This is a genomic window from Kitasatospora sp. NPDC004745 (assembly GCF_042873275.1).
In the GTDB taxonomy this organism is placed as follows: Bacteria; Actinomycetota; Actinomycetes; order Streptomycetales; family Streptomycetaceae; genus Kitasatospora.
Map to the genome: position 1 here is coordinate 167,088 of NZ_JBIALK010000007.1, position 57,269 is coordinate 224,356.

Here is a 57,269-nt window from a genome sequence, read left to right on the forward strand (position 1 = left end):
CGATCGCCGAGGCGGCCGGTCGGCCGCACCGCCAGCGCACCACCACCTACGGGGAGGTGCCGGCCGAGCGCCGGGCCGCGGCGCTGGCCTCGGACGGGCACCTGCCGAAGCTGCTGCCGGTCCTGGACTGACGGCCGTCCCCGGCCCGCCCCGGGGTCCCCGGCCCGCGGGGCCGGCCGGCGGCCCCCGGAACCCGGGTCGGCACCGGTGGCGTCCACCGGTGTGACGGCCGGGGCCGGCCGCCACGGCCGAGGGGGGCGCGGTGGGAACGCCAGGGGGCACGAAGGACGCGGTGGAGCGCCGGGCCGACCGGGACGGCGCCGGCTGGTGGTGGGCGGTGGCGGCGGCGGTGCCGGTGGGGGTGCTGGCGTTCGCGCTCACCACCTACGCGGACGAGGCGGGCCGGGACGTCTCCTGGGACCCGTGCCACCCGGTGGGCCCGCCCGGGTCGATCGTGGCCGCGGCGATCGGCGCCCCGGTGCTGAGCCTGGTGGCCACGGTGGCGACGGTCCGGGCCGCGGTGGTCTCCGAGCGGCGGCCGGGCCTGCGGCTCTCCGCGGTCGTGGTCGCCGGCATCGTGGGCTTCCTCGGGCTGCTGGAGACCACCGCCGCGGTGGGCGTCCTGGGCCAGGACGGCACCTGCCCGCGCTGAACGGCCGCGGGCGTACCGCTCGCCGAGCACGTCGGCGTCCACGGCGGAGGCACCGGCCGGGAGGCGGTCGAGGGTGGCCGGCCGTGGCCGCGGGACGGCTGATCGGCAACAGTCTGTTGAAGTGCTGGTGTGCGAGGGATCCCGTCGATACGTTCGGACCTTCGAATACAGTGCCAGGGCGCGACCGGCCGTGCCCCGCGCAGCCCCCACCCCGAGGAAAGGCGCCCCGTCGTGATGCCACTGTGGTCACGCGCCCAGCAGCAGGACTTCCGCAGCCGGGTGCGGGGCTGTCTGCTCGGCGGCGCCATCGGTGACGCGCTCGGCGCCGGCGTCGAGTTCGAGCCGCTCGAGAAGATCCGCGCCCAGTACGGGGCCGCCGGCGTCACCGGCTACGTCCCCGCGTACGGGCGCACCGGCGCCGTCACCGACGACACCCAGCTCACGCTGTTCACCGTCGACGGCCTGATCCGCGCCCACATCCGCCGCGACACCGGTAGCTGGCACCCGCCCACCGACCTGCACCTGGCCTACCTGCGCTGGGCCGCCACCCAGCACGACTGGGGCCCCGACGAGCGCCGCCCCGACCTCGGCTGGCTCGGCCGCGAGGAGTGGCTGTACGCCCGGCGCGCCCCCGGTCAGGGCTGCCTGACCGGCCTCACCGGGCCCGACGGCGAGCGCCTCGGCACCGTGGAGCGGCCCAAGAACCCGCACTCCAAGGCCTGCGGCACGGTGGTCCGGGCGGCGCCGTTCGGGCTGCTCACCACCTGGGAGCCCGGCCTGGTGTTCCAGCTCGCCGTGGAGTGCTCGGTGCTCACCCACGGCCACCCCACCGGCTACCTCGCGGCGGGCGCGTTCGCGGTGATCGTCCAGAGCGTCGCCCGCGGCGGCACGCTGGAGGAGGGCGTCCACCTGGCGCTGGCCCTGCTCTCCGAGCGGCAGGCGCACGAGGAGACCACCGCCGCGCTGCGGGCCGCGCTGGACGCCGTCCGGGCCGGCGAGCCGTCCGCGGACCGGGTGGAGGCCCTGGGGGAGGGGTGGGTCGCCGAGGAGGCGCTGGCGATCGCGGTCTACTGCGCGCTGGTCGCGCACGACGTGCGCTCGGGCCTGCTGCTGGCCGTCAACCACTCCGGGGACAGCGACTCCACGGGGGCGGTCTGCGGCAGTCTGCTCGGAGTGCTGCACGGCGACACCGCGCTGCCGCCCGGGCTGGTGGCCGGGCTGGAGGGCCGCGGCGCGATCCTCGAACTCGCCGACGACTTCGTGCTGGAACTGATGCACGGCGCCGAACTGCACGACCCGCGGAGCCCGGAGGGTTCGGCCTGGGCGGTCCGGTACCCCGTGGTGCGCTGACCCCGGGTCGGATGCGGCCCCGCGGTGGGGCGTCGCGGGCCGCCGGGAACGGCAGTTGCCCGTAGCGTCGGCCGCCGCCACCGGGCGACGGGCACCGCTACGGGCAACTGGGCCGAGCACGGAGCCGGATCAGAACCCGCCGAACACCCCCGCCGCCGCGGCGCTGGCGAACGCGTTCCAGGCCTCGGTGGAGAAGTGCAGACGTGGTCCCTGAGGGTCCTTCGAGTCCCGTACCGCCACCGCCCCCGCGGCCGGCGTGGCGATCTCGACACAGGCGCCGTTGCCGCCGCTGTGACTGCTCTTGCGCCAGCGGGTTCCGTGCTCGGAGGTGCTCATCAGTGGTATCCCTCTTCAATCTCAGCTATCAGTGACCGGCTCTCCGCCACGCCGAGCGCCGCCGCCCTCAGGTAGTCGTACAGACCGGTATAGCGGCGCACGTCGGCCTCCTTCTCCAGGTAGAGATCGCTCGTCACCCCTTCGAAGTAGACAACCGTGGAATCGGCTGACTCGGGGAACTCGAGCAGGGAGAATGTCCCGGTCATGCCGGGATGGGCGCCGTGCGAGAACGGGATCACCTGGATGGTGATGTTCGGACGCTGGCTCAGCTCCATCATGTGCTTGAGCTGCTGGGCCATCACCTCGCGGCTGCCGACCTCGCGCCGCAGCACCGCCTCGTCTATGACGGTCCACAGGCTGCCCAGCTGGTTCTCGCCCTGGACGCGGTCCTGGCGCTTCATCCGGACCTGCACCCTGCGCTGCACGGCGAGGGCGTCGGTGTCCGGCTGGGTGCCCTCGACGACGGCCTGGGCGTACTGCTCGGTCTGCAGCAGCCCGGGGACGAAGGAGGACTCGTAGGCGCGGATCGAGGAGGCCTCGGCCTCCAGCCCGATGTAGACGCTGTACGGGGTCGGCATGTCGTTGAAGTCGTGCCACCAGCCGCGCTGGCGGGACTCCTTGGCCATCTCCATCAGGCTGGCGCGCATCTGTTCGTCGTTCACGAGGTAGACGTCGCAGAGGTCGCGGACGTCCCGCTGGCTGATGCTGCGGCGGCCGTTCTCCAGGCGGCTGATCTTCGACTGGGAGACCATCAGCCGGCCGGCCACCTCCTCCGCGGTCATCCCGAGCCCCTCGCGGAGCTTGCGCAGTTCCGAGCCGAGACGTCGGCGGCGCACGGTGGGATTGATGTTGGCGGACACGTCGACCTCCGGCCGGACCTCTGGTGATCGTTGGAACGGCAGCCCTCGGAACACTTCGGACATTGGGACCAACCCCCCTGACTCGGAGCAGCATGTCACCTTGGGCCAGGTCGGCGCCGGGGAATCACAGCAGCGCAGTAGAACAGATCGTCGGAAAAGCACTTCTGTGAGACGGCGAGGGCCGGCCCGTGGTAATGCGGCTCAACGGCTCGGACTCATCTTGCTACTTGTCTACCCCGGCGGCGCACGTGCCGGTGGCACATGCGAGGACAGGCTCCGCCGGACGTCCCCCGGTGCGGGCCGTGGCGGGCTCGCCGGGGGACGGCAGAGGGGCGGTCACCGCGCGACTTCCGTCGCGGGGCGACCGCCCCTCCGTGCTCTCTGGTGGCGCGGGTGGTGCGGGTGGTGCGTCGGGTCGCTCAGCGCCGTCGGGCGGCGTGTGCGCGGTGGCACGCGCCGCCGGGCGCGAGGCCGGGCGTGTCGTGCGTGTGGTGCGGGCCCTGCGGATGGTGCGTGCGCCGCGGACGGTGCCCGCCGCGCACCGGGCCCGGACCGGTCACCGCCCCGGTCCGCGTGCCGCCCGCCGGGGCGGCGGACCCGCTCAGCGGACGCCGACCCTGGACGCGGCGACCCGCCCGCCGGAGCCCCGGCCCGCCGCACGGGCGGTGGAGCGGCCGGTGGCGGTCGCGGAGCCCTGGGACGAACGGTTCTGCTGAGCCGGCAGGCCGTTCTGCACGTCCATCACGGCGTGCGCGACCATCCCGCCCAGCGGGTCGTACCGGATCAGGTCGCGCAGCCGCGACCGCGACGAGCGGCCCTCGTTGCCCGGGTACAGGTGCTTGCCCAGGCCCACCGAGTGCGCCAGCGCGGCCAGCGCGGCCGTCCGCGGGTCCGGCGGCACGCCGGTCCGGATCGCGGTGTCCAGCCGTTGCTTGATCGCGGCGTTGGTGCAGTCCTCCGACGCCTGGTAACGGGTCGTCGGCAGCACCCCGCACACCTGGCCCGGCACGGCCGTGACCATGCCGCAGCGCTCCAGGTGCGCCAGGTACGTCTGCCGCAGCCCCAGCCGGGGCCCGCCGATCCAGTGCGCCGCACGGACCGGACTGCCGCGTCGGCGCAGCAGCTCCAGTGCGTGGTCCAGCGTCGGGTCGCCGGTCGGCCGTGCGAGCACGACGGCGATCCGGTCTCCCTCAGGTACGATCCGTCCGGCCAGGGACAGCTCGACGAGCTGCGCCCCGGCGAGTCCGAGGTCGAGGGTCTGCGGCTGCGCCGTGGTACCCGTGGTCGGGTCCAAAGCGAGCAGCAAGAGTTCCTCGGGAACAGTTCTGCGGCTCTTGCCCATCCAAGCCTCCCCGCGTGGATGAGAGACAGGGTGACGCCTCTCACACGGGCTTGTCGAGTACGCCTCCGAATCGTGACCTTGCGGTGAAGGCGGGGAACCGGGAACGGCGGGCCCTGCGTCTGACCGGTGAACAGACCGCGGTACGGCCGTGCGGCGGCAATAAGGGCCGGTCGGGCGGGGTGTGTGCGGCGGGATCGGCCGCCGGTGGCGGAGACTGTACAGGTACACGGGGCGGGGCGTCGGCTTCCCGAAATCGGGTCTGCCGGTGCCCCGCCGGGCGTTGAGGAGGCTGGGATACGTGGGCGAGTCCCCCGACAGGGTGCTGAGGGACGGCGAGCGGGCGCAGGAGCGCGAACGCGAGGGGGCCGGGGCGGCCGCCGGCACCGGTGCGGACCCGGACGGCAGCACCGACCGGGAGGCCGCCCCCGCGGCGGGTGACACGCCCGGGGCGGGGGCCAAGCGCGGCTCGACCGTACAGCTCCGTGTCCGGGATGTGGACAGCAGGACCACGATGCTGCGGCTCCCGGTGGACAACGCGACCACCGCGCTGCGGCTGCCCCCGGAGCCGGCCGAGCCCTCGGACGACGGGAGTTCCGGAGACGGGGCCGGGGAGACCGACGACGCGTCGGCCGACGGCGTCACGGAGGAGAAGGCCGGGCGCCCGGCCGGCGCCGACCCGCGTCTCGCCATCCGGACGGGCGCGACGAAGCCCGCGAAGGCGGCTTCGAAGCCGGCGGAGCCGGTCGCGGAGTCCGCGGCGGAGGCCGGAGCGGAGGGCGACACGCCGAATCCCGGCGCGCCCGCCGGGGCCACCCGGGCCGCGGAGCCGACGGCGGCCGAGGCCGACGGGGCCGACGCGGCCGATCCGAAGGCCGAGACCGACGGGGCCGCCGCGGCGACCGAAGCCGCCGGGGCCCCCGAAGCCGACCGGGCCGCCGGACCCGCCCCGAGCGCGGTGCCCGCCCGGCCGGTGCGGCTCGCCAAGCCCGCCGAGCCCGCCAAGCCCGCCCGGGCCGAGGAGCCGGAGAAGCCCGTGCCGCTGCGCGCCGCGGGCTCCTCGGCCGGCACCGTGCCCGAGCCCCCGGCGCCCGGCCCGCTGCCCGAGCCGGCCCCCGTCCCCGAACCGGAGCCCGAGCCGCACCCGGCGCCCAAGCCCCTGCCGGAACCCGAGCCGGCCCCGGAGCCGCTGCCGAAGCCGGCCCCCGCTCCCGCGCCCCGGCCCGCCCCGGCGCCGAGCCCGCTGCCCCGGCCCGACCCGCAGCCGGTGCCGCCCGTCCCGCCGCTGCCGGGGCCCGAGCCGCTGCCCGCCCCGGAGCCGCTGCCCTCGCCGGAGAACACCGCCGAGGCGATGGACGTGCTGGCCACCCTCAACGCGCGCCCGGTCTCGCCGCTGCGCCGCGCGCTCAAGCGGGTGACCATCTGGACGGTCTTCCTGGCCGTCGTGCTCGGCGCGGTCGTGGTGGCCCAGCTGCTGCGCCCGCTGCCGGACGCCAAGGTCCGGATGAGCGTCGCGGGCAGCTACGGCTTCTCCGGCGACCCGCTCGACCTCGCCTGGCCCGCCAAGGGCCAGTCCGCGGCCGAGGTGGTCGGCGTCGGCAGCCTCGGCAGCTCCGGTCAGGAGACGCCGGCGTCGATCGCCAGCGTCACCAAGGTGATGAACGCCTACCTGGTCCTGCAGAAGTTCCCGCTGAAGAAGGGCGAGAGCGGCCCGAAGATCACCGTCGACAAGCAGGCCGCGCAGGAGTCCGGCAACCTCGACGAGTCGCGGGTGCCGCTGACCGAGGGCCAGGTGCTGACCGAGTACCAGGCCCTGGAGCTGCTGATGCTGCCGTCTGCCAACAACGTGGCCCGGCTGCTCGCCCGCTTCCACTCAGGCTCCGAGGAGGCGTTCGTCAAGCTGATGAACGACACCGCGGCCAAGTTCGGGATGGGCAACACCACCTACGCCGACCCGGCGGGCTACAACGCGGACACCAAGTCCACCGCCAAGGACCAGCTGAAGCTGGCCGAGCAGGTCATGCAGGACGAGATCTTCCGGCAGATCGTGTCCACCCCGGACACCACCTTCGGCAACCAGAAGATCAACAACACCAACAACCTGATCAACCCGAAGACCGGCGTCATCGGCGTGAAGACCGGGTCCAGCACCCCGGCCGGCGGCTGCCTGATGTGGGCCGCCTACAAGGAGGTCGGCGGGGTGAAGCGACTGATCCTCGGCGTCACCCTCGGCCAGCCGGCCACCTCCGCGGCTCCGGGCGACGGCATCCTGCCCACCGTGCTGAAGGTCAGCGGCAAGCAGATCCAGGCCGCGCAGACCGGGCTGACCGGCCAGACCGTGGTGAAGAAGGGCGACGTCGTCGGCACGGTGGACGACGGCCTCGGCGGCAAGGTCCCGGTCGTGGCGACCAAGGACCTCGTGGTGGCCGGCTTCCCCGGCGTCACCGGCACGGTCACCCTGGACACCGGCAAGGTCGGCCACACCGCCAAGGCCGGCCAGCAGGTCGGCACGCTGCGGGTCGGCGCGGGCGACGACCGGGTGGAGGTCCCGGTGGCCCTCCAGACGGACCTCAACCCGCCGTCCATCCAGTCCAGGCTCGTCCGCGTGCTCTGAGCCGCCCGCTCCGGGCCGCGCCCCGCGCGGCGGTCCGGGGCCCACGAGACGCCCGAGGGGGAGCCGGTCGGTCCGGCTCCCCCTCGGGCGTCTCCACACGGCCGCGGCCCGTCGCGCCGGACGTCCCGGCGTGGCGCACGCCCTAGCTGTCGCGGTCGAGCAGCGCGACGGTGAACCCGCCGACCGGCGTCACCTGGTCCGGTGTGCCGTACCGGGCCCGCAGCGCCTGCGCCTCGTCGTCCGGGACGGCCGTGAGCGGGTCCCGGGTGTCGCCGAGCACCAGCAGCCAGATCCGCGCGCCCTGCCCCAGGCAGGAGGCCGGCAGGTCGCAGACCGCGGGCGACAGGTCCTCCGCGTCGTCGGCGCTCTGCGCGACGAACACCGGGTACGGGTGGACGTCCGACGGGAGGTAGTAGCTCACCCCCGGCCAGACCATCGCCCAGGACTGGTCGCCCAGCGGGGCCGCCATGCCGTCCCCGGCGCGGTAGCCGGCCGCGATCACCGCGGCGGCCGCCCGGAACGGCTCCTCCGAGCCGTTGTGCGAGCCCACGTAGCGCACCGCGGGCTGTTTCGGCAGCGCCGCCGCGGCCGGGACGGCCAGCATCCCCACGGCCAGCGCCCCCGCAGCCACCCGGGCCCCCGAGCGGAGGCGCAAGCGCCCGGCCAGGCCCGTCGCGAAGCCGTACGCCGCGCCGACCCCGCCACCGGCCAGCACCGCCCAGGCCGGCATCGTGAAGAGCAGGTACCGCTCGATGAAGTACGAGGTGTCGCCCTGCGACACCACCCACACGCCCACCACCGGCAGCTCCGCGAGCAGCAGCGCCTGCCAGGCCTGCACCCGCCGGCCGGGCAGCAGCAGCGCGGGCAGCGCCAGCACCGCGAATGCGTAGAACACCAGGTGCGAGCCGAACAGGTGCTCGCCGAAGTGCAGCAGGCCGCCCGCCGACGGCTTCTCGATCCAGCCCAACTGCCTGTCCGACTGCCGGCTGCCCAGCAGCACCACCGGCAGCACCGGCAGGGCGGCCACCAGCACCGCCAGCGGGTACCGCCACAGCAGCCGCCGGTCCACCGACCCGCGGGTGCGCCACAGGTGCAGCAGCACCAGCGCGGCCTGGCCGGCCACCGTGCTGAACGAGATCAGGTGGCCGGCTCCGGCCAGCGCCATCGCCACGCAGTACGGCGCCCAGCGGCGCCAGGTCGGCTGCTCCAGGGCCCGCAGCAGGAACCAGGTGGCCGCCGCGATCGCGCAGGTCACCAGTGCGTAGGCGCGGGCCTCCTGCGCGTACCGGGAGACCTCCGGCGGCACCGTGAAGAGCAGCCCCGCGCCGACGGCCGCCACCCGGTTGCCGAACATCCGCTCGGCGGTCAGCGCCACGAACGCGGCCGCCCCGGCCATGGCCAGCACGGACGGCATCCGCAGCGCCACCGTCGAGTCGCCGAACACCGCCGTCCAGACGTGCATCACCAGGTAGTAGGCGCCGTTGCTGGCGTCTATGTGCTGGAGCAGCCGCAGCAGGTCGCCCAGCGACCGGGTGGCCACCGTCCAGGTCGCCATCTCGTCCCGCCACAGATCCGGCGTCCCCAGCCGGTACCCGCCCACCGCCAGCATGACCACCGCGGGCCACAGCCACACCTGCCCCAGCAGTCGGACCACCGGGCGCCCAGCAGGTCTCATCGGGTCCTTCGTCTCCTTCGTACGGCGGGCCGGCGGATCGAACACTTTCCCGCAGGCTACTTGACCCGCCCTGACGCCCCGTCGGCACCCGCGCTCACGGCCGCGCCGGCGCCGGCCCGGTGACCGGGCCGTCACGGACCGCGCGCGCACCGGACGCGCTCGGGACGCGCAGGGCGACTCCAGGGCACCCCTGGCCGGAACGGTCCAGGGACGTTTCCGGCCAGCCGGATTCCCTTCCACCACCGCTGAGCTGCGACGAAGCTAGTGATCGCCGCCAGGGAGCACCGCTCCGGACGGCGCCGGAGGAACCGTCACCGCGGGACGCGACCACCGGACCCACCCAGCCGTCGCACCCGTAGAAGAGGACACCGTCATGCTCCGCACCGTCATCGCCAAGGCCGCCGCGGTCGCCACCCTCACCGTCGTCGCCCTCGGCACCGCCGTCGCCGCCCAGGCCGCGACCGCCCCGCCGACCACCGCCGTGGTCGCCGGCGACATGATCTGGGGCTGACGGTCCGCGAGGACCCAGGAGCCCCGGGCCCCCGGAGGACCCGAGGGGCCGTGACGGCCGGCAGGCCGTAGGGCCGCACCACCCCGCCGCACCGCCTCGCCGCACGATCCGGAAGCCCCGGACCCCCGGAACCCGTCCGGACCCGACCCGACCGGCTGCTCCTGCAGGGCAGCCGTCCCCCGGGTCCGCACCCGGGCGCCGCACGCCGGTCTCCCGGCACCGCCGCGCCCCGAAGTCCCGGCACCGCCGCTCCGCGGCGTCACCGGTCGGCCGTTCCCGCAGGCCGGCCGACCGGACGCCCCGCACACAGCGCACCGCACGCCGCAAGCCGCGCGCACGGTCGCCCTCCGTCGTCGGGCCCCACCGCCACCGCGGCCGGGCCCAGTCACCAGCCTCCCCCCGCTCCCTCTGGAGATCCGTCATGCCCGTGAACCGCACCAAGCTCGCCAACGTCGCCATGGCCGGTGCCCTCGCCCTCGGCGCGGCCGTCTCGACCGTCTCGCTGACCACCCAGGCGCACGCCGTGGGCAGCTCCTCGGTCAACGGCGCGATCAGCCGGGACGAGATCATCGCCCGCGCCCAGAACTGGGTCGACCAGGGCGTGCCGTACAGCCAGAGCCTGTGGCACAGCGACAGCAACGGCTCCTACCGGCAGGACTGCTCCGGATTCGTCTCGATGGCGTGGCACCTCGGATCCAGCCGGGTCACCTCCACCCTCGACGACGTGTCCACCAAGCTCGGGAGCCTCGACGACCTGAAGCCCGGCGACATGATCGACAACATCAGCACGCACGTCGTGCTGTTCGCCGGCTGGACCGACGGCAGCCACAACACCGCCGTCATCTACGAGGAGCCGAAGCCCGGGCTGACCGCGCGCAAGACCACCTACTCGCGCAGCTACCTGATCTCCGGCGGGTACATGCCGTACCGCTACGACAACACCGTCGACAGCGCCCCGCTGCCGCCCAAGCAGAACGCCGTGGGCTGGGGCGCCCAGGTGGTGGTGAACGGCGGCGGCAACGTCTTCCACAGCACCCGCTCCTCCAACGGCACGTGGACCGGCTTCGGCAACGTCGAGAGCGCGGCCGGCGACATCGGCGGCGTCCAGTCCATCGCGGACGCCGGCATCAACGGGGACACCCACGTGCTCGCCGTCGGCGGCGACGGGAACATCTACCACACCATCCGCCACTCCGGCGGCTCCTGGGACCGCTTCAGCGACATCGGCCCGCAGACCAACCAGCTCGGCAGCGTCACCAAGGTCTCGGCGGTCTCGATCGGCGGCGACCTGCACGTCCTCGCGGTCGCCAACGGCAGGCTCTTCCACACCGCGCGCCTCGCCAACGGCACCTGGATGCACTTCGGCGACATCACCCCGGCGGGCGGCCCCGTGACCAGCGCCTCGGCGGCGAGCGTCAACGGCGTACTCCAGGTCGTGGCCGTCTCGGACGGCACCGTCCTCCACACCGTGCGCGCCGTCGACGGGAACTGGTCGGGCTGGGGCAACGCCTACGACGCCGCCGGGAACATCGGCCCCGCCCAGGACGTCGCCGTCGCCGGCACCGGTGCCGACGCGCAGATCGTCGTGGTGACCAACGACGGCCGGCAGTTCCACGGCGTCCGCTACGGCAACGGCAGCTGGCAGCAGTTCGCCGAGCTCGCCCCTGTGATCGGCTCGTTCACCGCCAACCGGGTCAGCGCCGCCAACGTCGACGGAGAGTTCCAGGCCGTCTTCATCACCAACGACGACCGGATCATGCACACCATCCGGGACGGTGCCGGCAGCTGGGACCCGGCGGCCCCGATCCAGCTGAACGGCGTCAGCGGCAACCACTACGCCGTCTCCATCGGCGGCACCTACAACTGACCGTCCCGCCCGCCGGACCCACCCGCCGGCCCACCGCCGCCGCTCACCCGCGGTGGGCCGGCACCCCGCCGCCCACGCTCACCGTCGCGCCGCTCGCCGCCGCTCACGCCCCGCCGCGCGACGCCGCCGCTCAGGCCCCGCCGCTCCGCCCGCCCCCGGCTCCGTCCCGCGCGAGCCGTCCCCCTCCGAGAAAGAGGACCCGATGTCCCGCGCACCCCGCCGCCGCGCAGCCGCGCTCACCCTCACCGCGCTGGCCGCCCTGACCCTCTCCACGGTCGCCACCGGCTCCGCCCAGGCCGCCTCGGTGGCCACCTGGGACCGCGTCGCACAGTGCGAGAGCAGCGGAAACTGGAGCTACTACAAGGCCGGTTGGCAGTTCTACGGCGGTCTGCAGATCACCAAGAGCACCTGGGAGGCCTTCGGCGGAACCCAGTACGCACCGCTGCCGCACCAGGCCACCAAGCAGCAGCAGATCATGACGGCGGAGCGGATCCTGGCCGGCCAGGGCACCGGCGCCTGGCCGAGCTGCAACGCGGGCCTGGGCAGCGACCACGCCGACCCGTACCCGGGGCCGACCACCCCCGTCAGCAAGGCCGGCGACCTGTACCACGCGACCCGCCTCGCGGACGGCAACTGGACGTCCTTCAGCCCGCTGAACGGCTACGGCGGCGCCGCCTTCTTCAACGGCACCCAGGACGCCATCGCGGCCACGCCGGACGGGTCGACCCAGACGCTGGCCACCGGCGCGGACGGGAACCTGTACCACACCGCCCGCTACACGAACGGCTCCTGGACGGGCTGGGCGCCGGTGGACGGCTACGCGGGCGCCGCGCGGTTCGCCGCCCAGGGCGAGGCGATCGTCGGCATGTCGAACGGCGACAGCCAGCTGATGGCCATCGGCAAGGACGGGAAGATCTACCACAACGCCCGCTACGCCTCCGGCAGCTGGCAGGGCTGGGCGCAGGTCGGCGACTGGGGCGCCCAGAAGATCGCGGCCGCCAGCCTGCCGGACGGCAGCATGCAGGTGCTGATCGTCGGCTACGACGGCAACGTCTACCACAACGTCCGTTCCGTGAGCGGCTCCTGGCAGGGCTGGAACGCCGTCGCCGGCTTCGGAGCGGACACCTTCCAGGCGAAGGACGTCGCGATAGCCGGCCTGCCCAACGGTGACGCGCAGCTGCTGGCCTCCGGCAGCGACGGCAAGCTCTACCACAACATCCGCCTCGCGAGCGGCTCCTGGCAGGGCTGGGGCGCCGTGGACGGCTTCGGCGGCGCGGCGGGCTTCCAGGCCTCCAGCTTCGCGATCAGCGGCATGCCGAGCGGTGACACCCAGCTGATCGCGGTCGGCAACGACGGCAAGGTCTACCACAACGCCCGCTACGCCTCCGGCACTTGGCAGGGCTGGTGGAACACCGCCTTCGCCGGGCAGAAGGTCTCCATCGCCGGCATGCCGGACGGCGGGGCCCAGATGGTCGTCTCCCGGGGCTGACCCGCCCCGCGGTGGCCCGTCGGGTACGACCGCAGACCGCGGCGGCCGGTGGCACGCCCGGACCGCCGAGCGCAAGATCACGTACCCGCCGCCCGGCCGTCGCCCGACCCGCTACACTGGCCCCGTGACGGCTTGCCCTCGGGCCGGCCGCCAAGGATCCGCCAACGGGACGCAGCCGCTCCCCGGCGGATCCCGCCTCAGTAGCTCAGGGGATAGAGCACGGCTCTCCTAAAGCCGGTGTCGCAGGTTCGATTCCTGTCTGGGGCACGACGCAGGACGCAGAAGAGGCCCAGGCCGGAGGGTGAATCCCCTCGGACCTGGGCCTTCGCCGTTCCGTGCCCCCGTCGTGCCGTGCCCCAGTCGTGCCCCAGCCGTGCCGGTCCGGTCCGGCGGACGGTTCAGGCCAGGGTGAAGCGGTGGCGCGCTGCGGCGGGGCGTCCGCCGGCCAGGGCGAGGTCGGCCAGCAGCGTCTCGGTCTCCCGGACGGTCCGCAGCACCACCGGGTCGAGGTCGACGACGACGAGTTCGCGGCCGTCCTCGCCCGCCTCGGCGAGCAGTCGGCCGTCCGGCGCCCAGACCGCGCTGCCGCCGCAGGTGTGCCAACCGCCGGTGTGGCCGATGTGGTTGGCGAGCACGGTGTAGAGCGTGTTGTCGAGCGCGCGGGCGGGGAACCAGGTGCGGGACTCGTGGTGGCCGTGGCCCACGCTGAACAGGGCGCCCACCAGGTAGGCGTGGCAGCCGTCCAGGGCCGCGGCGCGGGCGTCCTCGGGGAAGCCCGAGTCGTAGCAGACGCCGAGGCCGAGCCGCCAGCCGTCCAGCTCCAGCGTGCAGCCGGTCGTCCCGGGGCGGAAGTGGTCGCGCTCGGCCTTGAACAGGAACTGCTTGTCGTAGCGGGTGACGAAGCCGCCGTCCGGGCCGATGACGAGGGCGGAGATGCGCAGGTCGGCACCGTCCTGCACGGCGGCGCCGACGATCGCGGCGGTGCCCGTCGCGCGGCAGGCGTCGGCGACCGGCGCGAGCCGCGGGTCGGCGGGCTGGACGGCGTGGGTGAGCGGGTCCGAGGTGATCAGCCCGATCTCGTAGCCGGCGAGGAACTTCTCGGCGAACAGCACCAGGCGGGCGCCGGCCCGGGCGGCCTCGCGGATCAACTCGGCCGCCTGGGCGGCGTTGGCGGCGATGTCGCCGGCCACGGCCCGGGCCTGGACGGTGGCGATCCGCAGCGGCCGCTCCGGGTACCCGCACTCGGTGGGGTGGCTGGCGGGGGCGGCGGGCGCGGCGTTCATGACCGTCACGCTAGCGGACGGTGGCGTTCGTATTCCGGACGCAGGTGCCCGTGTGTGCCGGCGGGTCGGCGCGGTGGTGGCGGGGTGGGCCGGCGAGGGGGTGGGCCGGCGAGGGGGCGGGCCGGTGGCCCGGTGGGGGATCGGTGGCGGGCGGTGGGCGGCCGGCGTGCGCGGGTGACGCCGGGGCAGCGGCACCACCACCCGCACACCGTGACGTGTGCTCAGCGGCCGGGCGTCAGCGGCTCCGCCCGGGCGGGTGCGTCAGCGGACGGCCTCGTCGGGGTGGTCCGCCGGGTCGCCCTGCGGTTCGGCTCCGCGCGGCGGTCGGACGGACGGCACGATGATCCGCTGGACCCGGGGCCTGGTGCGCCAGTTGACCCGCCGGACGTCCCGGGCCAGCGCGCCCGGGCGCCACAGTTCGACGAGGGCGGTCACGGCGCCCAGCACGATCCCGGCGGCCAGCCAGCCGGCGACCACGTCGCTCGGCCAGTGCACTCCGAGGGCGATCCTCGTCCACCCGATGGTCAGCACGCTGACCGCGGCCACCGTGCAGGCGGCGGTCCGGCCCCGGCGGTGGACCCGGTACCAGACCAGGCCGACCAGCACCGCGCAGGTGATCGCCGAGGCCATGGCGTGCCCGGAGGGGAAGGCCGGGCCGCCGGCGTGCGAGACCGGGTCCCCGAAGGACGGCCGTCTGCGGTCGACGGCCAGCTTCAGTGCCCACAGGGCGCCCCAGCCGACCAGGGTCTGGGCGGCCACCCAGCCGGCCAGCACCCGGGCGCCGATCAGCCAGAGCCAGGCGGCCGCGATCCCCAGGAGGGCACGCATCGTGATCGTGCCGCCGATGTCGGAGAGCGTCTGCACCGAGGCGGTCCAGATCCGGTGCTCCCTGGCGAAGACGTGCAGTTCGTCGATCCAGCTCTGATCGAGCTGTTCAAGGGGGTGCCAGTGCCCGGTCACCAGGACGGTCAGCAGGCCGAACAGCGCGGCGCAGCCCACTGCGAGCGCCGAGTCCCGCAGCAGGCGGCGGTGACGCGCAGTGACTGAGGTCGCGCTGTTGGTCAGGTGCATGGCTGACACCTTCCCAGTGTCCCGGGTCGATCGGGACGTGGAGTGATAGCGATTCGGCATCGTTTGTGCGGAGAACCTGCGTGCGCCGGGGTGTGAGCGCGGGTGATCGCCGGGGGCGCGGGGAACGACCGTGCCCGTCCGCCGGTTCACCCTGTAGGGCGGTGGTCGTGTGCACGGGGCGTGAGCGACCCGCTCGGAAGCGGTCGGAGAATCGGCACCGGAGGTGCCCGGCCGGTCACCCAGCGTCCAGAACCGGGGTGAAAACCGGCAGGATACTGCATGGCGCGGAAGAATCTGAGTGACTTGGGAATGTTGTCCGGAATCTGTTCGTTGGATCGTTACGTGTGAGCCCCGCGGGGCCCGCACTTCTTGCCCTCTCGGGGCAGGCAGGCAGAGCTCGGCAATTCCAGCAAAGGGAGCAAGCATGGCCACCCGTGCCGTCGTTCGCGACAGGGCCGACCGGACTCGCGCGGCCCGCCCGACCAACCTCGAGGCCGACCGTGACCTGGTTGGCATGTACCTCGACGAGATCGCCAGGACGCCCCTGCTCGATGCCGCCGAGGAGGTCGAGCTCTCGCTGCGGATCGAGGCCGGCGTGTACGCCCAGCACCTGCTGGACGAGGGCGGGTTGCCCGACGGCGTCTCGCGCGAGGAGCTGGAGGTGATAGCCGAGGACGCGGAGCGCGCCAAGGACGTCTTCATCCGCTCCAACCTCCGACTCGTCGTGGCGGTCGCCCGCCGGTACCCGCGCAGCGGCCTGCCGCTGCTGGACCTCATCCAGGAGGGCAACGCCGGCCTGGTGCGCGCCGTCGAGAAGTTCGACTACGCCAAGGGTTTCAAGTTCTCCACCTATGCCACCTGGTGGATCCGGCAGGCGATCACCCGCTCGATCGCCGACCAGTCCCGCACCATCCGGCTGCCCGTGCACCTGGTCGAGGAGCTCGGGCGGATCCGCCGGGTGCAGCGCGAGAAGTCCAAGGAGCTGGGCCGCGAGGCCGACCCGGCGGAGATCGCGGCCGAGCTGGACACCACCGAGGCCCGGATCAAGGACGTGCTCGACTGGGCCCGTGACCCGGTCAGCCTCAACATGTCGGTCGACGACGAGGGCGAGACCCAGTTCGGCGACCTGGTCGAGGACACCGGGGCGACGTCCCCCGAGGACGCCGTGATGGTCATGCTGCGCCGCGAGGAGCTGGACGACCTGATCGGGCGGCTGGACGACCGCACGGCCTCGATCATCCGCTCCCGCTACGGGATGGAGGACGGCCGCGAGCGCACCCTCACCGAGGTGGGCAAGCAGCACGGCCTCACCCGCGAGCGGATCCGCCAGATCGAGAAGCACGCGCTGGCCGAGCTGAAGAAGATCGCGGACCACGCGGGCTTCGAAGCGGCCTGACCGAGCGGCCTGACCGAGCGGCTTGGCCGACCGACCCGGCCCACCGGTCCGAGCGAGCCGCCCGGCCGTGGCACGCGACCGGACCGGCCTCCCGGGCCCCGGTGCGGAGAACTCCGCACCGGGGCCCGCGGTTCGCGGAGCCTAGGCTTGAGGGCGGAACGATCCGGGCGAGCAGCGGAGTGAGCAGGGTGGAAGAGCAGGAGCAGGAGCAGGAGCAGGACCGGGGCCAGCGGAAGCGCGAGGAGCAGCCGGCCGCGGCCAAGGCCCGGCTGGTCTTCCGTGACCCGCTGGACCAGCAGTCGAGCGACGACACCGACGCCGGCTGGGGCGACCGCCCCGGGGCGGGGGAGAGCGGTGGGCGGGGGCTGGACTGGTACCTGAACCAGCGCCCGCCGCACCACGGGGACTGAACGGCGCCGAGCGGCGCCGAAGGGGACGGGAACGGACGGGACGGGAACGGACGTGGCGCGGACGGGGGCCGGGCGGGTGGTGCGGCCCGTCAGCTCCGGGCGGTGACCAGCGCGTCGCGGATCTCGGTGAGCAGCAGCACCTCCTTGGCCTCGGCCTCCGCGGTGGACTCGGCGAGGGTCTTGCGCCGCGCGGTGAACCGGTTCATGGGGACGATCAGGCAGAAGTAGACGACGGCCGCGGTGATCATGAACTGCAGGACGGCGCTGAGCACCGATCCCCACAGGATGAAGATCCCGGACACGACCTCGCCGGTGGGGCTCACCTCGCAGGGGCCCTTGAGGCAGGAGCTGTAGGACGCCAGGTCCTTGGCCCCGAACACGCCGACGATCGGGTTGATCACGCCCTTGACGAAGGCGTTGACGATGTTGGTGAAGGCCGCGCCGATGACGACGGCGACGGCGAGTTCGACGACGTTCCCGCGCAGCAGGAATTCCTTGAAGCCTTTCATGCCGCCGTGAACGACGAAGTCGTCGCCCGGTTACGGGTGATCTTCCAGTGCTCCGGATTGACAACCCGTCCGGCCCACCGCGCCGCCCGGAGGGGGCGGCAGCCCGGCCCGGGCGGGCCCGACCGCGAGTGCCGCGGCCACGGCGAGCAGCACCGCCGCGGGCACCCCGGCCCGCCGCCGTACGACGTGCCGCCAGCGGTGCCACCGGCCGGCGCCGCGCCGGATCGGCGGGAACCGGGGCACCTCCTGCCGGGGCGGGACGGTGGGCGCGGGCAGCGGGATCGAGAGGATCGGGGAGGACATCGGCACCACCGGGGTCGTAGGGCGCCGGCCCCTGCCGGGCCGGCCGCGTTCTGCTGACCCACACGATGGGCGCCCGGCGCCGCCGCGGGAAGCCGTTATCCGCAGCCTGTGGACAACCCGGCCCCTGTGGACGAATCCGTACACCCGCAGGAGTGAGTACGGCCGGCCGGATTGACGACCGGGCCGGTCCGGGGCCACCAGAAGGGCCTGGGACCGCCAGAAAGGCCCGGAACGACGAAGGAGGCCCGGAACGACGCCCGGGAACGACGAGAAGGCCCGCCGCCCCCGCGCGGAGCGGGGGTGACGGGCCTGTCCCGTGTCGTCGACGGTGCCGGCCGGGCCGGCGCCGTGATCAGCTCGCGGCCGGAGCCGGGCTCGAAGCGCTCGAGGAGCTCGAGGCGGAGGACGTCGAGGAGGACGTCGAGGTCGAGGACGAGCCGTTCGAGGACGTCGAGGACGAGCCGGTCGACGCCGAGCCGCCGGAGCCCACCGAGCTGCTGGAGGACGAGCGGCTGTCGGTGCGGTAGAAGCCCGAGCCCTTGAACACGACGCCCACGGCCGAGAAGACCTTGCGCAGTCGTCCCTGGCAGTCGGGGCACGTGGTCAGCGCCTCGTCGGTGAACTTCTGCACCGCCTCCAGGCCGTTGCCGCACTCGGTGCACTGGTACTGGTACGTGGGCACTTGTCTTCCTCCTGGCACTCTCGCCTGATGAGTGCTAACGATGGTCAATGATGCGGCATTCCGCGGGATCAGTCCAGCGACTCCGGTGTGAGATGAGCCGGGTTGAACGCCCGCGCCGTTCCGGGGTGGTGGTCCGGCGCGGACCGCGGGTACCGGCTCAGCCCTTGGCCGCACCCACCAGCTGCCGCGCCGCGGCGTGCTCCGACGGGGCCGCGTCCGCCGCGGTCGCCCCGTCCGCACCGCCGGCGCCGACCGCGCCGCCGGGCGCGACCAGCAGGTGTCGCAGCGCGACCAGCGCGACCAGGCCGAGGCCGGCGCCGATCACCGGCACCAGGAAGCCCGCGGACGGCCCGTTGGCGTCGATCAGCTGGCCGGCCACCATCGAGCCGACCGCCAGGCCGAGGCCGATGGCGCCGGTCAGCCAGGTGAAGGCCTCGGTCTTGGCGCCGTCCTCGACCAGCGTCTCGACCAGGGTGTAGCCGCTGATCAGGGTCGGTGCGATGGCCAGGCCGCAGACCAGCCCGGCGACGGAGAGCGCGACCAGGTTGGGCATGGCCCACAGCGTCGAGCAGCCCAGGACCAGCAGCGCGTAGCTGGCGATCATCCGCTGCTGCACCGCGTGCCGCCAGGCGATCACGCCGTAGAGCACGCCGGCCACCATCGAGCCGCCGGCGAAGATCCCGTACACGGTGCCGGAGGCGTCGTGCTGGCCGACCGAGTCGGCGAAGGCGTTCACCGAGACCTGCATGCCGCCGAAGACGGCGCCGACCCCGAGGGTGACGCCGGCCAGCAGCCGGACGCCGGGCGAGGAGAGGGCGGAGGCGCGCCGGGCGCCGGGGCGCGGCGTGATCCGGGCGGGCGCGGTGCGCCGCTGGGTGGCGAAGACCAGGCCGCCGACGAGGGTCAGCGCGGCCTCGGCGATCAGGCTGGCGGAGGGGTTGACCGAGGTGGCGATCTTGGCTGCCACGATCGGGCCGACCACGAAGGTGAACTCGTCCGTCACGGACTCGAAGGCGAACGCGGTGCTCACCTTGGCGGCGGAGGTGGCGGACGCGCCCTCGGCGCCGAAGGTGGCGACCCAGCGGGCGCGGACCATGGCGCCGATCTGCGGCACGCTCGCACCGGCCGGGACGGCGGCCAGGAACAGGCTCCAGGCCGGGGCGTGCCCGAGCGCGAGGGCGATCAGCACGCCGACCGACAGGGCGTGCACCAGGACGGTGGGGACGAGCACGGTGGCCTGTCCGTACCGGTCCGCGAGGCGGCCGGTCTGCGGGCCGATCAGGGCCTGCGAGACGGCGGCGACGGCGGTCACGGTGCCGGCGGTGCCGTAGGAGCCGTGGGTGTCCTTGACGAGCAGCAGGATGCCCATGCTGAGCATCGCGTAGGGCAGCCGCGCGACGAACGCGGGCACCAGGAACGTCCAGGCGCCGGGCGTGCGGAGCAGCGCCCCGTAGCCGACGCGGGCGGGCGCGCTGGTGGCGCCGGCGTCCTCGGCGTTGTCGACCGTTCGGCGGGCCGTCACGGTCGGTCCTTCCTGCTGCCTGGTAGCGCGGCAGGGCATGGTGTGGCCCCGACGGCGCCGAGAGTCGTCCTCTCGCGCGTCGACCGGGGTAGATACCGGGCCGGTCCGGCGTGTGGGCCGGGGCCGGACCGCGGCCGCCGAGCGGTCGCGCCAACTCTGCGTCAGGCAGATGCTGGGTGTGGTGTATCCATCATACATATACGCGCGTAGATGTCGCGCTGGCCACCATACTACAGGGCAAATCCAAAACTGTCCTGCCTATTGAAGGTGAACGGCGCGTTAAGCCTTGAAAGCCACCCTCAACCCGCCGCCACCCGCCGCCGCCACCCGGCCCGGCCCCGCCGCGAGACCTCCGCCGCGAGACCTCCGCCGCGAGACCCCGCCGCCGCACCCCGCCCGGGCTCACCGCCCGTTCAGCCACCCCGCGAGCTTGCCACCCCGGTCCACGGCCCGCAGGCGCCGCTCGGCCGCCTCGCCGACCTCGTCCGTGGTGACCACCAGCAGCTCGTCCCCGCCGCGCAGCACCGTCGCCTTGTCCGGCACGAAGGAGTTGCCCTCCCGCACCACCAGGGTGACCGCCGCCCCCTTGGGCAGCCGCAGCTCGCTGATCTCCACGCCGGACATCCGCGAGGTCGGCGAGAGCGCGACCGACAGCAGGTGGCCGTGCAGCTTCTCCAGCGGGGCGGACTCGATGCCGAGGTCCTGGCCCATGGCGCCCTCGCCGACCCGCAGCCGCTTGGCCACCCAGGGCAGGGTCGGGCCCTGCAGCAGGGTGAAGACGACGACCAGGATGAAGACGATGTTGAAGACGTCCTCGGCCCGGTGCGCGCCCGACACCACCGGGATGGTGGCCAGCACGATGGGCACCGCCCCGCGCAGTCCGGCCCAGCTCAGCAGCGCCTGCTCCCGCCCCGGGACCTTGAACGGGGTCATGGTGAGCACCACCGAGAGCGGCCGGGCGAGGAACACCAGCACGCCGCCGATGACCAGCGCGGGGGCGACCGAGGAGCCCATGGTCTCGGGCGTGCAGAGCAGGCCGAGCAGCACGAACATGCCGATCTGCCCGATCCAGGCCAGTCCGTCGGCGAAGCCCCGGACGGCCGGGCCGTGCGGCAGCTTGGCGTTGCCGAGGATCACCGCGCAGATGTAGACGGCGAGGAAGCCGGAGCCGTGCAGCAGCGCGCCGCCGGCGTAGGCGAGCACGGTGAGCGCCATCACGGCGATCGGGTACAGGCCGGAGGACGGCAGTGCGACGTGCTTGATCCCGTACGCGCCGATCTTGCCGACCGCGAACCCGACGGCGGTGCCGATCGCCAGCTCGGCGACGATCGTGCCGACCAGGACGTACCAGGAGTCCAGCTCGCCGACGGTGGCGAAGGCGACGACCAGGATGACGACGGGGGCGTCGTTGAACCCGGACTCGGCCTCCAGCAGGCCGGTGAGCCGGTGCGGCAGCGGGACCATCCGCAGGACGGAGAAGACGGCGGCGGCGTCGGTGGAGGAGACGATCGCGCCGAGCAGCATCGAGGTGCGCCAGTCCAGGCCGACCAGCCAGTGCGCGCCGGCCGCGGTGACGAACACGCTGATCCCGACGCCGACGGTGGCGAGCGCGGTGGCGGCCGGCATGACCGGTCTGACCTCGCGCCAGCTCGTCTTGAGGCCGCCCTCGGCCAGGATGACCACGAGCGCCGCGTAGCCGAGCACCTGGGTGAGCTCGGCGTTGTTGAAGGTGACGCCGATGCCGTTCTGGCCCAGCGCGACGCCGATCCCGAGGTAGATCAGCAGGCTGGGCAGGCCTGATCGGGTGGAGATGCGCACGGCGACCACTGCGACCAGCAGGATCACGGAGAACTCAAGGAGCAGCTGGTTCAGGTGGTCGATGTTCACGCAGTGGCACCTCGGGCAGGCAGGGGCGGGCGGGGTGTCGGTCGTGCTGGCGAAGGGGGGCCCGTTAAGAAGTCGTCAATGCTCCCCTTGCGGATCGTTACGCAGTCTAACATTTTGCCATATCTTTAGTTTCCTGTCCTCCCCGGGCCCCCACCAGCCCTTCCGGGACTCCCCGTTGACCTCCTCCGATCCCGTGCGGAGCGTCCCCCGTGCACGGTGCTCGGCCGACTCGGCCTAATGTGGTGCCCTGTCACGGCCCCAGGCCCTGGACACGCCCGCCCGCCCCGAAGTCAGGACCGCAAGGACCCAGATGCCCCGCTCGAAGAAGTTCCGGCGCGCCCGTCTGTTCGTGATCGTGCTGGTCGTGCTGCTGGTGGCCGGCGTCGGCTACGGCGGCTACCGCGGGGTCACCGCGGTCCGCGCGTCCTTCCCCGAGGTCGACGGCAGCGTCAAGGTGGCGGGCCTCAGCGCGCCGGTCGACGTCAAGCGGGACGCCAACGGCATCCCCCAGCTCTACGCCGACACCTCCGAGGACCTCTTCCGCGCCCAGGGCTACGTCCAGGCGCAGGACCGGTTCTGGGAGATGGACGTCCGCCGGCACATCACCGCCGGGCGGCTCTCCGAGATGTTCGGCGACGGCCAGGTCGACACCGACGCCTTCATCCGCACCATGGGCTGGCGCCAGGTCGCGCAGAAGGAGTTCGACACCAAGCTGTCGCCGGAGACCAAGAAGTACCTGCAGGCCTACGCGGACGGCGTGAACGCCTGGCTCGCCGAGCATCCCGGGGGCGAGAAGGCCTCCCTGGAGTACGCGCTGCTCGGTGCCGTCAACGGCGACTACAAGCCCGAGCAGTGGACCCCGGTCGACTCGGTGGCCTGGCTCAAGGCGATGGCCTGGAACCTCTCCGGGAACCTCCAGGAGGAGATCGATCGCGCGCTGCTGGCCCAGGACTTCGGGCCGGACAAGATCGCCGAGCTCTACCCCGAGTACCCGTACACCCGCAACGGCACGATCGTGAAGACCGGCACCGTCTCCGGGGACACCTACCGCCCCGCCGACGGCAACCCGCCGACCGGCTCCGCCCCCGCTGCCACCGCGCAGGGCGCGGCCACCACCAAGGCGCTGCTGCAGGGGCTCACCGACCGGGTCGACGGCATGCCGCAGCTGCTCGGCCGCCCCGGCCAGGGCATCGGCTCCAACTCCTGGGTCGTCGCCGGCAGCCACACCACCACCGGCAAGCCGCTGCTGGCCAACGACCCGCACCTCGGCCCCGGCCTGCCCTCGGTCTGGTACCAGATGGGCCTGCACTGCCGCACCGCCTCGCCGGCCTGCCAGTACGACGTCTCCGGCTTCACCTTCGCCGGGATGCCCGGCGTGGTGATCGGCCACAACAAGGACGTCGCCTGGGGCTTCACCAACCTGGGCGCCGACGTCACCGACCTCTACCTGGAGAAGGTGACCGGCCCGGACACCTACCAGGTCGACGGCAAGGACGTGAAGTTCGACCTGCGCAAGGAGACCATCAAGGTCGCCGGCGGGGACGACCGCACCATCACCGTCCGCACCACCCAGACCGGCGCCCCGCTCATCTCCGACCAGAGCACCGAGCAGCAGAACGTCGGCAAGTACGCGCCCAACGGCAGCGCGGCCCCCGACCGGGGCACCGGCGGCTACGGCGTCGCGCTGCAGTGGACCGCGCTCAACCCCGGCAAGACCATGGACGCCGTCTTCGCCCTCGACCGGGCGAGGAACTGGGACGACTTCCGGGGCGCCGCCAAGGACTTCGCCGTCCCCGCGCAGAACCTGCTCTACGCCGACGCCAAGCACATCGGCTACCAGGCCCCGGGCGACGTCCCGGTCCGCGCCAAGGGCGACGGCACCCTCCCGGCCCCGGGCTGGGACTCCGGGTACCAGTGGAAGGGCTCGATCCCCTTCACCGCGCTGCCCTACAGCCTCGACCCGGCCGCGGGCTACATCGTGACCGCCAACCAGGCCGTGGTGGACCCGAGCTACAAGTACTCGCTCACCAAGGACTGGGAGTACGGCACCCGGGCCAAGGAGATCACCGACCAGATCGAGGGCCTGCTCAAGAACAACGGGAAGATCTCCCCGGACGACATGCAGTCCATGCAGCTGGACAACACCAGCATCATGGCCAAGACGCTCGTCCCGCTGCTGCTCAAGCAGCAGATCGACGACCCGTACGTGCGCGAGGCCCAGGACCTGCTCAAGGACTGGAACTACCACCAGGACGCCGACTCGGCCGCCGCCGCCTACTACAACGGCGTCTGGCGCCAGCTGCTCACCCTCGCCTTCGGCCAGAAGTTCCCGGCCGACCTCCGGGCCAAGGGCAACTGCCTGCTGGTCCGCCAGCAGGACGACCCGACCAAGCCGGACAGCTCCAGCAAGATCGTCACCGAGTGCGGCACCCGTGACCCGGGCAAGGCCCAGCCGGACGGCGGCGACCGCTGGACCGAGGTGGTCCGCCAGCAGCTCGACAAGCCCGACAGCTCCTGGTGGACGTACATCGACTCCGACCACAAGGAGCAGAAGGGCCTGGACAACCTGCTCAAGGAGGCGATGAAGAACGCCCGGCAGGACCTCACCGCACTGCTCAGCAAGGACGTCTCCACCTGGAGCTGGGGCCGGCTGCACAAGCTGACGCTGCGCGAGCAGACCCTCGGCACCGACGAGTCCTCGATCGCCTCCGGCGTGGTCCACCGGCTGCTCAACCGCGGCCCGTACCGGCTCTCCGGCGGCTCGGCGGCGGTCGACGCGGCCGGCTGGAACGCCGCGGCGGGCTACCAGGTGGACTGGATCCCCTCGATGCGGATGGTGGTCGACCTGAGCGACCTGGACTCCTCGCGGTGGGTCAACGTCGGCGGTGCCTCCGGCCACGCCTTCCACGACAACTACAACGACCAGACCGACCTCTGGCTCAAGGGCAAGCTGCTGACCTGGGCCTACACGCCGGACGCGGTCGAGAAGGCCACCAAGCACAAGCTGGTGCTCACCACCGGCTGACCCGGCACGACCCGACGGCCCCGCTCCTCAGGAGCGGGGCCGTCCGTCGTCCGCCCCGGGCCCCGGCCCTACCGGGCCGGTCCCGAGTCCCGAGCCCCGAGCCCCGGGCACCGCCCCACCCCGCCCCGCCCCACCCCGCCCCGCCCCGCCCCGCCCCGCCACGCTCACCCGAGCCGCTGCGGCCCCGACGGCACGACCGCCAGGTCCACCGAGCGGTCGTGCGGCTCGGCCGGCACACGCGCCAGCAGCTCGTCCTCGTACAGCAGCACCGCCAGCACCGGCCGCGCGCCCGCCCGCTCCAGCCGGGCCAGCACCCGGTCGTACGACCCGCCGCCGCGGCCCAGCCGCAGCCCCCGCCGGTCCACCGCCAGGCCCGGCAGCAGCACCACCGAGGCGGCCGTGACGGCCTCCGGCCCGAGCCGGGGCCCGACCGGCTCCAGCAGTCCGCGCCCGGCCGGGGCAAGTTCCCGCGGGCCGCCGTACTCGGCCCAGTCCAGGTCGTTGTCGGGCAGCAGGACCGGCAGCAGCACCCGCACCCCGCGCTCCCGCAGCGCGTCCAGGAGCGGACCGGTCCCCGGCTCGGAGCCCACCGAGACGTACGCGGCCACCGTGGCGCCCGGCTCCGCGAGGGCCCCGGCGTGCCCGGCCAGCGCCCGCGCGGCCGCGGCCCGCTCCCCGGCGGTGAGCGCGCGCCGCCGCGTCAGCAGCCGTGTCCTCAGCTCGCTCTTCTCGTTGTGCATCGGATCCTCCGCAACTCTGCCCCGCCGGCCGCTGCCGTCGACCCGCAGAGCCTGACACGGGAAAGGGCGCCCCGATTGTCCACCCCGCTGCTGGTCCAGGCCCTGGCCGCGCTGAGCGCCCCCGCGCTGGCCGGTGCCGCCGTGCTCGGGCTGCGCCTGCGCCGGGGCCGCGGCGACGCCGCCGCCCGGGAGGACGGGCTGCGCGAGCGGATCGCCGAGCTGGAGGCGCACTGCGCCGACCTGGAGCGCACGGCCTCCTGCGACCCGCTCACCGGGGTGTGGAACTACCGGCACCTGCAGCTCACCCTGGACCGCGAGATCGAGCGGGCCCGTCGCGCCGGGCGCCCCGACCAGCCGGACGGGCCGCGTCCGCTGGCCGTCCTGCTGCTGGAGATCGCCGGCTTCGACGCGGTCGTCGCCGAGCACGGGCGGGGCCGCGCCGGCGCGATACTGCGCGACCTCGCCCAGCGGCTCGGGATGGAGATCCGCCGGTCCGACACCCTCGGCCGCTACAGCGGGGAGGAGTTCCTGGTGGTGCTGCCGGACACCGGCGCGGAGGGCGCCGCCCAGGTCGCCGAGCGGCTCGTCTGGTCGGTGCGCCGGCACCTGCTGCTCGACTGGTCCTCGGGCCCGCGGGAGCCCCGGCCGGCCGGCGGCAACGGGCTGACCGCCGCCGTAGGGGTCGCCGTGCTGCCCGAGGACGGCACCCACGCCGCCGTCCTGCTGCGCGCCGCCGACCGGGCGCTGGCCGAGGCCCGGTCGGCCGGCGGCGACTGCTGGCGGGGCCGGCCGGGACCGCTCCCCGCGCCCGGCGGCGGCACGCGCCCGGCACCCCCCTGCGAGCAGCCCGGTTCCGGTGCGGGGCAGGCGAACAAGGCGGAACCTGACTGTTCGGGAAAGCCGGGTAGTGTGTCCGCCTGTGCCGGAGGTGACTCCCTCGCCCATCCGGTCGCTTCCCATACGCCTGCCACCGTGGCCGGGCCCCGTGACGTGCTGTCCTAGCCGTCCGACCGTGCTCGGCCCGGGCAAAACGTGCCTGAGTAAGGTAAACGCATGACGACGACCAACTCCCGAATTCCGGTAACCAAGGCCGTGGTACCCGCGGCCGGACTGGGCACCCGCTTCCTCCCGGCCACCAAGGCCACCCCGAAGGAGATGCTGCCCGTCGTCGACAAGCCGGCCATCCAGTACGTCGTCGAGGAGGCCGCCTCCGCGGGCCTGTCCGACATACTGATGGTCACCGGCCGCAACAAGCGCGCGCTGGAGGACCACTTCGACCGCGCCTACGAGCTGGAGGAGCTGCTCGCCCGCAAGGGCGACCAGGACCGCCTGGCCCGCGTCCGGGAGTCCGTCGAGCTGGCCAACATGCACTACGTCCGCCAGGGCGACCCGAAGGGCCTCGGCCACGCCGTCTCGGTCGCCGAGCAGCACGTGGCCGGCCAGCCCTTCGCCGTCCTGCTCGGTGACGACCTGATCGACCCGCGCGACCCGCTGCTCTCCCGCATGATCGAGGTGCAGCAGGAGCTCGGCGGCTCGGTCGTCGCCCTCATGGAGGTCGACCCCTCCCAGATCCACCTCTACGGCTGTGCCGCCGTCAAGGCGAACGGCTTCGGCGAGGACGTCTTCCAGGTGACCGACCTGGTCGAGAAGCCCGAGACCGACGAGGCCCCCTCGAACTACGCCGTCATCGGCCGCTACGTCCTCGACCCGCTGGTCTTCGACGTGCTGCGCGAGACCCCGCCCGGCCGCGGCGGCGAGATCCAGCTCACCGACGCCCTGCGCGAGCTGACCACCCGCGAGCCGGAGGCCGGCGGCCAGGTGCACGGCGTGCTCTTCAAGGGCCGCCGCTACGACACCGGTGACCGTGCGGACTACCTGCGCGCTATCGTCCGTCTGGCCGCCGAGCGCGACGACCTGGGCCCGGAGTTCCGCTCCTGGCTGCGCGAGTTCGTCGCCTCCGAGCTGCAGGACTGACACGACGACAGGGAGCGAGCCGCCGATGACCGGGTCCACCGAACACCCCACCGGATCCGCCGCAGCCTGCTGCGACGGGTCCACGGACCCGGCACCGGCGGCCCGCCGCCTCTGGACGGTGGACGAGCACCTCGCCGACGTGCTGGCCGCGGTCGGCCCGCTGCCCGCGATCGAGCTGCGACTGCTCGACGCCCAGGGCTGCCGGCTCGACGAGGACGTGGTCGCCGGCGGTGACCTGCCGCCCTTCGACAACAGCTCGATGGACGGCTACGCCGTCCGCACCGCCGACACCGACGGCGCCACCGGGCAGTACCCCTCGGTGCTCGCGGTGGTCGGCGACATCGCCGCCGGCGCGGGCGAACTTCCCCGGGTCGGGCCCGGCCAGGCCGCCCGGATCATGACCGGTGCCCCCCTCCCGCCCGGTGCCGAGGCCGTCGCCCCGGTCGAGTGGACCGACGGCGGCACCGGCACCGGCGTGGCCGCCGACGCGATGACCGCCCCCGTCGAGGACGAGGAGGTCCGCGTCCTGCGCCCGGTCGCCGGGGGCGCGCACGTCCGCCGGGCGGGCAGCGACGTCGCCGCCGGCGCGAAGGTCCTGGAGGCCGGCACCCGGCTCGGCCCCACCCAGCTCGGCCTGCTCGCCGCGATCGGACGCGCCGCGGTGCGGGTCCGCCCGCGTCCGCGGGTCGTGGTGCTGTCCACCGGCAGCGAGCTGGTGCAGCCCGGCGAGCCGGTCGGCCCCGGGCAGATCTCCGACTCCAACAGCTTCACCCTGACCGCGGCCGCCCAGGAGGCCGGCGCCATCGCCTACCGGGTCGGTGCCGTCCCGGACGACGCCGACCGGCTCCGGGCCGTCCTGGAGGACCAGCTCGGCCGGGCCGACCTGATCGTCACCAGCGGCGGGGTCAGCGTCGGCGCGTACGACGTGGTCAAGGAGGTCTTCGAGTCCTACGGGGGCGTCGACTTCCGCAGGCTCCGGATGCAGCCCGGCAAGCCGCAGGGCTTCGGCCGGATCGGCGGCGGGGACGGCGTCCCGCTGCTCGCGCTGCCCGGCAACCCGGTGAGCGCCTACATCTCCTTCGAACTGTTCGTCCGCCCGGTCATCCGCACCATGCTCGGCGCCGCCGACGTCCACCGCCCGGTGGTCCGGGCGCTCTGCCCGGCGGAACTGCGCTCCCCGGCCGGCCGCCGGCAGTTCCTGCGCGGCCGCTACTCGGCCGCGGACGGCACCGTCGAGCCGGTGGGCGGCGCCGAGTCGCACCTGGTCGGCGCACTGGCCCGGGCCGACTGCCTGATCACCGTGCCCGAGGACGTCACCGCCCTGCCGCCCGGCAGCGAGGTCGACGTGGTGCTGCTCGGCTCCTGAGCCCGTGTCCCGGCCCCCGGCCCCTCCCGCGTGGCGGGGCGGGGGAGCTGTACGGTAGCGCGGTATTCGATCTGCGCGCCCCTGGAGCCCCCCGTGACGACACCTCCCCCCGGCGACCGCCTCACCCACGTCGACGACCAGGGCGCCGCCCGGATGGTCGACGTCTCCGAGAAGGCCACCACCGCGCGGACCGCCGTCGCGGCCGGCCGGGTCCGGGTCTCCCCCCGGGTGGTCGAGCTGCTGCGCGGCGAGGGCGTGCCCAAGGGCGACGCCCTCGCGGTGGCGCGGATCGCCGGCATCATGGGCGCCAAGAAGACGCCCGAGCTGATCCCGCTCTGCCACCCGATCGCCGTCTCCGGCGTCAAGGTCGACCTCGTGGTCGCGGACGACGCCGTCGAGATCACCGCCACGGTGCGCACCGCCGACCGCACCGGCGTCGAGATGGAGGCGCTCACCGCCGTCGCGGTGGCCGGCCTCACCGTCATCGACATGGTCAAGGCGGTCGACAAGGGCGCCACCGTCGAGTCCGTCCGGGTGCTCGCCAAGACCGGCGGCAAGAGCGGCGACTGGTTCGCGCCGGAGGCCGGCGCGTGAGCGGGCGGGCCGGGCGGGCACTGGCCGTCACCGTCTCCAACCGGGCCTCGGCCGGCGTCTACGAGGACAAGGGGGGCCCGCTGCTGGTGGCCGGGCTGACCGCGATGGGCTTCACCGCCGACGGGCCCCGGGTCGTCCCGGACGGCGAACCGGTGGAGGCCGCGCTGCGCGAGGCCGTCGCGGCCGGCTACGACGTGGTGCTCACCACCGGCGGCACCGGCATCTCGCCGATGGACCTCACGCCCGAGATGACCGCCCGGGTCATCGACCGGCAGGTCCCCGGCATCGCCGAGGCCGTCCGGGCCCACGGCCGGGAGAAGGTGCCGACCTCGGCGCTCTCCCGCGGGCTCGCCGGCCTCGCCGGACGTACCCTGATCGTCAACCTGCCGGGCTCGACCGGCGGCGTCAGGGACGGCCTGGCCGTCCTGGAGCCGCTGCTCGCCCACGCCGTCGACCAGCTCGGCGGCGGGGACCACCCCCGGCCCGACGCACCAGAGTCCGGGAGAGCGCACTGAACGCCGGCTGGCCGGTAGAGCTCCACGAGGGGGACGTCGTGCTGCGCCCGATCCGGGCCCGCGACCAGCGCGAGTGGCAGGAGGTCAGCCGCCGCAACCGGGACTGGCTGCGCCGCTGGGAGGCCACCGTGCCGCCGGGCCCGGCCGGGCAGACCGCCGGCCCGCGACCGACGTACCGGCAGATGGTCCGCTTCCTGCGCGGCGAGGCCTCGGCCGGGCGGATGCTGCCCTTCGTGGTGCTCCACAAGGGCCAGCTGGTCGGCCAGCTGACCGTCGGCGGCATCACCTGGGGCTCGATGTGCTCGGCCAACGTCGGGTACTGGATCGACGAGGCGGTGGCCGGGCGGGGCATCATGCCGACGGCCGTCGCGCTCTCGGTCGACCACTGCTTCCGCACCCTCGGACTGCACCGGATCGAGGTCTGCATCCGCCCGGAGAACGGGCCGAGTCGGCGGGTGGTGGAAAAGCTGGGCTTCCGCTCGGAGGGAATCCGCCCGCGCTATCTCCACATCGACGGCGACTGGCGCGACCACCTGGTGTACGCGCTGACCGACGAGGAGATCCCGGAAGGGTTGCTGGGGCGGTGGCGGGCGCTCAGTTCCGGTCGCGATCCGAGTAATTGAATATATGTTCGAATCAAATATCGATATGGCATCGGCACGCCCGTGGACCGGCACAAATGCCGGCAAAATAGTCGGAGAATCAGCTTGATCACACGACACGCCGCGCCAAATTGCTGCCAGGCCTTCCCCGGCGCCCGTACGGTGTGAATCGTGAGCAGTAGCGGCCTTATCTACGCCGTCATCGTAGGGGCCTGGGCCGCCTATCTGGTGCCGATGTGGCTCCGCAGGCAGGACGAACTCAACGAGGCACGTCCGACGGAACGCTTCAGCACCGCCATCCGCCTGCTGGCCGGGCGATCGGCACTGGAGCGGCGGGCAGCCCGGGCCCTGGGCGACGGACCGCGTGACGACGAGCAGGACGGCGACGGCCCTCCCGGACGGGACGAGGCCGCCCCCGGCGACCCCGCGGACACCGCGGAACCCGGCGCGGAGCCCGCGCCCTCACCCTCGCCGGTGCCCTCGCCCGCGGCCTCGCCGGAGCGCGCGGCCCGGGCCGAGCGGCCCGCGGTCGCCCCGCAGGGCGGGGCCCGGCGCCGGGCACAGCTGCTGGCCCGCCGGCGCCGGATGGTCACCGGCCTCTTCCTGGCCTTCGCGCTCGGCGCCGTCGTCGCGGCCGTCGCCGGACTGGCCTTCCTCTGGGTCCCGGCCGTCCCGGCACTCCTCCTCACCCTCTACATCGGCCACCTGCGCAAGCTGGAGCGCCAGCGGTACGAGGTGAAGCTCGACCGCGACCGCGCCGCCCAGGCCGCCGAGCGGCTGCGCAAGCGCGAGCAGCAGCGGGCCGCGGCCCCGGAAGCCGCGGCCGCTCCGGCCGAGGCCCCCGCGGCCCCGGACCGGGCCGCCGGTGAGCGCACCGGGCGCCGCCCCCACCTGCGGCTGGCGGCCGACCCGGAGGAGGCCACCGTGTCGGTGGCGTCCGCCTCCGTGGTGGCCGAGGCGACCGAGCATGAGGAGTGGGTCGACGGCATGCGCGAGCGCGGTGCGGCCGGCCCGGACTCCTGGGAGCCGGTGCCCGTCCCGCTGCCGACCTACGTCACCGCGCCGGTCGCCCCCCGGGTGTCCCGCAACCTCGACCTGTCGGCCCCGGGCACCTGGACCGCAGGCCGCCCGGCCGAGCCCTCCCGCAACACCCCGCTCTTCGACCAGTACGCCGAGGCCCCGGCCCCCGAGGCGCGCCCCCGCGCCGCCAACGAATGACCCCTCCGGCCCCCGACCAGCACCGGGCCGCCGGGGGTGGTCACGGACCCCCTCCGAAAGGTGCTAGAGTTTCTTCTCGTTGGGGCTGTGGCGCAGTCCGGTAGCGCACCTCGTTCGCATCGAGGGGGTCAGGGGTTCGAATCCCCTCAGCTCCACCCAACGGAAGCCCCGCCCGGTCGTCAGACCGGGCGGGGCTTCTGCGTTGTCCACGGGTACTCCGCCCGGGGGTGCGGGAGTTGGCGGCGTGACGAGCGTCACGGGGGTGGTCCGGCGGTGGCCTGACGGTCAGTCGCGGACGATCGTCACCGGGCAGGGCGCGTGGTGGAGGCAGTACTGCGCGACGGTGCCGAGCGGGGCGCCGGCCGCGGAGGAGCGGCCGCGGTTGCCGAGGACCAGCAGGGCCGCGCCGGCCGCGGCGGCCACCAGGGCGGGCCCGGGCGCGCCGGCCCGGAGCCGGCGGTGGACCGGGAGCGGGCAGCCGGCCAGGGCCTCGTCGAGGATCTCGGCCGCGCGGTGCTCGGACCCGAAGCCGTCCAGGGCGGGCAGGACGGGGCCGTGCTCGCCGTGGAGGCAGGGGAAGTCCCAGACCGACACCGCCTCCAGCGGGCCGCCGGTGAGGCCGGCCAGGCGGGCCGCCCAGCGGACGGCGGCGCGGGAGGGCGGCGAGCCGTCCACGCCGACCACGATCCTGCCCTCCGGCTGCCGGGTCATGGTTCGAGCCTAAGCGGGTGCCCGGGCGCAGGCAGGCGGTGGCGCCGTCCGGGCCGGCGTGGGGCGGGTCCGGGCGTCGGCGTGCGGCGGGGGGAACGGCCGGGGGCCGGCCGGAACGGATCCGACCGGCCCCCGGGTGGGACGGGTGCGCGTCAGGGGCGCTGGGAGCCCGCGTAGGGCCCGGGCTGCGGGGCGCCCGGCTGGGGCGGGACGGCCCCGTAGCGGGCCTGGCGGTAGCCGCGCGGGTGCCGGGTCAGCCGGTAGCCCAGGACGCCCGCCAGGGCGGCCAGGAAGCCGCCGCCGATCGTCCAGTACCAGCGGCTGTTCCAGCCGGAGAACCAGCCGGTGTACCAGTGCTCCTCGGGCTCCACCGGGGCGGCCGCCTTGGCGGTGCTCGCGCCGCCGCCCGCCGGCGGGACCAGCGGGGCCTTCAGCTCGCCGCCCTCCGGCTGGGCGTTGTCCGCGTCGCCCTTGGCACTGACGTGCAGCTGGACGGAGGCGGCCAGGCCGAGGTCCGGCTGCGGGGCGTCGCTGACCGACAGCCGCACGTAGTAGGTGCCGGGTAGCGGGTCGCCGGACCACGGTTCGGCCCAGGAGCGGACCTCGCGCAGGGTGCAGCTCAGCGCGAGCGTGGTGGCGTTCTGGTCGCCGGTGGCGTTCTGGGTGCCGGCGGTGCAGGCCTGGCGTCGGCGCAGCCCGTCGAAGACCTCGACGGACCAGGTCTGCGGGCCGTGCCGGTCGGTCGCGGGGGCCAGGTTGACGGTCAGGCCGATCGTCGGGGTCTGGCCCTCGGAGGCGCCGAACGCCCAGTACAGGTAGTCGCCCGTGGAGGCGGCGACGTTGGCGTCCTGGCCGGGGGACAGGTTGGTCGCGGTCAGGAAGGACGTGCCGGCCCTGGTGGCCGGGGCCGGGGTGCCGCTCGCGCTCGCCGAGGGCGACGGCGAGGCGGCGGAGGCGGCCGGGGCGGCCAGCGCGAGGGCGGGCAGCAGGGCGAGGGCGGCGAGGGTGCCGCGCAGGGTCGTACGCATGGTCAGTTCTCCCGCCAGACAGCGATCCGCCAGCGCGCGATCCAGCCGAACAGCAGGCCGAAGACCAGGCCGGCCAGGGTGAGGGTGAGCAACAGGATCCAGCCGCGGCCGAGGCCCATCGCCGCGCCCTCGGGGGCCGGCGAGGCGGTGGCCAGGTCGACGGTCAGCTCCAGCGGCATGCCGGGGTCGGCCAGGACGCCGGACTGCGGGGCCAGCGCGTTGCTGACGACCAGGCAGACCGTGGTCTCCGGCTTCGCGCTCGGCGAGGAGGTCGGGCTCGTCGTGACGTACCCCTTGGAGTCGCTGGTGGACCAGCGCAGCCCGGTGGAGATCACGTCGGTGCGGCCGCTGCCGGCGTCGGTGCCGCGGACCAGCTCCTGGCCGGTCGCGCTGGTCGCCTGCAGCAGGACGCCGTAGTCCCGGGCCACCGCGCGGTCCAGCCCCACGCTGACCGAGGCGCGCAGTTCCTGGCCGGACTTGACCGGGACCTTGTAGACGCGGTGCTCGGAGAACTTCTCGCGGTCGGTGTAGACGCCCGGGGCGAGCACCGGGGCGTTCTCGCACTTGTCGGTGCCGGCGGTCTTCACCGGGGTCACCGTGTAGGTGTCGTTGGAGCGGTCGACCAGCTGCTTCACCTTGTCGGTGAGCTGCTCCTGGGTGCGCACGTCGGTGTAGGTGCCGCCGGTCGCGTTGGCGATGCACAGGAGCTGCTGGCGGGTCTTGTCGTCGTGGGCCAGGCCGAGCGTGTCGACGACCAGGTGGATGCCCTGGGAGGCGAGTTCGCGGGCGACGTCGCACGGGTCGGGCGGGGTGCAGGTGTCCTCGCCGTCGGTGATCAGCACCACCCGGCGGGTGGTCTCGCCCTTGCCGAGGTCCTGGGCGGCACCGCGCAGCGCCAGGCCGATCGGGGTGAAGCCGGTGGGCCGCAGGGTGGCGACGGCCGTCTTGGCCTCGACCTTGTTGGTCTTGCCGACCGGGAACAGCTGCTTGGTGTCCTGGCAGCCCTGCGTCTTGTCGTTGCCGGGGTAGTTGGCGCCGAGGGTGCGGATGCCGAACTCGGTCTCCGCGGGCAGCGCGTCGATCACGTCGTTCAGCGACTGCTGGGCCACCGAGATCCGGCTCTTGCCCTGGATGTCCCGCTCGTTCATGGAGCCGCTGACGTCCAGGACCAGGTCGACCCGGGGGGCCTCCTTGGGCGTGGCGGCGGATCCGGCTGATGGTTCGTCGGCGTGGGCGGGCAGGCCGAGGAGCAGCGAGGCGCCCGTTATCGCCAGGGCGGCCAGCAGGCCGCCGAGCCTGGTCTTTGGTCGTCGTCCGGTAGTCACCCGGCGATCCTAGGGCGTGTCTTGCGGATCTTTGTCGGGGCCGCGACGCCAGGGCACGCACCTCGCCGCGTTGTCGTCAGTCGCCGATGCTCCGCATGGACTCCATCCTCCGCCTTGCGATGCACGCACCCTGACGCCGCGTCCTGTCCGACAAGACCCACAAGACACGCCGTGGGGATCATCAGTTGGCGATGGCCAAACGAGTCCGGATCGCGCGACGGCCGGGCTCGGGGTGAACTCCGGCGCGCGGCCGGGGGATCCGGTGCAGCGCTCACGCCGTCCTTACGCCCGCCGGATAGCCTTCCCACGGCGCGGACGGGAGGGGCGGGATGGAGCTGGCGGCCGTCGGCAAGCGGTACGGGCGGGGTGGGCGATGGATCCTGCGCGGGGTCGACCTGGCAGCCGGGCCGGGCGAGTTGGTGCGGATCGCGGGCGCGAACGGGAGCGGCAAGTCGACGTTGCTGCGGCTGGCCGCCGGGATCGAACGGCCGACCGCCGGGCGGGTGGTGCGCCCCGGCGCGACCGCGTACGTGCCCGAACGCTTCCCGCCGGCGCTGCCCTTCGACGCGGCCTCCTACCTGCTGCGGACCGGCCGGGTGCACGGGCTCCCCGCGGCCGTGGCACGGCGGCGGGCCGGGGAGTGGCTGGACCGCTTCGGCGTCGCCGACCGGGCCGGCACCCCGCTGAGCCGGCTCTCCAAGGGCACCTGCCAGAAGGTCGCGGTCGTCCAGGCCCTGCTCGCCGAGCCCCGGGTGCTGCTGCTGGACGAGGCCTGGACCGGACTCGACCCGCAGGCCCGGGCGGTGCTGGACGAGGCGGCCGTCGAGCGGGCCGCCCGGGGCGGCACGGTGCTGTTCGTCGACCACGACCCGGCCCGGCTCGCCGGGGTCACCGGCGCCGTCTACCGGGTCGGCGCGGACGGCGGGCTGCGCCCCGACGGGCAGCCGGCCCCCGGGACTGCCCCCGGGACGGCCGCCGGGGTGGAGACCGAGAGTGCGGCCGAGATGGAGATCGAGGTGGACGTTCCGGACGGCACCCCGCTGCCGCCCGGGCTGCCCGGTGCGCCGCGGGCGACTCCGCTGGCCGGGACGGCGGTGCGGCTGACCGTCCCCGCCGCGCAGTCGGACGCCCTGCTGCGCCGTCTGCTGCTCGGCCGCCCCGCCGTCCGGGTGCTGGCGGTGCGCCGGGGGGAGGGGGAACGGTGCGACCGCTCGGCGCGCTGACCCGGTACCACCTGGAGCTGCTGGTGCGCTCGCACGCCTGGCTGCCGCCGTTCCTGGCGTACGCGCTGCTGCTGGTGGCCGGCGTGACGGTGGGCAACCCGCTGCTGGGCGACCTCGGCTACGGCGCGGCGGCGCTGGTGCCGGTGAGCGCCTGGTACGTGCGCGGCGTGCTGGGTGCGGAGCCGCCGGCCTCCCGGGCCTGCCTGGTCGCGGCGGCGGGGCCGCCGAAGGTCCACCTGGGGGCGCTGCTGGCCGCGCTGACGGCGGGGCTGGTGCTGGCGGTGGGCCAGGTGGCGGTGCTCTCGGGGACCTTCGGGACGGTCGCCCGGCCGGGGGCCGCCGCGCAGCCGCCGGTCGGCAGCGCGCTGGCCGCAGGTCTGCTGACCGCGGTGGTCTGCGTGCTGCTGGGGGTGACGGCCGGGGTGCTGGCCGACCGGCCGGTGCCGGTGCGGGCCCCGTACGGCATCCCGGTGGCCCTGGGGCTGGCCGTGCTGGCGCTGGTGGCGCCCGTGTCGCCGGCCAACACGGCCGTCCGCGGCCTGGTGGACGCCGCCCGGACCGGCCGGGTGACGATGCCGTGGGTGCCGGCGGCGCTCGCCCTCCTCCTGCTGGCCGCGGCGGTGGCCGGGACGGCGGCGCTGGCCGGCCGCCGCCCGGAGTGATCCCGACAAAGAGGGACACACCGCCGCGAAGCGCAAAAAATATGGATAGTGCTCGTTAGGGTGACGAACCGGGGCGCGGGCCCCGTCGTGCGGGTGCCCGGGCCGGCCGGCGCGTCCGACCGTCCGCCCCCGTTCGGCCTCCCCGGGCAGCGGTGACCCGCCGCAGCGCCCGGCTCCCCGCGACCCCCAGGACAGTCCGTGGCGACACCCTCCGCCGTGACGCGATCCGCCGCCCGGCCGAGCCGGCCGGTGCCGACCGGGCGCCCCGTCGAGCTCCGGCTGCTCCTGGCCGCCGTGCTCCTCGCCGTGTTCGGCTACGTCGAGGTCGGCGTCGACCTGGACGGTGAGGTGCCCGCCGACGCCGCCGGGTACGGCGCCGCGCTCGGCGTGCTCGCCCTGCTGGCGCACGTCGTGGTCCGCCGGCGGGCCCGGTACGCGGACCCGCTGCTGCTGCCGATCGCCGTGCTGCTCAACGGGATCGGCCTGGTGGCCATCCACCGGCTGGACCGGGCCACCTCCGGCGCCGGCGCGGCCTCCGCGCAGCTGCTCTGGTCGGGCCTCGGGGTGGCGCTGTTCGCCGCCGTGGTGCTGCTGGTGCGCGACCACCGGTGGCTGCAGCGGTACGCCTACCTCGGCGCGCTGGCGGCGCTGGTCCTGCTGATCCTGCCGGTCTTCTTCCCGCCGGTGTACGGCTCGCGGATCTGGATCACCGCCGGGCCGCTCTCCTTCCAGCCGGGGGAGTTCGCCAAGATCCTGCTGGCCGTCTTCTTCGCCGCCTACCTGGCGGTGCACCGTGACGCGCTGGCGCTCACCGGCCGCCGGATCGGGCGCCTGCGGCTGCCGCCCGGGCGGGTGCTCGGGCCGGTGCTGCTGATCTGGGCCGCCTTCGTCGGCGTCCTGGTGCTGGAGACGGACCTCGGCACCTCGCTGCTGTTCTTCGGCCTGTTCGTGGTGATGCTGTACGTGGCCACCGCGCGCACCGGGTGGGTCGCGATCGGGCTGGTGCTGGCGGCGGTCGGGGCGGTGACGGTGGGCCGGCTCTCGCCGCACGTGCACAGCCGGGTCGCCGACTGGCTGGACCCGCTGGGATCGATCGCGGCGGGCCGGGGCGCCAACCAGATCGCCCAGTCGCTGTTCGCCTTCGCCTGGGGCGGGGAGCTGGGCACCGGCCTCGGCAACGGCCACTCGGTGCTGATCGGCTTCGCCGCCAAGTCCGACTTCATCCTCGCCACCCTCGGTGAGGAGCTCGGCCTCGCCGGGCTGATCGCGGTGTTCCTGCTGTACGCGGTGCTGGTCTCCCGGGGGTTCCGGACGGGCATCGCCCTGCGTGACCCGTTCGGCCGGCTGCTGGCGATCGGGCTGGCCGCGATCGTCGCCCTGCAGGTGTTCGTGGTGGCGGGCGGGGTGCTCGCCCTGATCCCGCTGACCGGGATGACCCTGCCGTTCGTCGCCCAGGGCGGGTCCTCGGTGGTCACCAACTGGATCATCGTGGCGCTGCTGGTGCGGATGAGCGACACCGCCCGCCGGCCGGCCCCGGTCGCCGCCCGGTCCGCGGCGGGAGGGCGGCCGTGACGGGCGCGGGCCCCGGGGGGAACGGGCCGCAGGGGCTGCCGGGCATCTCCGTCACCGGGCGCCGGGCGGGCACCTTCTGCCTGCTGCTGATCGCCGCGCTGTGCGTCCAGGCCACCCGGGTGCAGGTGTTCGAGGCGGACGGGCTCGACCACAACACCGCCAACCAGCGACTCACCGTCGAGCGGTACTCCCGGCCGCGCGGCGACATCCTGGTCGGCGCGGACGCCGTGACCGGCTCGGCGCCCACCGGCGGCCGCTACGCCTACAAGCGCACCTACACCGACGGCCCGCTGTTCGCGGCGGTCACCGGCTTCGCCTCGCAGGCCTACGGCGCCAGCCAGCTGGAGGGCGCCGAGGACGACCTGCTGTCCGGCACCGACCCGGGGCTGTCCGGCTGGGCGGTCTGGGACGCGGTGGCCCGCCGGCGGAACCCCGGCGGGGACGTCCGCACCACGCTGAACCGGGCCGCCCAGGAGGCCGCGATGCGCGGGCTCGGCAGCCGGCAGGGCGCGGTCGCCGCGATCGAGCCGGCCACCGGCCGGATCCTGGCGCTGGCCAGCACGCCCTCCTACGACCCGGGCGGTTTCGCCGGCTCCGGCGCGGCCGACCAGGCCGCCTGGAACCGGCTGCGGCTCGACACCGACCAGCCGATGCTCAACCGTGCGCTGCGCCAGACCTACCCGCCCGGGTCGACCTTCACGGTGGTCACCGCGGCGGCCGCGCTCGCGAACGGGGTGGTCACGGACGTCGACGCGCCGACCGGTGCGCCCTCCCCGTACGTGCTGCCGGGGACGGCCACGACACTGGTCGACGACACCCCGGAGTGCGACCGGCCCGGGCAGTCGCTGGACACCGCGATGGTGCTCAGCTGCAACAGCGTCCTCGGCTACCTCGGGGTGCGGACCGGGCTGGACCGGACGGCGGCGATGGCCGAGAGCTTCGGCTTCAACGACCCCGGGCTGGACACGCCGGTGCGCGCCGCCCGGTCGAACTTCGACACCACGATGGACCAGTCGCAGCTGGCGCTCTCCTCGATCGGCCGGTTCGACACCGCGGCCACCCCGCTGGTGATGGCGATGGTCGCCGCCGGGGTCGCCAACGGCGGCACGGTGATGCGTCCACAGCTTGTGGACGAGCTGACCAGGAGCGACGGCGGCACGGTGCGGCTGATGAAGCCCGCCACCTACCGGAGGGCGATGACGCCGGAGGTGGCCGCGCAGGTGCAGCGGCTGATGACCGACGCGGTGGAGCGGGGCACCGGCCGCGACGCCCGGATCCCCGGTGCGGTGGTCGGCGGCAAGACCGGAACCGCCCAGCACGGGGTGGACAACGGCGCGACGCCGTACGCCTGGTTCATCGCCTGGGCCAGGCCGGCCGGCTCGGACCGGGTGCCGCCGGTGGCGGTGGCGGTGGTGATCGCGGACAGCGGTGCCGCGGAGGCCACCGGCGGCGGGCTCGCCGCGCCGGTCGCCCGCTCGGTGATGCAGGCGGTGCTCGGCGGTTGATCTTCGCGACGGCCTCTGACCTGCTGCTTTAACCGCTGGAGAGGAGATGCGCCGTTTGCGAAGTGTCCGGTTTGTGTGCCCCGTTGCGCCGATTCGTACAATGCGCCGAGCGAGACTGTTCGTTTGCGACACTGGTGCATTCGCGGGGTACTGTCCCATGTTTGTTCGGTTGGTCCCCGATGACACCCCACGGGGCGTCGGGTGACCGGCCGCTAGGACACCCTCCCCCGCCTAGAAGGACCGCAGTTTTGGCCAGCAACTCCCTCGGCGCGCGTCTGCTGCGACGCAAGCCCGTCTCATCACTCATCGCCGAGAGTGAGGGCCATGGCCTTCCCGCCGGCGCGCCCGAGGAGGGCGGACGCTCCGGCATCCACCTGCGCCGCACGATCGGCCTCTGGCAGCTGTCCTCGATCGGCATCGGCGCCACGATCGGCACCGGCATCTTCTTCGTGCTCAGCACCGCGGTGCCCTCGGCCGGCCCGGCCGTCATCCTGTCCTTCGTGATCGCCGCGGTCACCGCCGGACTCACCGCGCTCTGCTACGCCGAGATGGCCTCCGCGATCCCGGTCTCCGGCTCCTCGTACTCCTACGCCTACGCCACGCTCGGTGAGGGCGTCGCGTTCGGCGTCGGCATCTGCCTGCTGATGGAGTACGGCGTCTCCGCCTCGGCGATCGCGGTCAGCTGGGCCGAGTACCTGAACAAGTTCCTCGACCTGGCGTTCGGCGTCACCATCCCGGAGCAGCTGTCCGGCGCGCCGGACAGCACCCACTGGTTCAACCTGCCGGCGCTGCTGCTGGTCGCCATGGTCTGCTTCCTGCTGATCCGCGGCGTCAGCGAGTCGGTGAAGGTCAACGCGGCCATGGTCGGGATCAAGATCCTCATCCTGATCCTCTTCGTCGGCGTCGCCCTCACCGGCTTCCACTCCGGCAACCTGACCCCGTTCATGCCGCTCGGCATCGGCGGCGTGCAGGTCGCCGCGTCCAGCATCTTCTTCTCCTTCATCGGCCTGGACGCCGTGTCCACCGCCGGTGAGGAGGTCAAGAACCCGCGCCGCACCCTGCCGCTGGCGATCATCATCTCGCTGGTCGTGGTGACCCTGCTCTACATCCTGGTCGCGCTGGCCGGCATCGGCGCCCAGCCGTGGGAGAAGTTCGACGGCCAGGAGGCCGGGCTCGCCCAGATCCTCCAGGACATCACCGGCCAGAGCTGGCCCGCGATGGTCTTCGCCGTCGGCGCGATCATCTCGATCTTCAGCATCACCCTCGTGGTGATCTACGGCCAGACCCGCATCCTGTACTCGATGGGCCGCGACGGCATGCTGCCCAAGCGCTTCGCCCAGCTCTCCCCGCGCACCGGCACCCCGGTCTGGAACACCCTCGTGGTGGGCCTCGGCGTCGGCGCCCTGGCCGCGTTCATCCCGCTGAACATCCTGGCCGACATCACCAGCCTCGGGACCCTCATCGCCTTCTCGGTGGTCTCGATCGGCGTGATCATCCTGCGCCGCACCCAGCCCGACCTGCCGCGCGGCTTCAGGGTCCCCGGCTACCCGGTCGTCCCGCTGCTCAGCGTCGCCTTCTGCATCTACCTGATCACAGGCCTGCACGCGGACACCTTCCGGGCCGGCGGGATCGCCATCGCCGTCGCCGTGGTCGTCTACTTCGGCTACAGCATCAAGCACTCCAAGCTGGAGCAGTCGGCCCGGCAGGCCGTCACGGCGGACACCCCCGCCGACACGAACAGCTGAACCGGACGTATCCGGACATGAGGGGCCGCCGGTGGGAACGACACCCGGCGGCCCCCGTCGTGCCACCACTCGCGCCGTGGTCGACGCCATGGCGACAGGGCCCCGCTCCCACCCATAACCTTCCACCATGGTGAGCACCCGCACGCCCGGCTTCTCCCGCCCGCGCGGCCGCTTCACCGGCCGCTCCAGAACGCCGGCCCCGCCGACCCCCGACGGAACGCCGTCCGCACCCGGACGGCTGCCGCTGGGCTTCTCCAGTCGGCCGTTCCCCCGTCAGCGGGGCGAGAGCACCTTCCCGCCCACGCCCGATCGGCTGAATCCCGCCCGGCTCGCCTCGACGCGCACCGTCCAGCTCCTCGGCTGCCTGATCGCGGCCGGCTGGGCCGCCGCTTTCCCGCTCGTCTCCGACCTGCCCAACCAGCGGCTGTGGGGCCTCGTCGCGGCTCCCTCGTACGCCCTGGCCGGACTGCTCTGCCTCACCCTGCCGCGCCGTTTCGCGGCCCGCGCCGCCGCCGCCGTCGCCATGGTCGGCGCCGTCCTCGCGCCACTCGCCCTGCTCGCCCTGCACGGCCGCCACCAGTCCGAGGTGATGGTCGTCGAACGCTCGGCGCACCTGCTGCTCACCACCGGCAGCCCGTACCTGCCCCACCCGGTGGTGGTCACCGACTACAACCCGTACCTGCCGGCGATGACCCTCTTCGGGATGCCGCGCCAACTGCTCGGCGACGGGAACGCCTTCGCCCGGGTCGCCGGGGACGCCCGGATCTGGTTCGCGCTCACCTTCGTCGCCTGCCTGCTGGCCAGCTGGCGGCTGCTGCGGCCGTCCCGGGACCGCGCGCCGCTGCTGCCGCTCGCCGTCCTCACCGCCTCGCCGCTGATCGCCCTGGCCCTGGTCGTCGGTGGCGTCGACCTCCCGCTGATCGGCGTCTGCTGCCTCGCCATGGCCCTCGCCGAGCGCGACCGCACCGTCGGCGCCGGCCTGGTGCTCGCCCTCGCCTGCACCCTCAAGTGGACGGCCTGGCCGGCCCTGCCCGTCGCCGCACTGCTGCTCTGGCGCCTCTACGGCCGCCGGCCCGCCGCCCGCACCGCGCTGATCGCGTTCGGCACCAGTCTGGCCGTCATCCTGCCCTCGGTGCTCACCCAGGCCGACGCGCTGCGCGAACAGGTCGTGCGCTTCCCGCTCGGACTCACCGCCATCCGCACCCCCGCCGGTAGCCCGCTGCCGGGCAAGGTGCTGGCCGGCTTCGGGCCCACCGGGCACTCCGTCTCGCTGGCGCTCATGACCATGGGCGGCATCGGGGTGGCCATCTGGCTGCTCGCCCGGCCGCCGGTCTCCGCGATAGCGGCCGCCGACCTGCTGGCCGCCGGACTGGCCATCGCGTTCATGCTCGCCCCCGCCGGGCGCTTCGGGTACCTGGCGCTGCCGGTGGTGCTGGTGATCTGGCCCCGGCTGGCCGCCCGGCGTTGGACCAGCCGCAGGCCCGTCCCTCCGCCGCGCATGCTGGGGCGGCCGGAGCCCGCGCTGCCGCGGGGCTGAGGCGGTTGGGCCGTCGCCCGCTCGCTGGGTTTTCGCCCGCTCGCGGGAGGAGGGGCTCGGGGCGGGGGTGTCGCGCGGAAGGGGGCTCGGGGCGGGTGGTTCGCCCGCCCCGAGCCGGGAGGCGTCAGCGGGTGCCGGCGGCCTTCAGGAGGGAGGCGACGGCCGGGCCGGCCGCGTCCACGCCGTGCCCGCCGCCCTGCACCTCGGCGGCGACCGCGATGTTGCCGCGGTAGGCGGTGAACCAGCTGTTGGTGACGGTCGCCCCGGCGACCTCGGCCGAGCCGGTCTTGGCGCCGGCGTTGTCGGTGATGCCGGCCATCACGTCCTTGGCGGTGCCGCCCTGGGCGGTCGCGGCCATCATCGCCTTCAGCTTGCCGTCGACGTCCGCGGAGAGCGGGCGGGCGGCCTTCTGCTGCGGCAGGTCGGCGACCAGGATCGGCTGCTTGAACTCGCCGCTCTGCACCGTGGCGGTGATCGAGGCGATGGCCAGCGGGTTCATCTGGACCTTGCCCTGGCCGATGTAGTTCATCGCCTGCTCGTCCTTGTTGGAGCCCGGCGAGGGCACCTTGCCGTCGGCGTTCGGCAGGCCGGTCTTCCACTCCAGGCCGATGCCGAAGAGGTCCTTGGCGGTGCCGGACAGCGTGTCGGGCTTCAGGCTGGTCAGGCCCTGGTTGATGAAGGCCGTGTTGCAGGACATCATGAAGTCCTGCTGCAGCGTGTTGTTCGGGAAGGCGCCCGGGAACGAGTTCGGGACGGCGACCGCGTTGCTGCTCTTCTCCGGACAGGCGACCACGGTGTCCGGGTTGACCCCGGCCTCCAGCAGCGCCGCGGAGGTGACGATCTTCATCGTCGAACCCGGTGCGAGCAGCCCGGTGAAGGCCCGGTTCTGGCCGCTGGCGGGCGCGTTGGCGAAGGCCAGCACCTGGCCGGTGCTCGGCTCGATCGCGACGATCGACCCGGACTTGCCGCCGAGGTCCGTCATCGCCTTCTCGGCCGCGGCCTGGATGGCGTTGTCGATGGTCACCTTGAACGGCTTGCCGGGCTTCGGCTCGACGATGGTGAACAGCTTGTCGTTGGCGGTCTTGCCGGACGGGTCGCTGATCACCACCGCGCTGCCCGCGTCCTGGTCCTTGTTCGGGTCCGGCACCAGCTTGTGGGCGTTGTCCTGCAGGGTGGCCAGCAGTGCCGGGGTGAGCGAGGCGCCCTGCAGCGCCTTGCCGTTGCGGTCCACCGCGTTGGACGGCGGCGCGAAGACCTGCTGGGTGGCGATCGTCTCGTTGCCGGACAGGTGCGGGTGGATCACCGTCGGCGCCCAGTGCACGGCCGGGGTGTCGTCGCTCATCTTCACGACGCTCAGGAAGCCGTTGTAGTCCCAGACCCGGTTGGTCCCGGCGAACTCGGCGCGGGCCTTGTACCCCATCAGCACGCCGGCCGGCGCGGGGGAGGCGGCGGCGGACGGCGAGTCCGTGGCGCCGGGGGTCGCGCCCGCCGACGGGGTGGCCGAGGCGCCCGCGGACGGCTTGGCGGCCGGGGAGGGCGTCCCGGTGGCCGCGGCGAAGGCCTGCGGGGTGGCCGGGCCGGCCGGGCTCAGGGTCAGCCCGCTCGGCTTGACCTGGTCGCGGAAGGCGGTCAGCGCGGTGGTGGCCGCGGCCGGGTCGTCGGTCAGCGAGGCGGCCTTGTCCAGGTCGCCGGCCGCCCAGGCCGCGAGGAAGTCCTTGGCACCGTTCGCCGCCTGCTCGGCCGAGGGCGGCTCGGCGACCACCGTGCGGGGCTTCTTGTCCGAGGAGGACCCGGAGCCCGAGCCGCCCACCAGGCTGTACGCCCCGTAGCCCCCGCCCGCCAGCACGGCGACGGACACGCCGGTGATGATGCCGATCTTCGCGCCTCTGCGCATGGTGCTGCTCCCCCAAGGGTCTCGCGGCCGGGCGCAACCGACCGGGGCCGGAAACGCGGTTCGCCCCCCACCCTAGGCAGCGCCGATCGGTGCGCCGACGAAACGCCCGGGAGTTGTGACGGATCTGGTACGTGTCGTGCACCGCATACGGACGGTTCGCGGGTGTCCGGTGTGCGCGGACCCGGGCCCGGGCGTCAGATCCAGCTGGTGAACCACATCCGCTGGCGCCAGTCCTGCATCGGGATCGTCTGCCCGGTGAACAGCGGGAAGAAGAACAGGAAGTTCCACATGATCAGCAGCACCAGCAGCCCCGCCGCGGTGGAACCGATGATCCGGCGGTCCCGCGAGGCGCCGGCCGGCCCGATCAGCGCCCCGACCAGCATGGTCACCGCGAGCACCAGGAACGGGACGAACACCACCGCGTAGAACAGGAAGATCGTCCGCTGCTGGTAGGCGAACCACGGGAGGTAGCCGGCGGCCAGGCCGCACAGCAGCGCACCGGCCCGCCAGTCCCGCCGCGCCGCCCAGCGCCACAGGCAGTACACCAGCGCCACCACGGCCGCCCACCACAGCAGCGGGGTGCCGATGCCCAGCACCTCGCGGGCGCACTCGGCGGCCGTGCAGCCGCTCTGGCCCTGCTTGGGGGACTCGTAGAAGAAGGAGACCGGCCGGCCCAGCACCAGCCAGGACCACGGGTTCGACTGGTAGGTGTGCGGGTCGCTCAGGTGGGTGTGGAAGTCGTACACCGTCGAGTGGTAGTGCCACAGGGCGCGCAGCCCCTCGGGTATCCACGGGTAGTCGGTGGACCGGCCCACCGCCCAGTCGCGGCCCCAGCCGCCCTGCCCGGGCGCGTTGCTGCTGGCGAACCAGCCCCACCAGGACGCGACGTAGACGGCCAGCGACACCACCACGATCGACACGAAGGCCGGCAGCACGTCCCGGGTGAGCGCCGCGAGGTGGGGGCGCGGGGCCCCGGCCAGCCGGCGGGCGCCGACGTCCCAGAGCACCGTCATCACGCCGAAGGCCGCCGCCACGTACAGGCCGCTCCACTTGGTGGCGCAGGTCAGGCCGACGCAGACGCCGGCGGCGATCCGGTACGGGCGCCAGCCCAGGTTCACCCGCTGCGCCAGCAGCGCGTCCGGCACCCCGCCGAGGCGTTCCGCCAGCCGGGCCCGGGTGCGGTCGCGGTCCAGCAGCAGGAAGCCGAAGGCGGCGAGGATCCAGAACATCACCACCAGGTCCAGCAGCGCGGCGCGGCTGAGCACCAGGTGCAGGCCGTCCACCGAGAGCAGCAGGCCGGCCACGCAGCCCAGCAGGGTCGACCGGAACATCCGGCGGGCGATCCGGGCGAGCATCAGCACCGACAGGGTGCCGAGCAGGGCCACCGCGAACCGCCAGCCGAACGGGTTCATCCCGAACAGCACCTCGCCCGCACCGATGATCCACTTGCCCACCGGCGGGTGCACCACGTACGAGGCCATCGCCCGGTACGGGACGGCCGCGCCCGGCGTCATGATCTGGTCGTTGGCACCGTCCGGCCAGTTGATCTCGTAGCCGCCGTGCCAGAGCGCGTAGGCGTCCTTGGCGTAGTAGGTCTCGTCGAAGATGATCGCGTGCGGCTGTCCGAGGTTCGTGAAGCGCAGCACACCGGCGAACAGCGCCACCGCCAGCGGGCCCAGCCAGCCGGCCCAGCGGCACAGGAAGGTCCACAGGCCCGGGGCCACGGAGACGCCCAGGCGCTGCAGCAGCGGCGAGGGCGGCGCCGGGGTCGGGGTGACCCCGGGGCCGTCCGGCATCGGCGGCACCAGGCGCTCGGTCAGCGGGGCCGTCGGGCGGGCGGCGTAGCCGTACCGGGCCAACCGCTCCCGCCAGCTCCCCGGGGCCGGCTCGGCCGGTCTGGGGGCCGGGACGACGGGGGACGGCGGGGCGACCGGGGAGGGCGGGCCGGCCACGTCGCCGCCGTCCTGCGCGGTGTGGTCCGTACCGGTGGGCGTCCTGGCCGCCGTGTCGCCGTTCATCCGCCACATCGTAGGGGCGCTCTTCGTACGCGTGTCCGCTCCCTCGGAAGCTGCCCGAATCGTCACCAAAAGCCCCCGGGCGGCGGCAGCTGCAAGGATGGGGGCCGTGACAGGAGTACTCGTTCTCGCAGGCACCCCCATCGGCGACGTCTCGGACGCCCCGCCCCGGCTGCTCACCGAACTGGCCGCGGCCGACGTGATCGCGGCCGAGGACACCCGTCGGCTGCGCCGGCTCACCCAGGCCCTGGGGGTGACCCCGGCCGGGCGGGTGGTGTCCTACTTCGAGGGCAACGAGGTCGGCCGCACCCCCGAACTGGTGGAGGCGCTGCTCGGCGGCGCCCGGGTGCTGCTGGTCACCGACGCCGGCATGCCCTCCGTCTCCGACCCCGGCTACCGGCTGGTCGCCGCCGCCGTCGCCGCCGACGTCAAGGTCACCGCGGTGCCCGGGCCGTCCGCCGTGCTCACCGCGCTCGCGCTGTCCGGCCTGCCCGTCGACCGCTTCACCTTCGAGGGCTTCCTGCCCCGCAAGACCGGCGACCGGGCCCGCCAGCTCGCCTCGATCGCCGCCGAGCCGCGCACCATGGTGTTCTTCGAGGCGCCGCACCGGATCGCCGAGGCGCTCGCCGCGATGGCCGAGGCCTTCGGCGCCGACCGGCCCGCCGCCGTCTGCCGCGAGCTCACCAAGACCTACGAGGAGGTCAAGCGCGGACCGCTCGCCGAGCTGGCGGCCTGGGCGGCCGACGGCGTCAAGGGCGAGATCACCGTCGTGGTCGCCGGCGCGCCGCCGGCCGCGCCGCAGGACCTCACCCCGGCCGAACTCGCCCGGCTGGTGGCCGTCCGGGAGGAGGCGGGGGAGCGCCGCAAGGAGGCCATCGCCGCGGTGGCGGCCGAGCTGGCACTGCCCAAGCGGGAGGTGTTCGACGCGGTGGTGGCCGCGAAGAACGAGGCCAGGGGAGCGGCCGGGACCGCGGCCGGGGGCGGCGGCGGGGCCGGGAGGTAGGCGACGGACGGGCGGGGCCCCCGGGGCCGGGAGGCCCGGCCCGGGGCGCCCTGGAAAAGGGGTGAATTCCGGGGGTTGCGTGACTCCCGGGGAGTCGTACCTTTGAGTGAAGGCCCCGGTAAACGCCAGTGGAGCTGAAGATTCCGTCGTGGTTTTCGGAACGGACCAGGCCTTTCGTATAGGAGTTCCCAACCCGCGTCCAAGTCTTCACAAGCAGGGCATCGGCCGGGGTGGTCCGGGCATTTCCTGGAATGGAAAGACCCAGCCGGGCGAGCGCCCGGCGGGCGCTGGGAGACGGCTATGAGCGAGATGATCGGTAGCCCCCTCGGTGGCAACGCGCTGAGCGCCCCCGGCCTGGCCGGCAGGCCGCACACCCCCGTCGAGACCGTGCGGGAGGCGTACTCCTTCGCGTGCCTGCGGTGCGGGTACGGCTGGGAGCAGGCGTACGACATCGAGCACCACGTCGGCAAGGACGGACACCCCGTGTTCGAGTACCACGCCAACGGAGTCCGGGTGCCGTCCCCGCTGCTCAAGCCGACCTGCCCGGGCTGCGGCGGACACACCGTCCGGATCATGCGCGAGGGCAGGGTCGCCGTGGCCGACCAGTCCTGGCACCACGCCCCCGGCTACTCGGCGCACGCCGAGCCCGCCGGGGCGCCCCCGGAGCCCGCGGCCGACAAGCCGCGCGGACGCTGGGCCCGGTTCTGGTCGCGGCTGATGGGCTGACCACGGGCGCCGGGAGCGGATCCGGGGCCGCCCGCCGCACTGCTCGCGGCGGGCGGCCCCGGGCCGGACCGGCCGGGCGGCGGTCCCCGGTCCGCGGGCCGGAACGCGGTCGAAGGGTGCGGGCGGGCCCGACTAAGCTTTCCGACCATGGCGGCCACTGCAGACCACAGCACCACCGGGGCGAACGCCCCGGCGTACTACGTTTCCACCCCGATCTACTACGTCAACGATCGCCCGCACCTGGGCCACGCGTACACCACCGTGGCGGGCGACGTCCTCACCCGCTGGCACCGCCAGCGCGGCGAGAAGGTGTGGTACCTGACCGGCACCGACGAGCACGGTCAGAAGATCATGCGGACCGCCGAGGCCAACGGCGTCAGCCCCCAGGAGTGGTGCGACAAGCTGGTCGAGGAGGAGTGGAAGCCGCTCTGGGAGCACCTGGAGATCGCCAACGACGACTTCATCCGCACCACCCAGCAGCGGCACACCGACCGCGTGCAGGAGTTCGTCCAGGACCTGTACGACAAGGGCGAGATCTACAAGGGCGGCTACTCCGGCCCGTACTGCGTCGGCTGCGAGGAGTTCAAGCTCCCCGCCGAACTGCTCGACGGCGCCACCGCGGACGAGAAGCTCTGCTCCGTCCACAAGCGCCCGGTCGAGTGGCTGGAGGAGGAGAACTACTTCTTCCGCCTCTCCGCGTACGGTCCGAAGCTGCTGGAGTTCTACGCCGCCAACCCGGACTTCATCCAGCCGGCCTCGGCCCGCAACGAGGTGCTGCGCTTCGTCGAGCAGGACCTGAAGGACCTGTCGATCTCCCGCTCCACCTTCAACTGGGGCGTCCCGCTGCCGTGGGACGAGAAGCACGTCCTCTACGTGTGGGTCGACGCGCTGCAGAACTACATCACCGCGGCCGGCTACGGCAGCGACCCGGAGCGCTTCGCCGAGCTGTGGCCCGCCTCCGTGCACCTCGTCGGCAAGGACATCCTCCGCTTCCACGCCGTCATCTGGCCCGCCATGCTGATGGCCGCCGGGCTGCCGCTGCCCAAGCGGGTCGTCGCCAACGGCTGGCTGATGGTCGGCGGCGAGAAGATGTCCAAGTCCAACCTGACCGGCATCTCGCCCACCGACCTCACCTCGCACTTCGGCGTGGACGCCTACCGCTACTACTTCCTGCGGGCGATCCCGTTCGGCACCGACGGCTCGTTCTCCTGGGAGGACTTCACCGCCCGGTACACCTCCGAGCTCGCCAACGACTTCGGCAACCTGGCCTCCCGGGTCGCCGCGATGGTCGGCAAGTACTTCGACGGGAAGCTGCCGGCCGCCACCGCCGCGGGCGAGGCCGAGCAGGCCGTCGCCCAGGGCCTGGCCACGGCCGTCGCCGCCGCAGACCGGAAGATCGGCGAGGAGCTGGACTTCGCCGGCGGCCTCGCGGCGATCTTCGAGTTCGTCAAGCAGGTCAACGGCTACCTCACCGAGCAGGCGCCCTGGAAGGTCGCCAAGGACGACTCCGAGGAGGGCCGGGCCCGCCTCGCGACCATCCTCTACACCGCCGCCGAGTCGCTGCGCGGCACCGCCGTCCTGCTCAACCCGGTGATGCCGTCCACCGCCGAGAAGCTGTGGGCCTCGCTGGGCGCCGCCGACGCGGGCCTCGGCGCGCTCGCGGCGCAGACCGTCGCCACCGCGGCGGACTGGGGCCGGCTGCCCGTCGGCGCCACCGTCACCAAGGGCGACATCCTGTTCCCGCGCCTCGAAGAGAAGCCCGCCTCCTGATGGCCCCCAAGGACGACCGCGCCACGCCGCCGCCCCTGCCGCAACCCCTGGCGGTGGCGGTGGCCGACTCGCACACCCACCTCGACATGCAGTCCGGCACGCCGGCCGAAGGGCTGGCCCGGGCGGCCTCCGTCGGGGTCACCACGGTCGTCCAGGTGGGCTGCGACGTGCCCGGCTCGCGCTGGGCCGCCGAGCTGGCGGCCCAGTTCGAGCAGGTGCACGCCGCCGTCGCGCTGCACCCCAACGAGGCGCCGAGGATCTTCCTCGGCGACCCCGACGGCTGGTCCGGGCAGCAGCGCCCCGCCGGCGGCGCCGCCGCCCTCGACGAGGCCCTCGCCGAGATCGACCGGCTCGCGGCCCTCCCGCAGGTCCGCGCCGTCGGCGAGACCGGCCTCGACTACTTCCGCACCGGGCCCGAGGGCGTGGAGATCCAGAAGGAGTCGTTCCGCCGCCACATCGAGATGGCCAAGCGGCACGACAAGGCCCTCGTCATCCACGACCGCGACGCCCACGAGGACGTCATCGCCGTCCTGCTCGCCGAGGGCGCGCCCGAGCGGACCGTCTTCCACTGCTACTCCGGCGACGCCGCGATGGCCGAGGTCTGCGCCGAACACGGCTGGTACCTGTCCTTCGCCGGCCCGGTCACCTTCAAGGCCAACCAGCCGCTGCGCGACGCCCTCGCCGCCACCCCCCTCGACCGGATCCTGGTCGAGACCGACGCGCCCTTCCTCACCCCGCACCCCTACCGCGGCCGCCCCAACGCCCCGTACCTCATCCCGGTCACGGTGCGGTCCATGGCCGCGACACTGGGCCTGCACGAGGACGAACTGGCGACCGCCATCGCCGCCAACACGGCCCGGGCGTTCGGCTACTGAGCCGGCCGCCCGGCCGCCGGGTCCGTCCGGCGCGTCCGGGCGGCCCGCCCCGCGCCCGTATCCTTGGCGCGTGAGCACCACCGACCCCACCCCTGACAGCCACCTGCTGGGCGCCGCCGACATCCGCGAGCTGGCCGCCGCCTTCGGCGTCAAGCCGACCAAGCAGCGCGGGCAGAACTTCGTCATCGACGGCAACACCGTGCGGCGGATCGTCCGGGCCGGCGGGGTGACCGAGGAGGACGCGGTCGTCGAGGTCGGGCCCGGACTCGGCTCGCTGACCCTGGCGCTGCTGGAGGTCGCCCGGCACGTGACCGCGGTCGAGATCGACCCGGTGCTCGCCCGGCACCTCCCCGACACCGTCGCCGCCCGGATGCCCGGCAAGGCCGACGCCTTCGACCTGGTGTTCAGCGACGCCATGGAGGTCACCGAGCTCCCCGGACCGGCGCCCACCGCGCTGGTCGCCAACCTGCCGTACAACGTGGCCGTGCCCGTCCTGCTGCACATGCTGGCGACCTTCCCCAGCATCGAGCGCACGCTGGTCATGGTGCAGAGCGAGGTCGCCGACCGGCTCGCCGCCAAGCCCGGCAACAAGGTGTACGGCGTCCCGTCGGTCAAGGCCAACTGGTACGCCGACGTGAAGCGGGCCGGCGCCATCGGGCGCAACGTGTTCTGGCCCGCCCCCAACGTCGACTCCGGGCTCGTCTCGCTCATCCGCCGGGAGCCGCCGAGGACCACCGCCAGCCGCCGGGAGGTGTTCGCCGTCGTCGACGCCGCGTTCGCCCAGCGGCGCAAGACCCTGCGCGCCGCGCTGTCCGGCTGGGCCGGCTCCGCCGCCGGGGCAGAGCAGGCCCTCACGGCCGCCGGGATCGACCCCAAGCTGCGCGGCGAGATGCTGACGGTCGAGCAGTTCGCCGCCATCGCCGAACACAAGCCGAAGGCGGACACCGAGTGATCACCGTACGCGTCCCGGCCAAGGTCAACGTCCAGCTCGGGGTGGGCGGACTGCGCACCGACGGCTTCCACGAGCTGGCCAACGTCTTCTTCGCGGTCGCCCTCGGCGACGAGGTCACCGCCACCCCGGGGGACGGCGTCACGCTGACCTGCTCCGGGCCCGACGCGCACGCCGTCCCGCTCGACGACAGCAACCTCGCCGCCCGCGCCGCCCGGCTGCTCGCCGCCCACCACGGCATCGCCGACCCCGGCGTGCACCTGCACATCGCCAAGGCCATCCCGGTCGCCGGCGGCATGGCCGGGGGCAGCGCCGACGGCGCCGCCGCACTGGTCGCCTGCGACGCGCTCTGGCAGCTCGACACCCCGCTCGACACGCTCCTGGAGCTCGCCGCCGAACTCGGCTCCGACGTGCCGTTCGCCCTGCTCGGCGGCGTCGCGCTGGGTCGCGGCCGCGGCGAGATCCTGCAGCCGCTCGCCGTCGACGGCACCTTCCACTGGGTCTTCGCGGTCGCCGACGGCGGCCTGTCGACGCCCGCCGTCTTCCGCGAGTGCGACCGGCTCCGCGAGGAGGCCGGGACCGGCTCCAGCGACACCGACGTCCCGGTGCCCGAGGCCGACCCGGCCCTGCTCGCCGCCCTCGCCGGCGGCGACGCCGTCGCCCTGGCCGCCGCGCTCGCCAACGACCTCCAGCCCGCCGCCGTCTCGCTGCGGCCCGGGCTCGCCGACACCCTGAAGGCCGGCACCGAGGCCGGGGCCATCGGCGCCCTCGTCTCCGGCTCCGGGCCGACCTGCGCGTTCCTCGTCAAGGACGCCGACGCGGCCGCCGCCGTCGCGGAGGCGCTGCGGGCCTCCGGCACCTGCCGCACCGCCCACGCCACGTACGGGCCGGTGCCGGGCGCGGCGCCGGTGGCGTAGGGGCGGCGGACCGGTGGACCGGTGGGGGCCGGGGGCCGGGGCTGTCGGCGGGTCCGGGTAGGGCCGGGGCTGTAGGCGGGGTTCGTGCCGGGTCCGGGTGGGGCCGGGGCGGGTTCGTGCCGGGTCCGGGACCGCCCCCGGGAGCAGCCCGACGTGGACCCGCGGGCGCGCCCATTAGGCTGGGGAGATCGGGGCGTCCCCGACAGGGGCACCCGGCCACGAACGGCGGACCGCCCCGACCCCGCCGAACCCAGGAGCGCAGCACACGTGGCCGTCAACCTCGCCACCATCGAGTCCGTCACGAAGGTCTACGGCACCCGGGCCCTTCTCGACGGGGTCAGCCTCGGCGTCAGCGAGGGAGACCGGATCGGCGTCGTCGGACGCAACGGGGACGGCAAGACCACCCTGATCCGGATGCTCGCCAAGCTGGAGGAGCCCGACAGCGGCCGCATCACCCACTCCGGCGGACTCCAGCTGGCCGTCCTCACGCAGCACGACTCGCTCGACCCGAAGGCCACCATCCGGCACGAGGTCATCGCCGACCGGGCCGACCACGAGTGGCTCGGCGACGCCCGCATCCGCGACATCATCGAGGGCCTCTTCGGCGGCCTCGACCTGCCCGGCTTCGCCGACGGCCTGGACACCGTCATCGGCCCGCTCTCCGGCGGCGAGCGCCGCCGGATCGCCCTCGCCAAGCTGCTCCTCGGCTCGCCCGACCTGATCGTCCTCGACGAGCCCACCAACCACCTCGACGTCGAGGGCATCAACTGGCTCGCCCAGCACCTCCAGAAGCGCCGCTCCGGGCTCGTCTGCGTCACCCACGACCGCTGGTTCCTCGACCAGGTCTGCACCCGCATGTGGGACGTCCAGCACGGCACCGTCCACGAGTACGAGGGCGGCTACTCCGACTACGTTTTCGCCCGCGCCGAGCGCTCCCGCATCGAGGCCGTCGAGGAGCAGAAGCGCCAGAACCTCGCCCGCAAGGAGCTCGCCTGGCTGCGCCGCGGCGCCCCCGCCCGCACCTCCAAGCCGCGCTACCGCATCGAGGCCGCCAACGCCCTGATCGCCGACGTCCCCGAGCCGCGCGACAAGTCCGAGCTGATGAAGTTCGCCAACGCCCGGCTGGGCCGCACCGTCTTCGAGCTCGAGGGCGTCACGGTGAAGGCCGGCCCCAAGCTGCTGCTGGAGAACCTCACCTGGCAGCTCGGCCCCGGCGACCGGATCGGCCTGCTCGGTGTCAACGGCGCCGGCAAGACCTCGCTGCTGCGCGCCCTGCGCGACGCCTACGCCTCCGAGGGCGACGTCCAGCCCGACTCCGGCGTGATCAAGGTCGGCAAGACCGTCCGGCTCGCCTACCTCTCGCAGGAGGTCGTCGAACTGGACCCGGCCACCCGGGTGCTCCAGGCCGTCGAGCAGGTCCGCTCGCGCGTCGACCTCGGCAAGGGCCGCGAGATGAGTGCCGGTCAGCTCTGCGAGCAGTTCGGCTTCGGCAAGGACAAGCAGTGGACGCCCGTCGGCGACCTCTCCGGCGGTGAGCGGCGCCGGCTCCAGCTGCTGCGCCTGCTCATGGACGAGCCCAACGTGCTGTTCCTCGACGAGCCGACCAACGACCTCGACATCGAGACCCTCAACCAGCTGGAGGACCTCCTCGACGGCTGGCCCGGCTCGATGATCGTCATCAGCCACGACCGCTTCTTCATCGAGCGCACCACGGACGTCACCCACGCGCTGCTCGGCGACAAGAGGATGCGGATGCTGCCCAACGGCGTCGACGAGTACCTCGAGCGGCGCGCCCGGATGGCCGAGGCCGCGGCCGCCGCGGCTGCGGCCGCCGTCCCCGCCCCCGTCGAGGCCGCCGCGCCCGGCCTCTCCGGCGGCGACCTGCGGGCCGCGAAGAAGGAGATGCAGAAGCTGGAGCGGCAGATCGCCAAGCTGGACGAGAAGGAGTCCAAGCTGCACGCCCAACTCGCCGAGCACGCCGCCGACTTCTCCAAGGTGGCCGAACTGGACGGGCAGCTGCGCGCCGTCCGGGACGAGAAGGAGGAGCTGGAGATGACCTGGCTGGAGCTGGCCGAGCAGGTCTGACCTTCCGGGTTGGGGTGCCCGGGCCGGGGCCCGTCCGGTGCCCGGCTCAGGCGCCCAGCAGGACCTCCAGCTCGTCCGCCGCACGGCCCAGCGCACTGCGCGCCGGGTCGTGCGGCCGCGTCGGGCGGGGCGCCGCACCCGTCGGCGGGCGGTGCGCCCGGGCGGCCGCGGTCAGCTCGTCCAGTGCCCGGCGGACCCGGGCCACCTCCACCGGATCCGGCACCCGGCCGCCGTAACGGATCTGCGCCGCGAACGCCGCCACCGCCCCGCCCAGCCGCTCCAGCGCCGCCGTCGCCGGCAGCCACCGTTCCGCCAGCCGCCCGGTCGGCGGCGGCTCGACCAGCCCCTGCCGCACCTCCTGCCGGGCGTCCGCCAGCGCCCGGTACGCCCGGCGACGCAGCCACACCTCGGCCCGGCCGGCGTCCCCCGTCACCGCGTCCAGATAGGCCCGCAGCGCGGCCGCCGCGTCCACCAGGCGGGGCTCGATCCGGTGCCGCGGCCGATCCGGCCACAACAGGCAGCCGAAGAGCAGCACCACCGCGCTGGCCAGCACCGTGTCCAGCACCCGCGGCCAGAACTCCGCCGCACTGCTCTGCCCGCCCAACTGCAGCAGGACCAGCGCCATCGGCGTCATCGCGACGGTGTTCAAGCCGTAGTGCGCCGCCGTCGCGTACGGCAGCAGCGCCACGCACGCCGCCGCGATCACCGTCAGCGCCCACGCGTCCGTGGTCAGCGACACCACGGCCGCCGTCACCACCACCCCCAGCACGGTGCCGACGGCGCGGCTCACCGCACGCAGGAACACCGACCCGAGATCCGGCTTCAACACGAACGCGATCGTCATCGGCAGCCAGTAGCTCTTGCTCAGCGGATAGCTGGCCGTCACCGCCGAACCCACCGCGATGCACAACGCCACCCGCAGCCCGTACCGCACCGAACCGCGCGACAGCAGCCGCACCCGCAGCCGCCACGGGTCGGCCGGCGGCGCCGGCGCCGTGCCGACCGCCGCGTCCCGGCCCGCCACCGCCCCGGCCGCCGCGCGCAGCGCCGCGTCCAGGGCCTGCCGGGACGGCGTGTCCGGCCGCCAGTCCGGCACGGCCACCTCGCCGCCGCCCCGCCGGACCGCCTCCGCCAGCAGCCCCGGCACCGCGGCCACCTCCGGCGGCACCGGCCGCCACGCCCACAACAGGCCCGTCGCCGCCTCCGTCGCGGCCAGCGCCGCCTCGTACGTCCGGCGCAGTCCGGCCGCGCGCGGGCTCCCGCCGGTACGCGGGTTCCCGCCGGCATGCGGGCTTCCACCGGCATGCGGGAGCAGGTCCTGCAGCTGGTTCAGGCGGGCCGTCAGCACCTGGCGCGAGCCCGCGCCCTGCGGCGTCCCCAGATCGGCGAGCGTACGGCCCAGCGCCTCGTACACGGCGGCCAGCGCCCGAACGCGCGGATCGGCCGCCGGGCGGCGCGGCACACCCGTCGGCAGCCCCAGCACCAGCACGAACCCGGCCCCCGCCAGCATCATCGGCGCCGCCGCCCACCAGGGGTGCGGCAGCGGCATGCCGCTGCCCAGCGCCGCCGACACCAGCAGCAGCATCCCCGCGGCCGAACCGCGCGGACCGGTCGCGCTCAGCGCACCCGAGACGAACGCCGTCACCGTCAGCGCCGCGCCCAGCCCCACCGCCGGGACACCCGCGTGCTGCACGGCGGTGCCGACCAGCATGCCCAGCGCCGACGCCGACACGGCGGAGGCGATCCGGGACAGCCGAAGCCCGGCCGGCTCGACCCGGTCGTTCATCGTCGCGTGCATCGCGCCCAGGGCGGCGAACACCCCGAGGTCCAGTCGGTGCGTCAGCAGACCCACGGTCAGCGGCAGCAGCATGCCGATCGCGCCCCGCACCATCAGGGCCAGCGGCAACGGCGGGCGGGACGGTCGCGCGGCGCGGGCC

The 57,269-nt window shown here is 74.1% G+C and carries 47 protein-coding genes and 2 tRNA genes (2 of these 49 cut by a window edge); 32 read left to right on the forward strand and 17 right to left on the reverse strand.

The window, feature by feature from the left end:
- From ACFYUY_RS15570 to ACFYUY_RS15580, 3 genes are all read left to right on the forward strand, one after another.
- Positions 1 to 131: the end of a bifunctional FO biosynthesis protein CofGH gene (locus ACFYUY_RS15570; RefSeq protein ID WP_387900923.1), read on the forward strand. Its footprint begins 2,458 nt before the window's first position; 131 of the gene's 2,589 nt are visible here — the last part of the coding sequence; its start codon lies beyond the left edge, outside the window; its stop codon occupies positions 129 to 131.
- 131 nt (positions 132 to 262) lie between these two features.
- Entirely contained in the window at positions 263 to 652 is a 390-nt protein-coding gene (locus ACFYUY_RS15575) for a hypothetical protein (protein ID WP_387900925.1), read from the forward strand.
- Between the two features lie 234 nt (positions 653 to 886).
- Positions 887 to 2,002, forward strand: a complete 1,116-nt coding sequence (locus tag ACFYUY_RS15580; RefSeq protein WP_360213533.1) for an ADP-ribosylglycohydrolase family protein — start codon at positions 887 to 889, stop codon at positions 2,000 to 2,002.
- A gap of 129 nt (positions 2,003 to 2,131) precedes the next feature.
- Here the strand turns inward: ACFYUY_RS15580 and ACFYUY_RS15585 are convergent, their stop codons facing one another.
- From ACFYUY_RS15585 to ACFYUY_RS15595, 3 genes are all read right to left on the reverse strand, one after another.
- A complete protein-coding gene (locus ACFYUY_RS15585; protein ID WP_360213535.1) occupies positions 2,132 to 2,338 on the reverse strand; it encodes a DUF397 domain-containing protein in 207 nt (68 codons plus the stop codon).
- Positions 2,338 to 3,198 (reverse strand): helix-turn-helix domain-containing protein, encoded by an 861-nt coding sequence (locus ACFYUY_RS15590; RefSeq protein ID WP_387900929.1) that lies wholly within the window; start codon positions 3,196 to 3,198, stop codon positions 2,338 to 2,340. Before ACFYUY_RS15590 ends, ACFYUY_RS15585 begins: the two co-directional genes overlap by 1 nt.
- A 601-nt stretch (positions 3,199 to 3,799) precedes the next feature.
- Positions 3,800 to 4,540, reverse strand: a complete 741-nt coding sequence (locus ACFYUY_RS15595; protein WP_360213539.1) for a GPP34 family phosphoprotein — start codon at positions 4,538 to 4,540, stop codon at positions 3,800 to 3,802.
- A 298-nt stretch (positions 4,541 to 4,838) separates the two neighbouring features.
- On the opposite strand from ACFYUY_RS15595, the gene ACFYUY_RS15600 reads away from it, so the two are divergent.
- A complete protein-coding gene (locus ACFYUY_RS15600) occupies positions 4,839 to 7,151 on the forward strand; it encodes a serine hydrolase (protein WP_387900932.1) in 2,313 nt (770 codons plus the stop codon).
- 142 nt (positions 7,152 to 7,293) lie between these two features.
- On the opposite strand, the gene ACFYUY_RS15605 is transcribed toward ACFYUY_RS15600, so the two are convergent.
- Complete coding sequence (locus tag ACFYUY_RS15605) at positions 7,294 to 8,826, reverse strand: glycosyltransferase family 39 protein (protein ID WP_387900935.1); 1,533 nt, start codon at positions 8,824 to 8,826, stop codon at positions 7,294 to 7,296.
- A 373-nt stretch (positions 8,827 to 9,199) separates the two neighbouring features.
- Here ACFYUY_RS15605 and ACFYUY_RS15610 point away from each other — a divergent pair, with 373 nt between their 5' ends.
- The 4 genes from ACFYUY_RS15610 to ACFYUY_RS15625 all read left to right on the forward strand — a co-directional run bounded on the left by ACFYUY_RS15610 (position 9,200) and on the right by ACFYUY_RS15625 (position 12,960).
- Complete coding sequence (locus tag ACFYUY_RS15610; protein WP_360213545.1) at positions 9,200 to 9,337, forward strand: hypothetical protein; 138 nt, start codon at positions 9,200 to 9,202, stop codon at positions 9,335 to 9,337.
- Positions 9,338 to 9,758: 421 nt separating this feature from the next.
- Complete coding sequence (locus ACFYUY_RS15615; RefSeq protein ID WP_360213547.1) at positions 9,759 to 11,204, forward strand: hypothetical protein; 1,446 nt, start codon at positions 9,759 to 9,761, stop codon at positions 11,202 to 11,204.
- Positions 11,205 to 11,406: 202 nt separating this feature from the next.
- On the forward strand, positions 11,407 to 12,693 hold the full coding sequence (locus ACFYUY_RS15620; RefSeq protein ID WP_387900938.1) for a transglycosylase family protein: 1,287 nt from the start codon (positions 11,407 to 11,409) through the stop codon (positions 12,691 to 12,693).
- 194 nt (positions 12,694 to 12,887) lie between these two features.
- Positions 12,888 to 12,960 (forward strand) — tRNA-Arg (locus ACFYUY_RS15625).
- Between the two features lie 131 nt (positions 12,961 to 13,091).
- Here the strand turns inward: ACFYUY_RS15625 and ACFYUY_RS15630 are convergent.
- Both ACFYUY_RS15630 and ACFYUY_RS15635 read right to left on the reverse strand, forming a co-directional pair.
- Positions 13,092 to 13,976 carry a carbon-nitrogen hydrolase family protein gene (locus ACFYUY_RS15630; RefSeq protein ID WP_387900941.1) on the reverse strand — a complete coding sequence of 295 codons (885 nt, stop codon included), beginning with the start codon at positions 13,974 to 13,976 and terminating at the stop codon, positions 13,092 to 13,094.
- Between the two features lie 261 nt (positions 13,977 to 14,237).
- Entirely contained in the window at positions 14,238 to 15,047 is an 810-nt protein-coding gene (locus tag ACFYUY_RS15635) for a phosphatase PAP2 family protein (RefSeq protein WP_387900944.1), read from the reverse strand.
- 424 nt (positions 15,048 to 15,471) lie between these two features.
- On the opposite strand from ACFYUY_RS15635, the gene ACFYUY_RS15640 reads away from it, so the two are divergent.
- Entirely contained in the window at positions 15,472 to 16,443 is a 972-nt protein-coding gene (locus ACFYUY_RS15640) for a sigma-70 family RNA polymerase sigma factor (RefSeq protein WP_360213555.1), read from the forward strand.
- Between the two features lie 188 nt (positions 16,444 to 16,631).
- Positions 16,632 to 16,853, forward strand: coding sequence for a hypothetical protein (locus ACFYUY_RS15645; protein ID WP_360213557.1), 222 nt, complete (start codon positions 16,632 to 16,634; stop codon positions 16,851 to 16,853).
- Between the two features lie 89 nt (positions 16,854 to 16,942).
- Here the strand turns inward: ACFYUY_RS15645 and mscL are convergent, their stop codons facing one another.
- From mscL to ACFYUY_RS15665, 4 genes are all read right to left on the reverse strand, one after another.
- Positions 16,943 to 17,362, reverse strand: a complete 420-nt coding sequence (gene mscL, locus ACFYUY_RS15650; RefSeq protein ID WP_360213559.1) for a large conductance mechanosensitive channel protein MscL — start codon at positions 17,360 to 17,362, stop codon at positions 16,943 to 16,945.
- Between the two features lie 655 nt (positions 17,363 to 18,017).
- Entirely contained in the window at positions 18,018 to 18,347 is a 330-nt protein-coding gene (locus ACFYUY_RS15655; protein WP_360213563.1) for an FmdB family zinc ribbon protein, read from the reverse strand.
- 157 nt (positions 18,348 to 18,504) lie between these two features.
- Positions 18,505 to 19,869, reverse strand: coding sequence for an MFS transporter (locus ACFYUY_RS15660; RefSeq protein ID WP_387900948.1), 1,365 nt, complete (start codon positions 19,867 to 19,869; stop codon positions 18,505 to 18,507).
- A gap of 402 nt (positions 19,870 to 20,271) precedes the next feature.
- Positions 20,272 to 21,756, reverse strand: coding sequence for a potassium/proton antiporter (locus ACFYUY_RS15665; protein ID WP_387900951.1), 1,485 nt, complete (start codon positions 21,754 to 21,756; stop codon positions 20,272 to 20,274).
- 310 nt (positions 21,757 to 22,066) lie between these two features.
- On the opposite strand from ACFYUY_RS15665, the gene ACFYUY_RS15670 reads away from it, so the two are divergent.
- On the forward strand, positions 22,067 to 24,781 hold the full coding sequence (locus ACFYUY_RS15670) for a penicillin acylase family protein (RefSeq protein ID WP_360213569.1): 2,715 nt from the start codon (positions 22,067 to 22,069) through the stop codon (positions 24,779 to 24,781).
- Between the two features lie 164 nt (positions 24,782 to 24,945).
- Here the strand turns inward: ACFYUY_RS15670 and ACFYUY_RS15675 are convergent, their stop codons facing one another.
- Positions 24,946 to 25,521, reverse strand: a complete 576-nt coding sequence (locus ACFYUY_RS15675; RefSeq protein ID WP_387900954.1) for a 5-formyltetrahydrofolate cyclo-ligase — start codon at positions 25,519 to 25,521, stop codon at positions 24,946 to 24,948.
- Between the two features lie 75 nt (positions 25,522 to 25,596).
- Here ACFYUY_RS15675 and ACFYUY_RS15680 point away from each other — a divergent pair, with 75 nt between their 5' ends.
- The 8 genes from ACFYUY_RS15680 to ACFYUY_RS15715 all read left to right on the forward strand — a co-directional run bounded on the left by ACFYUY_RS15680 (position 25,597) and on the right by ACFYUY_RS15715 (position 31,945).
- Entirely contained in the window at positions 25,597 to 26,523 is a 927-nt protein-coding gene (locus ACFYUY_RS15680; RefSeq protein WP_387900956.1) for a GGDEF domain-containing protein, read from the forward strand.
- A gap of 51 nt (positions 26,524 to 26,574) precedes the next feature.
- Positions 26,575 to 27,495 (forward strand): UTP--glucose-1-phosphate uridylyltransferase GalU, encoded by a 921-nt coding sequence (galU, locus tag ACFYUY_RS15685; protein WP_360213575.1) that lies wholly within the window; start codon positions 26,575 to 26,577, stop codon positions 27,493 to 27,495.
- A 25-nt stretch (positions 27,496 to 27,520) separates the two neighbouring features.
- On the forward strand, positions 27,521 to 28,861 hold the full coding sequence (gene glp, locus ACFYUY_RS15690) for a gephyrin-like molybdotransferase Glp (RefSeq protein WP_387900959.1): 1,341 nt from the start codon (positions 27,521 to 27,523) through the stop codon (positions 28,859 to 28,861).
- 153 nt (positions 28,862 to 29,014) lie between these two features.
- On the forward strand, positions 29,015 to 29,455 hold the full coding sequence (moaC, locus tag ACFYUY_RS15695) for a cyclic pyranopterin monophosphate synthase MoaC (RefSeq protein ID WP_360213629.1): 441 nt from the start codon (positions 29,015 to 29,017) through the stop codon (positions 29,453 to 29,455).
- Entirely contained in the window at positions 29,452 to 29,970 is a 519-nt protein-coding gene (locus tag ACFYUY_RS15700; RefSeq protein ID WP_360213579.1) for a MogA/MoaB family molybdenum cofactor biosynthesis protein, read from the forward strand. The genes moaC and ACFYUY_RS15700 overlap by 4 nt, the downstream gene beginning before the upstream one ends.
- Positions 29,967 to 30,593: a GNAT family protein gene (locus ACFYUY_RS15705; RefSeq protein WP_360213631.1), complete on the forward strand. Its 627-nt coding sequence runs from the start codon at positions 29,967 to 29,969 to the stop codon at positions 30,591 to 30,593. Before ACFYUY_RS15700 ends, ACFYUY_RS15705 begins: the two co-directional genes overlap by 4 nt.
- A 150-nt stretch (positions 30,594 to 30,743) precedes the next feature.
- The gene (glpR, locus tag ACFYUY_RS15710) at positions 30,744 to 31,790 is read left to right on the forward strand and encodes a gephyrin-like molybdotransferase receptor GlpR (protein WP_360213581.1); all 1,047 of its coding nucleotides are present in this window, start codon (positions 30,744 to 30,746) and stop codon (positions 31,788 to 31,790) included.
- A gap of 81 nt (positions 31,791 to 31,871) precedes the next feature.
- Positions 31,872 to 31,945: transfer RNA gene (locus ACFYUY_RS15715), tRNA-Ala, on the forward strand.
- 130 nt (positions 31,946 to 32,075) lie between these two features.
- Here the strand turns inward: ACFYUY_RS15715 and ACFYUY_RS15720 are convergent.
- The 3 genes from ACFYUY_RS15720 to ACFYUY_RS15730 all read right to left on the reverse strand — a co-directional run bounded on the left by ACFYUY_RS15720 (position 32,076) and on the right by ACFYUY_RS15730 (position 34,854).
- Positions 32,076 to 32,501, reverse strand: coding sequence for a universal stress protein (locus ACFYUY_RS15720; RefSeq protein ID WP_360213583.1), 426 nt, complete (start codon positions 32,499 to 32,501; stop codon positions 32,076 to 32,078).
- A 152-nt stretch (positions 32,502 to 32,653) separates the two neighbouring features.
- On the reverse strand, positions 32,654 to 33,529 hold the full coding sequence (locus tag ACFYUY_RS15725; RefSeq protein ID WP_360213585.1) for a peptidase: 876 nt from the start codon (positions 33,527 to 33,529) through the stop codon (positions 32,654 to 32,656).
- Between the two features lie 2 nt (positions 33,530 to 33,531).
- Entirely contained in the window at positions 33,532 to 34,854 is a 1,323-nt protein-coding gene (locus ACFYUY_RS15730) for a VWA domain-containing protein (protein ID WP_360213587.1), read from the reverse strand.
- 329 nt (positions 34,855 to 35,183) lie between these two features.
- On the opposite strand from ACFYUY_RS15730, the gene ACFYUY_RS15735 reads away from it, so the two are divergent.
- The 6 genes from ACFYUY_RS15735 to ACFYUY_RS15760 all read left to right on the forward strand — a co-directional run bounded on the left by ACFYUY_RS15735 (position 35,184) and on the right by ACFYUY_RS15760 (position 43,098).
- Complete coding sequence (locus ACFYUY_RS15735; RefSeq protein ID WP_360213589.1) at positions 35,184 to 36,077, forward strand: ABC transporter ATP-binding protein; 894 nt, start codon at positions 35,184 to 35,186, stop codon at positions 36,075 to 36,077.
- Positions 36,056 to 36,739 (forward strand): ABC transporter, encoded by a 684-nt coding sequence (locus ACFYUY_RS15740; protein WP_387900964.1) that lies wholly within the window; start codon positions 36,056 to 36,058, stop codon positions 36,737 to 36,739. Before ACFYUY_RS15735 ends, ACFYUY_RS15740 begins: the two co-directional genes overlap by 22 nt.
- Before the next feature lie 216 nt (positions 36,740 to 36,955).
- Positions 36,956 to 38,311 carry an FtsW/RodA/SpoVE family cell cycle protein gene (locus ACFYUY_RS15745; RefSeq protein WP_360213593.1) on the forward strand — a complete coding sequence of 452 codons (1,356 nt, stop codon included), beginning with the start codon at positions 36,956 to 36,958 and terminating at the stop codon, positions 38,309 to 38,311.
- A 44-nt stretch (positions 38,312 to 38,355) separates the two neighbouring features.
- On the forward strand, positions 38,356 to 39,816 hold the full coding sequence (locus tag ACFYUY_RS15750) for a penicillin-binding transpeptidase domain-containing protein (RefSeq protein ID WP_387901053.1): 1,461 nt from the start codon (positions 38,356 to 38,358) through the stop codon (positions 39,814 to 39,816).
- Positions 39,817 to 39,995: 179 nt separating this feature from the next.
- Positions 39,996 to 41,561 carry an amino acid permease gene (locus ACFYUY_RS15755; protein WP_387900967.1) on the forward strand — a complete coding sequence of 522 codons (1,566 nt, stop codon included), beginning with the start codon at positions 39,996 to 39,998 and terminating at the stop codon, positions 41,559 to 41,561.
- 127 nt (positions 41,562 to 41,688) lie between these two features.
- Entirely contained in the window at positions 41,689 to 43,098 is a 1,410-nt protein-coding gene (locus ACFYUY_RS15760) for a glycosyltransferase 87 family protein (RefSeq protein WP_387900970.1), read from the forward strand.
- Positions 43,099 to 43,222: 124 nt separating this feature from the next.
- Here the strand turns inward: ACFYUY_RS15760 and ACFYUY_RS15765 are convergent, their stop codons facing one another.
- Both ACFYUY_RS15765 and ACFYUY_RS15770 read right to left on the reverse strand, forming a co-directional pair.
- Entirely contained in the window at positions 43,223 to 44,992 is a 1,770-nt protein-coding gene (locus ACFYUY_RS15765; RefSeq protein ID WP_387900973.1) for a penicillin-binding transpeptidase domain-containing protein, read from the reverse strand.
- Positions 44,993 to 45,186: 194 nt separating this feature from the next.
- Positions 45,187 to 47,010, reverse strand: a complete 1,824-nt coding sequence (locus tag ACFYUY_RS15770) for a dolichyl-phosphate-mannose--protein mannosyltransferase (RefSeq protein WP_387900975.1) — start codon at positions 47,008 to 47,010, stop codon at positions 45,187 to 45,189.
- Between the two features lie 106 nt (positions 47,011 to 47,116).
- Here ACFYUY_RS15770 and rsmI point away from each other — a divergent pair, with 106 nt between their 5' ends.
- The 7 genes from rsmI (at position 47,117) to ACFYUY_RS15805 (ending at position 55,332) form a co-directional block, all read left to right on the forward strand.
- Positions 47,117 to 48,010: a 16S rRNA (cytidine(1402)-2'-O)-methyltransferase gene (rsmI, locus tag ACFYUY_RS15775; RefSeq protein ID WP_360213603.1), complete on the forward strand. Its 894-nt coding sequence runs from the start codon at positions 47,117 to 47,119 to the stop codon at positions 48,008 to 48,010.
- A 300-nt stretch (positions 48,011 to 48,310) separates the two neighbouring features.
- Positions 48,311 to 48,736 carry a hypothetical protein gene (locus ACFYUY_RS15780; RefSeq protein WP_387900977.1) on the forward strand — a complete coding sequence of 142 codons (426 nt, stop codon included), beginning with the start codon at positions 48,311 to 48,313 and terminating at the stop codon, positions 48,734 to 48,736.
- Between the two features lie 147 nt (positions 48,737 to 48,883).
- Positions 48,884 to 50,506: a methionine--tRNA ligase gene (gene metG, locus ACFYUY_RS15785; protein ID WP_360213607.1), complete on the forward strand. Its 1,623-nt coding sequence runs from the start codon at positions 48,884 to 48,886 to the stop codon at positions 50,504 to 50,506.
- Positions 50,506 to 51,381 carry a TatD family hydrolase gene (locus ACFYUY_RS15790; RefSeq protein WP_387900980.1) on the forward strand — a complete coding sequence of 292 codons (876 nt, stop codon included), beginning with the start codon at positions 50,506 to 50,508 and terminating at the stop codon, positions 51,379 to 51,381. Before metG ends, ACFYUY_RS15790 begins: the two co-directional genes overlap by 1 nt.
- A 70-nt stretch (positions 51,382 to 51,451) precedes the next feature.
- Positions 51,452 to 52,333 (forward strand): 16S rRNA (adenine(1518)-N(6)/adenine(1519)-N(6))-dimethyltransferase RsmA, encoded by an 882-nt coding sequence (gene rsmA, locus ACFYUY_RS15795; protein WP_360213611.1) that lies wholly within the window; start codon positions 51,452 to 51,454, stop codon positions 52,331 to 52,333.
- Positions 52,330 to 53,247 (forward strand): 4-(cytidine 5'-diphospho)-2-C-methyl-D-erythritol kinase, encoded by a 918-nt coding sequence (locus ACFYUY_RS15800; protein ID WP_360213613.1) that lies wholly within the window; start codon positions 52,330 to 52,332, stop codon positions 53,245 to 53,247. The genes rsmA and ACFYUY_RS15800 overlap by 4 nt, the downstream gene beginning before the upstream one ends.
- A gap of 267 nt (positions 53,248 to 53,514) precedes the next feature.
- A complete protein-coding gene (locus ACFYUY_RS15805; protein WP_360213615.1) occupies positions 53,515 to 55,332 on the forward strand; it encodes an ABC-F family ATP-binding cassette domain-containing protein in 1,818 nt (605 codons plus the stop codon).
- Between the two features lie 46 nt (positions 55,333 to 55,378).
- Here ACFYUY_RS15805 and ACFYUY_RS15810 read toward each other — a convergent pair whose 3' ends face one another.
- On the reverse strand, positions 55,379 to 57,269 hold the 3' portion of the coding sequence (locus ACFYUY_RS15810) for an FUSC family protein (protein ID WP_387900984.1). The gene runs 29 nt beyond the window's last position; only the last 1,891 of its 1,920 coding nucleotides appear in the window; the start codon falls outside the window, past its right edge; it ends in the stop codon at positions 55,379 to 55,381.

Excerpts from the sequence above, each read along its gene's own strand:
- ACFYUY_RS15580 (WP_360213533.1), top strand. The coding sequence starts at position 887 with ATGCCACTGTGGTCACGCGCCCAGCAGCAGGACTTCCGCAGCCGGGTG.
- ACFYUY_RS15585 (WP_360213535.1), bottom strand. The coding sequence starts at position 2,338 with ATGAGCACCTCCGAGCACGGAACCCGCTGGCGCAAGAGCAGTCACAGC.
- ACFYUY_RS15595 (WP_360213539.1), bottom strand. The coding sequence starts at position 4,540 with ATGGGCAAGAGCCGCAGAACTGTTCCCGAGGAACTCTTGCTGCTCGCT.
- ACFYUY_RS15605 (WP_387900935.1), bottom strand. The coding sequence starts at position 8,826 with ATGAGACCTGCTGGGCGCCCGGTGGTCCGACTGCTGGGGCAGGTGTGG.
- ACFYUY_RS15610 (WP_360213545.1), top strand. The coding sequence starts at position 9,200 with ATGCTCCGCACCGTCATCGCCAAGGCCGCCGCGGTCGCCACCCTCACC.
- ACFYUY_RS15615 (WP_360213547.1), top strand. The coding sequence starts at position 9,759 with ATGCCCGTGAACCGCACCAAGCTCGCCAACGTCGCCATGGCCGGTGCC.
- ACFYUY_RS15620 (WP_387900938.1), top strand. The coding sequence starts at position 11,407 with ATGTCCCGCGCACCCCGCCGCCGCGCAGCCGCGCTCACCCTCACCGCG.
- ACFYUY_RS15630 (WP_387900941.1), bottom strand. The coding sequence starts at position 13,976 with ATGAACGCCGCGCCCGCCGCCCCCGCCAGCCACCCCACCGAGTGCGGG.
- ACFYUY_RS15635 (WP_387900944.1), bottom strand. The coding sequence starts at position 15,047 with ATGCACCTGACCAACAGCGCGACCTCAGTCACTGCGCGTCACCGCCGC.
- ACFYUY_RS15640 (WP_360213555.1), top strand. The coding sequence starts at position 15,472 with ATGGCCACCCGTGCCGTCGTTCGCGACAGGGCCGACCGGACTCGCGCG.
- mscL (WP_360213559.1), bottom strand. The coding sequence starts at position 17,362 with ATGAAAGGCTTCAAGGAATTCCTGCTGCGCGGGAACGTCGTCGAACTC.
- ACFYUY_RS15670 (WP_360213569.1), top strand. The coding sequence starts at position 22,067 with ATGCCCCGCTCGAAGAAGTTCCGGCGCGCCCGTCTGTTCGTGATCGTG.
- ACFYUY_RS15675 (WP_387900954.1), bottom strand. The coding sequence starts at position 25,521 with ATGCACAACGAGAAGAGCGAGCTGAGGACACGGCTGCTGACGCGGCGG.
- galU (WP_360213575.1), top strand. The coding sequence starts at position 26,575 with ATGACGACGACCAACTCCCGAATTCCGGTAACCAAGGCCGTGGTACCC.
- glp (WP_387900959.1), top strand. The coding sequence starts at position 27,521 with ATGACCGGGTCCACCGAACACCCCACCGGATCCGCCGCAGCCTGCTGC.
- moaC (WP_360213629.1), top strand. The coding sequence starts at position 29,015 with ATGGTCGACGTCTCCGAGAAGGCCACCACCGCGCGGACCGCCGTCGCG.
- ACFYUY_RS15720 (WP_360213583.1), bottom strand. The coding sequence starts at position 32,501 with ATGACCCGGCAGCCGGAGGGCAGGATCGTGGTCGGCGTGGACGGCTCG.
- ACFYUY_RS15725 (WP_360213585.1), bottom strand. The coding sequence starts at position 33,529 with ATGCGTACGACCCTGCGCGGCACCCTCGCCGCCCTCGCCCTGCTGCCC.
- ACFYUY_RS15735 (WP_360213589.1), top strand. The coding sequence starts at position 35,184 with ATGGAGCTGGCGGCCGTCGGCAAGCGGTACGGGCGGGGTGGGCGATGG.
- ACFYUY_RS15755 (WP_387900967.1), top strand. The coding sequence starts at position 39,996 with ATGACACCCCACGGGGCGTCGGGTGACCGGCCGCTAGGACACCCTCCC.
- ACFYUY_RS15760 (WP_387900970.1), top strand. The coding sequence starts at position 41,689 with ATGGTGAGCACCCGCACGCCCGGCTTCTCCCGCCCGCGCGGCCGCTTC.
- ACFYUY_RS15765 (WP_387900973.1), bottom strand. The coding sequence starts at position 44,992 with ATGCGCAGAGGCGCGAAGATCGGCATCATCACCGGCGTGTCCGTCGCC.
- ACFYUY_RS15770 (WP_387900975.1), bottom strand. The coding sequence starts at position 47,010 with ATGAACGGCGACACGGCGGCCAGGACGCCCACCGGTACGGACCACACC.
- ACFYUY_RS15780 (WP_387900977.1), top strand. The coding sequence starts at position 48,311 with ATGAGCGAGATGATCGGTAGCCCCCTCGGTGGCAACGCGCTGAGCGCC.
- metG (WP_360213607.1), top strand. The coding sequence starts at position 48,884 with ATGGCGGCCACTGCAGACCACAGCACCACCGGGGCGAACGCCCCGGCG.
- ACFYUY_RS15790 (WP_387900980.1), top strand. The coding sequence starts at position 50,506 with ATGGCCCCCAAGGACGACCGCGCCACGCCGCCGCCCCTGCCGCAACCC.